The 40,408-nt window shown below is 60.5% G+C and carries 32 protein-coding genes, 1 rRNA gene and 1 riboswitch (1 of these 34 running past the window's edge); of the genes, 19 read left to right on the top strand and 14 right to left on the bottom strand.

Features of this window, described 5'->3' with window-relative positions:
* Both Q2T52_RS16025 and Q2T52_RS16020 read right to left on the bottom strand, forming a co-directional pair.
* A 16S ribosomal RNA gene (locus Q2T52_RS16025) occupies positions 1–78 on the bottom strand; the annotation flags it as partial.
* A 545-nt stretch (positions 79–623) separates the two neighbouring features.
* Positions 624–1,520 carry a LysR family transcriptional regulator gene (locus Q2T52_RS16020; RefSeq protein ID WP_302077780.1) on the bottom strand — a complete coding sequence of 299 codons (897 nt, stop codon included), beginning with the start codon at positions 1,518–1,520 and terminating at the stop codon, positions 624–626.
* 114 nt (positions 1,521–1,634) lie between these two features.
* On the opposite strand from Q2T52_RS16020, the gene Q2T52_RS16015 reads away from it, so the two are divergent.
* From Q2T52_RS16015 to Q2T52_RS16000, 4 genes are all read left to right on the top strand, one after another.
* Entirely contained in the window at positions 1,635–3,224 is a 1,590-nt protein-coding gene (locus Q2T52_RS16015) for a proton-conducting transporter transmembrane domain-containing protein (RefSeq protein ID WP_302077779.1), read from the top strand.
* A 5-nt stretch (positions 3,225–3,229) separates the two neighbouring features.
* Positions 3,230–5,641: a YbcC family protein gene (locus tag Q2T52_RS16010; RefSeq protein ID WP_302077778.1), complete on the top strand. Its 2,412-nt coding sequence runs from the start codon at positions 3,230–3,232 to the stop codon at positions 5,639–5,641.
* A 279-nt stretch (positions 5,642–5,920) separates the two neighbouring features.
* On the top strand, positions 5,921–7,747 hold the full coding sequence (locus tag Q2T52_RS16005) for a methyl-accepting chemotaxis protein (RefSeq protein ID WP_302077777.1): 1,827 nt from the start codon (positions 5,921–5,923) through the stop codon (positions 7,745–7,747).
* Positions 7,748–7,956: 209 nt separating this feature from the next.
* Positions 7,957–9,492, top strand: a complete 1,536-nt coding sequence (locus Q2T52_RS16000; RefSeq protein WP_302077776.1) for an aldehyde dehydrogenase (NADP(+)) — start codon at positions 7,957–7,959, stop codon at positions 9,490–9,492.
* A gap of 8 nt (positions 9,493–9,500) precedes the next feature.
* Here the strand turns inward: Q2T52_RS16000 and Q2T52_RS15995 are convergent, their stop codons facing one another.
* A complete protein-coding gene (locus Q2T52_RS15995) occupies positions 9,501–10,433 on the bottom strand; it encodes a LysR family transcriptional regulator (RefSeq protein WP_302077775.1) in 933 nt (310 codons plus the stop codon).
* 106 nt (positions 10,434–10,539) lie between these two features.
* Between Q2T52_RS15995 and Q2T52_RS15990 the strand changes: the two genes are divergently transcribed.
* From Q2T52_RS15990 to Q2T52_RS15980, 3 genes are all read left to right on the top strand, one after another.
* Positions 10,540–11,913, top strand: a complete 1,374-nt coding sequence (locus Q2T52_RS15990; protein WP_302077774.1) for an MmgE/PrpD family protein — start codon at positions 10,540–10,542, stop codon at positions 11,911–11,913.
* A 191-nt stretch (positions 11,914–12,104) separates the two neighbouring features.
* Positions 12,105–14,222 (top strand): mechanosensitive ion channel family protein, encoded by a 2,118-nt coding sequence (locus tag Q2T52_RS15985; protein WP_302077773.1) that lies wholly within the window; start codon positions 12,105–12,107, stop codon positions 14,220–14,222.
* Between the two features lie 123 nt (positions 14,223–14,345).
* On the top strand, positions 14,346–16,625 hold the full coding sequence (locus tag Q2T52_RS15980) for an FdhF/YdeP family oxidoreductase (protein ID WP_302077772.1): 2,280 nt from the start codon (positions 14,346–14,348) through the stop codon (positions 16,623–16,625).
* Here the strand turns inward: Q2T52_RS15980 and Q2T52_RS15975 are convergent, their stop codons facing one another.
* The 7 genes from Q2T52_RS15975 to Q2T52_RS15945 all read right to left on the bottom strand — a co-directional run bounded on the left by Q2T52_RS15975 (position 16,626) and on the right by Q2T52_RS15945 (position 23,387).
* Positions 16,626–17,393, bottom strand: a complete 768-nt coding sequence (locus Q2T52_RS15975; protein ID WP_302077771.1) for an ABC transporter ATP-binding protein — start codon at positions 17,391–17,393, stop codon at positions 16,626–16,628. It abuts the gene before it with no gap.
* Positions 17,390–18,418, bottom strand: coding sequence for a FecCD family ABC transporter permease (locus Q2T52_RS15970; protein ID WP_302077770.1), 1,029 nt, complete (start codon positions 18,416–18,418; stop codon positions 17,390–17,392). The genes Q2T52_RS15975 and Q2T52_RS15970 overlap by 4 nt, the downstream gene beginning before the upstream one ends.
* Positions 18,415–19,446, bottom strand: a complete 1,032-nt coding sequence (locus Q2T52_RS15965; RefSeq protein ID WP_302077769.1) for an ABC transporter substrate-binding protein — start codon at positions 19,444–19,446, stop codon at positions 18,415–18,417. Before Q2T52_RS15965 ends, Q2T52_RS15970 begins: the two co-directional genes overlap by 4 nt.
* A gap of 169 nt (positions 19,447–19,615) precedes the next feature.
* Positions 19,616–19,842: riboswitch (cobalamin riboswitch) on the bottom strand.
* A 175-nt stretch (positions 19,843–20,017) separates the two neighbouring features.
* Positions 20,018–21,283, bottom strand: a complete 1,266-nt coding sequence (locus Q2T52_RS15960) for an ABC transporter substrate-binding protein (protein WP_302077768.1) — start codon at positions 21,281–21,283, stop codon at positions 20,018–20,020.
* Between the two features lies 1 nt (position 21,284).
* Positions 21,285–22,331, bottom strand: coding sequence for an aldo/keto reductase (locus tag Q2T52_RS15955; RefSeq protein ID WP_302077767.1), 1,047 nt, complete (start codon positions 22,329–22,331; stop codon positions 21,285–21,287).
* Positions 22,332–22,335: 4 nt separating this feature from the next.
* Positions 22,336–22,680, bottom strand: coding sequence for a TIGR04076 family protein (locus tag Q2T52_RS15950; protein ID WP_302077766.1), 345 nt, complete (start codon positions 22,678–22,680; stop codon positions 22,336–22,338).
* On the bottom strand, positions 22,677–23,387 hold the full coding sequence (locus tag Q2T52_RS15945; protein WP_302077765.1) for a GntR family transcriptional regulator: 711 nt from the start codon (positions 23,385–23,387) through the stop codon (positions 22,677–22,679). Before Q2T52_RS15945 ends, Q2T52_RS15950 begins: the two co-directional genes overlap by 4 nt.
* Positions 23,388–23,485: 98 nt before the next feature.
* Between Q2T52_RS15945 and Q2T52_RS15940 the strand changes: the two genes are divergently transcribed.
* The 6 genes from Q2T52_RS15940 to Q2T52_RS15915 are packed head-to-tail and all read left to right on the top strand — an operon-like array spanning position 23,486 to position 29,269.
* Positions 23,486–24,289, top strand: a complete 804-nt coding sequence (locus tag Q2T52_RS15940) for an ABC transporter ATP-binding protein (RefSeq protein WP_302077764.1) — start codon at positions 23,486–23,488, stop codon at positions 24,287–24,289.
* Positions 24,286–25,029, top strand: a complete 744-nt coding sequence (locus Q2T52_RS15935) for an ABC transporter ATP-binding protein (RefSeq protein WP_302077763.1) — start codon at positions 24,286–24,288, stop codon at positions 25,027–25,029. The genes Q2T52_RS15940 and Q2T52_RS15935 overlap by 4 nt, the downstream gene beginning before the upstream one ends.
* On the top strand, positions 25,026–25,937 hold the full coding sequence (locus Q2T52_RS15930) for a branched-chain amino acid ABC transporter permease (protein WP_302077762.1): 912 nt from the start codon (positions 25,026–25,028) through the stop codon (positions 25,935–25,937). Before Q2T52_RS15935 ends, Q2T52_RS15930 begins: the two co-directional genes overlap by 4 nt.
* Positions 25,934–26,905, top strand: a complete 972-nt coding sequence (locus Q2T52_RS15925) for a branched-chain amino acid ABC transporter permease (protein ID WP_302077761.1) — start codon at positions 25,934–25,936, stop codon at positions 26,903–26,905. The genes Q2T52_RS15930 and Q2T52_RS15925 overlap by 4 nt, the downstream gene beginning before the upstream one ends.
* Positions 26,906–26,910: 5 nt before the next feature.
* On the top strand, positions 26,911–28,374 hold the full coding sequence (locus Q2T52_RS15920) for an aldo/keto reductase (protein WP_302077760.1): 1,464 nt from the start codon (positions 26,911–26,913) through the stop codon (positions 28,372–28,374).
* Between the two features lie 19 nt (positions 28,375–28,393).
* Entirely contained in the window at positions 28,394–29,269 is an 876-nt protein-coding gene (locus tag Q2T52_RS15915) for an aldose 1-epimerase (protein ID WP_302077759.1), read from the top strand.
* On the opposite strand, the gene Q2T52_RS15910 is transcribed toward Q2T52_RS15915, so the two are convergent.
* Entirely contained in the window at positions 29,263–30,498 is a 1,236-nt protein-coding gene (locus Q2T52_RS15910; protein ID WP_302077758.1) for an amidohydrolase family protein, read from the bottom strand. The two genes, Q2T52_RS15915 and Q2T52_RS15910, sit on opposite strands and share 7 nt — an antisense overlap.
* Positions 30,499–30,571: 73 nt before the next feature.
* Between Q2T52_RS15910 and Q2T52_RS15905 the strand changes: the two genes are divergently transcribed.
* A complete protein-coding gene (locus Q2T52_RS15905; RefSeq protein WP_302077757.1) occupies positions 30,572–30,973 on the top strand; it encodes a nuclear transport factor 2-like protein in 402 nt (133 codons plus the stop codon).
* A gap of 5 nt (positions 30,974–30,978) precedes the next feature.
* Here the strand turns inward: Q2T52_RS15905 and Q2T52_RS15900 are convergent, their stop codons facing one another.
* Positions 30,979–31,689 carry a GntR family transcriptional regulator gene (locus Q2T52_RS15900; RefSeq protein WP_302077756.1) on the bottom strand — a complete coding sequence of 237 codons (711 nt, stop codon included), beginning with the start codon at positions 31,687–31,689 and terminating at the stop codon, positions 30,979–30,981.
* A 180-nt stretch (positions 31,690–31,869) separates the two neighbouring features.
* Here Q2T52_RS15900 and Q2T52_RS15895 point away from each other — a divergent pair, with 180 nt between their 5' ends.
* Entirely contained in the window at positions 31,870–33,402 is a 1,533-nt protein-coding gene (locus Q2T52_RS15895) for a gamma-glutamyltransferase family protein (RefSeq protein ID WP_302077801.1), read from the top strand.
* Here Q2T52_RS15895 and hutC read toward each other — a convergent pair whose 3' ends face one another.
* A complete protein-coding gene (gene hutC / locus Q2T52_RS15890) occupies positions 33,403–34,125 on the bottom strand; it encodes a histidine utilization transcriptional repressor HutC (protein ID WP_302077755.1) in 723 nt (240 codons plus the stop codon).
* Positions 34,122–35,468, bottom strand: a complete 1,347-nt coding sequence (locus Q2T52_RS15885) for a formimidoylglutamate deiminase (protein WP_302077754.1) — start codon at positions 35,466–35,468, stop codon at positions 34,122–34,124. The genes hutC and Q2T52_RS15885 overlap by 4 nt, the downstream gene beginning before the upstream one ends.
* Positions 35,469–35,565: 97 nt before the next feature.
* Here Q2T52_RS15885 and hutI point away from each other — a divergent pair, with 97 nt between their 5' ends.
* From hutI to hutU, 4 genes are all read left to right on the top strand, one after another.
* Positions 35,566–36,840 (top strand): imidazolonepropionase, encoded by a 1,275-nt coding sequence (gene hutI, locus Q2T52_RS15880; RefSeq protein ID WP_302077753.1) that lies wholly within the window; start codon positions 35,566–35,568, stop codon positions 36,838–36,840.
* Entirely contained in the window at positions 36,837–38,372 is a 1,536-nt protein-coding gene (hutH, locus tag Q2T52_RS15875) for a histidine ammonia-lyase (protein ID WP_302077752.1), read from the top strand. Before hutI ends, hutH begins: the two co-directional genes overlap by 4 nt.
* Before the next feature lie 238 nt (positions 38,373–38,610).
* On the top strand, positions 38,611–39,414 hold the full coding sequence (gene hutG / locus Q2T52_RS15870; protein ID WP_302077751.1) for an N-formylglutamate deformylase: 804 nt from the start codon (positions 38,611–38,613) through the stop codon (positions 39,412–39,414).
* A gap of 12 nt (positions 39,415–39,426) precedes the next feature.
* Positions 39,427–40,408 carry the 5' portion of a urocanate hydratase gene (gene hutU, locus Q2T52_RS15865; RefSeq protein ID WP_302077750.1) on the top strand. It continues 692 nt past the right edge of the window, so the window shows 982 of its 1,674 coding nt (coding positions 1–982); its start codon is at positions 39,427–39,429; its stop codon lies beyond the right edge, outside the window.

The raw sequence follows: 40,408 nt of genomic DNA, 5'->3' as shown, positions 1-40,408 counted from the left end.
CCTTGCGGGGCGTTCGACTTGCATGTGTTAAGCCTGCCGCCAGCGTTCGTTCTGAGCCAGGATCAAACTCTCAAGTTGAGAATTCAATCTAGACTAATCACTTGTTCTGAATCGACGAGAACTCACTGCTGTTTCCAAACCAACACGGCAGCTTCGAAAGCTTTCCGTATGGCCAGGTTTGATCTCCCGTCACCCCAAAGGAGTGGCGAAAGGTAGTCAAACCCAAGAAAACAGGGTGTTCTCATTCCAAAACGTGACCGTCTCTAATCGTATTCCAGAAAAGCTATTCGCTTTCCCGCAAAACGCCGCCGACCACGTTTCTCTTTCTTCAAATCTTCAATTGTCAAAAAACAGACCACAAAGCCAAAACCCGCAGTCAAAAAACCCCTCAGAGCCAAACCGTAACCCGGCCCACCAATCAGCATTCAGCCAATTTCCAGAGATTTCACTAGAACGAAGAACTTCGTCGCCAGCAGCGCCGCCGCCCTCGTCAGTGACCCGGCTTATACGCCCCGACCCCGGAGGCGTCAACAAGGAATTTTCCGGAGGTGTAAGAAATTTCACAAGTCACTGTTATCATTGCGCTTTGTGATTCGCCTCGCTTCGGGTGGCGCTGTGGACGCTTAAACGACCATCATCTCGCTATTCACAGTCGCTTCCAGCAAAGGGCGGATCAGCGGATTGGGGAAGCGTCGCTTCACCGTGACCGCATAGAAGGACTCCACCATACCCGGAAGGGCATCGAATTCCACGAGAGCACCGGCCTCCAATTCCCCTTTCACGACGATGGGAGGAAGAACGGCGAGCCCCGCCCCTTCCCGCGCCAAAAGACGCATCATCGCCATGTCATCCACTTCGGCGGCGATCTGCGGCGTTATGCCAAGCCGCGCGACAAGCGCTTCAAACTGGGAGCGCACGCCACTTTCCAGCGTCGGCAGGATGACCGGATGCGCACAGAGAAGATCTGCGAGTGTCGTTCCGAGAGTGGCGTAGGATGGTTTGCCGACGAGGCTGACGCGCTGCTGATAGACATGCTGGGCAATGAAGGGCGTGACGGCATCAGCCATCGGCGCCTGGTTGAGCAGCACGATATCCAGGTTCAATGTCTCCAGCGCCCCCAGCAACTCGCTGGTGCTTCCGGACCTCAGGATCATATCCACATCGGGACGCCCGAGGATCGGCCGCAGGAACTCCATCTGGAAGTTGCGCGAGAGCGTGGCCAGAGCGCCGAGCCGTATCGCGCGGCGGGTGCGGCCGGTCTCCTTCAACGTCTCGATCAATTCCTCGCCTGCAGAAAAGATCGTATCCGCGTGATCAAGCGCTATCCGCCCGGCTTCAGTCAGATAGAGCTGCCTGCCACGGCGCTCGAAAAGGGGATGCCCGAGCCGCTCTTCGAGCTGCTTGATCTGGATGGACAAAGCCGACTGGGAAAGGTTCAGCCGCTCGGCGGTTCGAGTGAGGTTTCCGTCATGGGCGACGGCGCGAAAATATCGCAGGTGGTGATAGTTCAGATCCGGCATGGTTCTATTTTATAGAACGTAAAGCCAGAAACAATGAATTTTTATTGGGAACCGCCTCTTGGTAACACCGGGCTGTCAGCCGCATCATATGCGGCGCCAGGCCGGAGATAGCCCGTGTTGCACGCCCTTCCCTTTCTATCACCTTTGTTTCTCGGATTCGCATCCGTCATTGCATTTCTGTCACCGGGTTTGCGCCCGCGCGCCGCTGTACGAACAGCCGAGATCGCAGCGCTGGGTTCGATCCTTGTTTCGATCGGTTGCGGTATCGTGCTCTTTCAAGAGGGTGCGGCTACCAGTCCGTCCCTCGGCTTTGGCTTGCTGAGCTTTTCATCGCGGCTCGATCTTGTCAGCCTCGTCATGCTCAGCCTCGTGTCCTTCATCGGCTGGGTCGTGCTGCGGTATGCGGGGACATTCCTGGATGGTGAAGAGCGGCAGGGGCCGTTCACGGGGTGGATGACAGCAACGCTTGCCGCGGTGCTGCTGCTGGTACAGGCCGGCACGCTGTTCCAGTTCTGGGCCGGTTGGGTCGCCTCCAGCCTGCTGCTTCATAGACTCCTGTTGTTCTATCCGCAGCGGGTTGCCGCGCAACGAGCGGCCCGCAAGAAGTTTATCATATCACGCATCGGCGATGCAGCACTGGTCGGCGCATTCCTCTGCCTCGGGCTATCCTTTGGGACGGGAGACATTACGTCCATTTTGCAGGCTGTGCAGGTGGCTCCGGTGACCCACTGGAAAGTCCTGGCGGCAGGCCTGCTGGCTTTATCCGCTCTGCTCAAATCCGCACAGTTCCCTAGCCAAGGCTGGCTAACGGAAGTGATGGAAACACCGACGCCGGTCTCAGCCCTTCTGCATGCGGGCGTCGTCAACGCAGGCGGCTTTCTCCTGATCCGCTTTGCGGATGTGATGCTGCAGGCGCCTGTTGTGCTGGCCGTGCTGGTGATGGTCGGCGGCTTTACGGCCCTTTTCGGTAGTCTTGTCATGCTGACACAGCCGGCGGTCAAGACCTCGCTCGCCTGGTCCACCGTCGCGCAAATGGGCTTCATGATCCTGCAATGCGGGCTGGCGCTCTTCCCGATCGCGCTTCTGCATATCGTCGCCCATTCGCTCTACAAAGCGCATGCTTTTCTGTCCTCTGGGACCGCCATCGAGACAGTGGCGTCCATTCGCAGGCCCGGTCCCGTGGCGATCCCGGATGGCTGGGCAGTTGGCCGAGCCTTCCTGCTGGCGCTCACCATCTACGCCGTCATCGGCCTGTTGTTCGGCTTTAGCGAGAAACCGCCTCAAGCATTGGCCCTCGGTGCTATCCTGATCTTCGGTGTTGCCTATCTGATTGCCCAAGGCCTGGCAGACGCCGCGCCCTGGGCCCTGACCTGGCGGACGTCGCTTTATTCAATCTCCGCGGCAACAGCCTACTTCGCCCTTCAACACGGTGCGGAAACGCTTATGCATGGCACACTGCCGGCGACACCGCAGCCCGGACCGCTGGAATGGACGCTGATGGTTCTGGGGGTCATCACATTTGGAGCCGTGGCTGTTGCCCAAGCGCTGTTTCCGCTCTGGGCCTATCACCCGGCCGCAGCGGGACTGCGCGTTCACCTTTCCAACGGGCTGTATGTCAACGCCCTCTTCGACCGGCTGCTAGGCGGCTGGACCCTGCCCTACTCTGCAATCTCGACCCCCGCAACCGGCAAAGCCAAGGATTGATGTACATGAACGAGAACCATGCAATCGACAGCCTCCACGGTGAGGCGTTGGCGAAGGCCGCAGAACAGGCTGTCCGGGCCATTCCACCCGCCTGGCCTCTGATGGCCACAGTCGCCGTCAATCCCTTTCTGGGCCAGACGGGCGAGACGATGGAGCAGACCGCTGCCCTGCTGGCGCGGATCGGCGGCGTTCGGCTTGCCTTGCCGCGGCGGCATTATGCGGAAAAGATCGCCGCTGGCGATATATCCGACCTGGATCTTGCAGAGGCATTGCAAACCAGCCCGCTCAGCAGTCGGATGAATATCGACGCGTTGAAAAAAGCCGCCTCCATCGAACCGCAACAACCACAGGCGCTTCCAACCATAGTCGATCTGGCAGCGGATATTTCAGAGAAGGATTGGCGCGGGCTTGTTACCGACCGTATCGGCACATTTGCGGCTGGCTTCTTCGACCAGGGTCAGGCGCTGTGGGCGGCCTCCCGCCACAATGGCATCTATGCCGCATGGCGCGCCTTTGCCACGCACGACCTGACGCCTGAGATCCTGGGCTTGAAGGGCTTTGGACTTCATGTGGCCAGCACGCCCGAAACCGCGCAAGGGCTCATCGAGCGGGCAGCTGTACGGTTGGGTCTGGGCTCGGAGCCCGGCACCTATTTCCACCAGTTGCTGTTGAGCCTTGGCGGATGGGCACAATATGCCCGGCATCTCCAGTGGAATGCCGAGTTGCAAGGCGGCGCCGACGAGACCGCGCTTGGCTTGCTTGCCATCAGGCTTGTCTTCGAGGAGGCGCTCTATGGGCAATATGAGCCAGAAATCGCGCAAGGCTGGCGGAATGTGAGGCGTACGCACGCAAGCCCGCTGTCAATCGGTGATGAGATATTGATGGACGGCGTGTTGCAGGTAGCGGCGGAACGCGCTGCCCAAAGACGGCTCGCCGCCGTTCTGGCAAAACCCGGTATGGACAGGATAGCAGAAATCAGACCTACACTTCAGGCGGCCTTTTGCATCGACGTTCGTTCGGAAGTTTTCCGGCGGGCCCTGGAGAGCATCGATCCCGGCATTCGCACGCTGGGCTTTGCCGGGTTCTTTGGCCTCGGCGCCAGCCATAAGGGCTTTGCCTCGGATGTCAGCGAAAACAGGCTGCCGGTTCTTCTCAAACCCTCGGTCTTTTCCTGCAGCGAAGTGGAGAAGGATAGCGAAGCAGACCGCGAGGCACGCTTCACGGCACGTGCCATCCGGGCCTGGGGGCGCTTCAAGTTGGCTGCCGTTTCCTCCTTTGCCTTTGTGGAGGCCATGGGGCCGGTCTATGCAGGCAAGCTTCTTCGGGATGGACTGAAGCTTGGCACGGGCCAGAAGCCGGACGCACCGGCACCGCGTTTCGCCTCTGTGCTCGATCTCGACACGCGTGCGATAATAGCGGAAACTGTACTGCGCGCCATGTCGCTGACCGAGGGCTTCGCGCGGTTTGTTCTGGTGACGGGGCATGGCGCCAATGTCGTCAACAACCCCTATGCGAGCGCGCTCCATTGCGGAGCCTGCGGTGGATATGCAGGCGACGTAAACGCCCGGCTGCTAGCTGTTTTGTTGAACGACCACGAGGTGCGTGAGAAGCTTTCCCACAAGGGCATCGCAATTCCGTCAGATACGGTTTTCTTGGGCGCACTGCACGATACGACAACCGACCAGGTGACGCTGTTCGATACCGATTTCGACTTGACCGAAAAGAGTGAGGAACTGGCGATGATCCGGTCCTGGCTCGATCGTGCAGGCAAGCTGGCGCGTGCGGAACGGGCGCAGAAGCTGCCACGGACGAGTGCACAGTCCGTCGTCGAACGGAGCCGGGACTGGTCGGAGGTCCGTCCGGAATTTGGGCTTGCCGGGTGCCGCGCCTTTATTGCCGCGCCCCGCTCCCGGACGGCCGGTCGAAATCTGGAAGGTCAGGCGTTTCTTCACGATTACGTCTGGCGGAAGGATGACGGCTTCAAGGTGCTGGAACTGATCCTGACCGCACCGGTCGTGGTGGCAAGCTGGATCAGCCTGCAATATTTCGGCTCGGCAGTTGCCCCGTCGCTTTTCGGCGCTGGCAACAAGCTGCTGCACAATGTCGTCGGCGGCATCGGCGTCGTGGAAGGCAATGGCGGCAATATGCGCGCCGGCCTGCCGTGGCAATCCGTGCATGATGGAGAAAACTACATTCACGAACCGCTGCGGCTGACTGTTGCGGTGGAGGCCCCCAAGGAAGCGATCAGCGACATTCTAAGACGGCATGCGAGTATCCGGACGCTGTTCGACAACGGCTGGCTTTACCTGTTTGCGCTGGACGAGAACGGGCAGATAGCTTGGCGCTATGACGGTGACTTGGCTTGGCAAAAAACGGGAGAACAGGAAAACGCCCAAAACCGCCGCAGAACTGGTTGACTTAACACCGAGGTCGGCTGTGATTCGCAGCTGGCCTCCTTTTCATCCGACGCCTAGCTCGGCTTGGTTTGCTCAATTTGCAAATTGAAGATCAAACATGCCGCACGGGTCGACTTACTGGCACCTAGACCATGCGCAAAAACGAATATAATAACAACCTTACACATAAAATTGCCTTAAATAATAAAGAATTTATTAGCCATATTATATTACCTTATTTGATGTATTTCTAATACAGAGATGCCGTCACAATTCTTGTTCTCGGGCGGGGGTCCTGAAATGCGTCTAACTATAAAACTCAAGCTGGCCTTGGCGTTCGGCTTTCTTATCATGTTGTCGAGTGCAGCGGTCATCGTCGCGATTATGAACCTAGCATCGCTCAATTCGGCAATCAGTGGAATTATTCAGGGACCGGCGACAAATCTGAGGATTTCCGCCGACCTATCGACGGCAATTCTCAACGCAGTCCGGGATGAAAAGAACGCTGTTCTCAGCAATGATGCCCAGCAAATCACGGCTTTCGTTGACACGGCACGCAAGAGCCTGCAGCAGGCAGACCAGGCTCTTGAGCTGCTCGGACGCAGCAAGAACCCTTTGGTCGTCGAGAAGGTTAACCAACTCACCAAGCAGTTGGCTATCTGGAAGCAGACTGACGATAAGGTGTTGCAGTATGCGATCCAGAATACCGACGAAAGCAATCGTCTGGGTGGTGAACTTTCCATGGGAGAGGGCCGCAAGACCGCGAACGAGATGCTTGCTAGCTTGAATGCGGTTCGCGATGCGATCGCCGCTGATCTTCGCTCAACGGATGAAGCCACCAATCAACAATATGACGCCTCGCGCAATTTGCTTATTGGCAGCCTTGTCGTGATGTTTGCGCTGTCTGTTTTCGTTGCCCTTTGGATTGCACTTGGCATCAATAGTGGCCTGAAGAAGGTCAAGGCCGTTGCCGACGCCGTCGCCATTGGCGACCTCGACCAGGACATCGAGATCAAGTCCAACGACGAAATCAAAGATGTAGTCGACAGCGTGCGCATTATGACCGGCAATCTCCGGGAAACCGCAAGGGTTGCGGATCAAATCGCCAATGGCGAGCTGACCGTTAACGTGAAGCCACTCTCCGACAAAGATACGCTGGGAATCGCGCTGAAGAGCATGGTCGAACGCCTGCGCGGTGTAGTGAGCGATGCCCTTTCTGCCGGCGACAACGTGTCCTCCGGCAGCCAGGAACTGTCGGCGAGCTCTGAGCAGCTGAGCCAAGGTGCGACCGAGCAGGCCTCCGCTGCGGAGGAAGCCTCTGCAGCCATGGAAGAAATGGCGGCCAACATCAAGCAGAATGCCGATAACGCCGCTCAGACGGAAAAGATCGCCCGTCAGTCCTCGCGTGATGCGGAAGCATCAGGCCAGGCCGTCACGCGTGCTGTCGGTGCGATGCGCACGATCGCCGACAAGATCTCCATCGTTCAGGAAATCGCCCGTCAGACCGACCTTCTTGCCCTGAACGCTGCCGTGGAAGCAGCCCGTGCCGGTGAACACGGCAAGGGTTTTGCGGTGGTGGCGTCGGAAGTGCGCAAGCTGGCGGAACGCAGCCAGGCGGCGGCAGCGGAAATCTCCACACTGTCGGGTGAAACTGTCCAGGTGGCGACGGAAGCGGGCGAAATGCTGAGCAAGCTCGTACCAGACATCCAGAAGACCGCCGAGCTGATCTCGGAAATCTCGGCAGCCTGCCGCGAGCAGGATATCGGCGCGGCACAGATCAACGAGGCGATCCAGCAGCTCGACAAGGTGACCCAGCAGAATGCCGGTGCATCCGAGCAGATGTCTGCGACGTCCGAAGAGCTGGCCGCTCAGGCCGAAGAACTCCAGGCCTCCATCGCCTTCTTCCGTGTCGACCAGTCGGGTAGCCGCTCCGCACAGACTACAGGACGTTCGGCACAGGCACGTGCTCCGCAGCGACCCGCCGCCAAAGCAAGCACGGCGAACAAGCCAAAGCCGGCACAAGGACACTCGGTCGCGGCCCAGCAGGCGCGTGCGAAGGGCTTTGCCCTCGACATGTCCACAGGCGGCTCCGACGACGAGGATGACGATTTCCGTCAGACGGGCTGACTTGACCCGTGGGCCTGACGACAATAACTGCGAAGATGGAAGAGGGCGCCAAGCGCCCTCTTTTTTTTCATGCGTTGAGACCCCGCCAGAACCCACTGCACCTACAAGGGTGACACAGGAAAACCTCGCATTCGGATCGTTTTGTACCATCTAACGGCGGTGACAAGCCTTAGAATGACATGCCCGTGCGCAATCGAAGGAGAATAGAAATGGGACAGACAGCAAGAGTCACCGGTGGCCTGCTGATTGGTGGACAGATCGTTGGCACCAACGGTGACATACGCGCGGTTGATCCCGCAAGCGGGCAGGAAATTGAACCAGCCTTCGTCGTGGCGCGTGAAGCAGATGTGGACCAGGCCTGTCGCCTCGCGGCAGAAGCCTTTGACATCTACCGGGCCACGGGCCTGGAAGAGCGCGCAGCTTTCCTGGAGAAGATTGCCGGCAATATCCTCGAGCTTGGCGACACCTTGATCGAACGCGCTCACTTTGAAACCGGTCTCTCCGTGCCGCGCCTCGAGACGGAACGCGCACGCACTGTCTTTCAACTGCGCCTGTTTGCAAAGGTTGTGCGCTCCGGCGAATGGCAGGATGTACGTCTCGAGCCTGCCATGGAAGACAGACAACCGTTCCGGCGCCCCGATCTTCGTCTTCGACAAGTCGCCCTTGGACCCGTTGCCGTGTTCGGCTCCAGCAACTTTCCTCTCGCCTTTTCGGCGGCCGGCGGAGACACCGCATCCGCACTGGCTGCGGGATGTCCGGTTGTCGTGAAGGGGCACTTGGCGCACCCGGGAACAGGCGAACTGGTGGGACAGGCAGTCCAGGCAGCCGTGCGGGAGCTGGGTCTGCCGGAAGGCGTCTACTCACTTTTGAATGGAACGAATGATACCGGTGGTGCGCTAGTTCGCCATCCGGCAATTAAAGCCGTTGGCTTTACCGGATCGCGGATCGGAGGACTGGCCCTGATGAAGATCGCGTTCGAGAGGCCGGAGCCCATCCCCGTTTATGCGGAGATGAGCAGCATCAACCCCGTCTACCTGATGCCGGGTGCCCTTAAGGAGCGTGCCGAAAGCATTGCCCGCGGGTTCACGGAATCCCTGACATTGGGAGCCGGCCAGTTCTGTACCAATCCCGGACTGATGTTTGCAATGGCAGGTCCGGATCTCGACGCCTTTGTCGCTGCTGCCAGCCAGTCCCTTGGGCAGGTCGAGCCGCAACCGATGCTCACGCCCAACATTCACGCCGCCTTCGACCGTGGTGTGGAAGCCCTTTTGCAACATGACGGCCTCACGCGCGTTGCCGAAAGCAAGTCGGCAAATGGGCCGAACCGGAGTCCGGCCGTGTTCTTTGAAGTGGATGCGGACTATTTTCGCGATCATCCGAAGCTGGCGGAGGAAGTCTTCGGTGCGAGTAGCGTGCTGGTGCGATGCCAAAGCCTGGACCAAATGATTGAATTATCCGAGGCGCTCGAAGGGCAATTGACCGCCACCCTTCACGTCGCTCCATCGGACTACGAAGATACGCGCAAGCTGATCCCGGTGCTGGAGCGCAAGGTCGGCCGCATCCTGGCGAATGGATGGCCAACCGGTGTCGAGGTGAGCCCGGCAATGGTGCATGGCGGCCCCTTCCCGGCCACATCCGACAGCAAGACGACCTCTGTTGGCACCATGGCGATCCGGCGGTTCCTGCGACCGGTGTCCTACCAGGATCTGCCGGCAGAACTTCTGCCCGATACGCTGCGCGGCTAGTGCGAGTATTACGGCATGGCTTCAGACGGATGCGTCTGAAGCCATGTGTCGACGCCCTTCAGAAAGAGCTTGGCTGCCTGAGGTAACGGGTTCTTGTCGCTCGTAATCAGGCAGTAGGTCACCGGCAGCACGGGCTCCAAAGGTACGAAGCGCAAGGGAAGGTCTGCGTATTCATGGGCAATCAAATCCCCAACCAAGGCAATGCCCAAGCCTTCGGCTGCCAGCCCACAGGCGCTGGCGATGGAATGGGCCTCCAGAAGCGGACGCTTGCGCAAGCCATTGCTGTAGAACAAGGCCTCCAACTGGTGGCGAACAGGTCGTTCGCGGTTCAGGACGATCAGATCCTGCCCCTTTAAATCGGCGATGGATAAAGAAGGACTTTCGGCAAGGTGATGGTCTCGGTGTAGGGCACAGGTGACTCGCGCCTGCAAAACATGTTCCTCTTTCAGACCAGGCGTTGACAAAGGTGAGCGCGCAAAGCCGATGTCCGCCTGGCCATCCGCGATCATCCGCTCGATGGCGAGATAACTTCCGGAGGCGATCTCCACCCTAACCGGACCATGCAGATCGAAGAAGGCGCGAAGAAGCTTGGGGACGCGGTTGGCGACGAGGCTGGCCGGAAAGGCAAGGCGCAAAAGCATCTCGCGTGAGCGTCCGTTTTCCAATTCAACAGCGGACACCTTCAAAGCCTGCAAGCGGTCGGCAATGCCTCGGATCTGCGGCCCCAGTTGCAAGCCCTCACGTGTCGGCGACAATCGATTTTTGTCCCGATCAAACAGCCTTACGCCGAGATAATCCTCCAATTGTTGCAGCAGACGGCTTGCATTGGACTGGGAGATGCCAAGCTCCACCGCGGCAGCGACCGTGGAGCCAGTTGCGGCTATCGCATCATAGGCCTCGATGTGCTTCAGGCTGATCACGCCGTTCCAAGCCCTTGCCATGCCGTCTCCCATTTTCGGTAACGCTACCCAGGTCCCGCATAAGCTTGCGGCTCTGCGGATGTTCGAAGAGTTTCCTCGAAACAATCGCAGCAAAGGGCATTCGTCAATGACAAGCGTTATCACCCGCATCGCGACCAGCCTCACCGCCCGTTCGACATTTTCATCGCGCGCGCTGGAAATGGCGCGGAATGCCGTCATCGATACCATTGGCTGCTTGCTTGCGGGGCGCAGCAACGAGAGTGTCGTTGCCGTCAGGCGCGCGTTCCAAGCTGAGCTGCCCGACGAACCGGCTCGACTTGTATGTAGCAGTTCAACCTCCGCCTCGGTCATGGCGCTCGCGAACGCAACAGCAGCGCATGCCCTCGATTTCGACGATAACTTTCATCCTGCGCGCGCGCATGCGTCTGCCGTTCTCGTTCCCGCCCTGCTGTCGCTGGTTCGCCCACAGTCCAACATCAGCGGCATCGACTTTCTGGAAGCCTATCTCACAGGTCTGGAGGCGCAGGCTGCGATAGGATACGGCGTCAATCCCGCGCATTACAACAGAGGATGGCACGGGACATCGACTGTCGGTGCCGTGGGTGCCGCCGCCGGCGTAACCCGTCTGTTGGGTGGCAACAGCGAGGAGGTCGTGCATGCGATCAGCATCGCAGCCTCCATGGCGTCGGGCTTGAAGGGTCAATTCGGCACACCGACAAAACCTCTTCACGCCGGGTTTGCCGCTCGAAACGCGGTGGATGCGGCCCGGCTCGCAATGTCCGGAATGCGCGGCAGTGTTGATATCCTGGAGAAACGACAGGGCTTCCTCGACCTCTTCGGAGCCACAGACTCTAGGGGTTGGGATGACTGGTGCGCAGATGATACCTCAGTAATCGAAACGCGCGGCCTTGTGGTGAAACAGCATCCGTGCTGCGCTTCAACCCACAGAGCTATCGACGCGGTACTCGATATCAAGAGGCAATACGATCTGGTTGCTGATGATATCGCGGCCATCGAAACGAAGGTCGGCATTTCCGCCTTTCGCAACCTTGCTTTCGAGGATCCCCTGAACGAGATGCAGGCTCGGTTCTCGATGCAGTACTGCCTGGCGACCGCTTTTGAGAAAGGGCGACTCAGCCTTGAAGATTTCACCCCAAAAGCCTTGCAGCAATCCGCCGTGCGGCAGCTCATGCCCCGCATCAATATCAGCGCCTACACCGAGGAGGAAGAGCGGGGACAAGAACGTCTGCCCCATGTGGTATTCGTTACGCTACGCGACGGACGCGTTCTGCAGCGGACCCGTCTTAATGCGCGGGGCGCCCTGCAGGATGCTCTGAGTGAAGATCAGCAGCAGGCAAAATTTACTGATTGTCTGGCATGGGCTGGCCTGGAAGCCCGGAGCCTTTACGAGCGATTGATGAACATGAGCAACCGGTCTCCGCTGTTTGACCAGTTGCGTAACTTCCACAGTCCTAAAGATCACGTCCTCAAGCCAGCGTGACATCAGATCTTACCGATCTTCAGGATTGCAAATTAGCCCTTGCATGACGCATCATCCGGCCAGGGTGATGATGATGACGAGACCGCATTCAGCTATTGCTGAGGTTTCGAGGGGCAAATGTGATGAGATCCTCTGGCTTGATCAACGCGATACAGAGCGTGATCCTGTTGCTACTAGTGGCAGGTTCGACGATGCTTTCAACGCAAACCTGCGCCGCAGCAGAAGCGCCCATCACTGTCCTTATTACTCCCGGCCAAAGCCCAAGCGAGGTGGACGCCGCCATCAAGGCCGCAGCCCAGGGCGGTAGGACCGTCACCGTAAAACTTCAGGAAACAGCGGTCCCGCCCGCACCCCAGGCCTCTACGCCAACAGCACCTATGGTCTCCATGGGCGAGATGCTCATGGTCAACGATCTTTGGGCGGCACTGCAAAACGGTACGCAGATGTCGATCGCTGGGCTCCGTGGACTTCCCGCAGCATTTTCCTCCAGTTGGGAAACGCTTTCTGCTGAAGCCAATGGCCCGTCCCGGACGGCAGGATTTACGCTTCTTTCCATTCTATGTGCGGCAGCTTTGACTTTCGCAGCAGACCTCGCGGTCAAAGCAGTGTTGCGCCGACATCCACCCCAAAACAAGTTCCTGCTGGCAATCCTGCGTCTTCTGGCAGATGCGCTCGGCATCGCCATATTCGCAGCCATTTCTCATTTCGTCCTGCATAATACCCTGGCGCACGGCTCCTTCTCGCGCGAAGCGGCCGCGGCGATGGTCAACACCATTGCAGGCATTTTGATCTATGCAGCCATCGGCCGCTTTTTCCTGCGGCCGTGTATGCCGGGCGAAAATCCGCTGCTGCCCATTGCCCATTCGGGATGGCATCTTTTCATGCTGGTGCTCTATGGCACGCTCAGTCTTTTTACCGCCAACTCCCTGCGACTGGCGGACCTGCGGATGATCGCCTCGGACGCCGCCGATAGCTGGCTGTTCCTGACCGTTTCCGTGCTGACGATCGTCAAGCTTTACTGGTTTATTGCTGGGCGCAGCGATATTGCAGAAGCCTTTGCAGGCAAGGACGCAAAGGGATTTCGCTGGGCGATCGGCCATTTCCTGGCCGACTTCTACGCCATCTCCGCCATTCTGATCTGGGCAAGTGGACTGCTGATGGCCGGAACGACGCAGAATGTGACTTGGGCGCGTGCCGCTGCACTGACCCAGTTCTTGCTGATCATCATCCCCATCATTGATCACGGGATTTTCGCTTTGTTCGCAGATATCGCGCGAAAGCGGGAGGAAACCCATGGCAGAAGCCTGCAGACCGTCACCCTTTGGAGCCTCAGAGCACCTCTGGCTGGGGCGGTCTGGATTGCAGGCCTGCATCTGATCGTTATCCAATGGCAGCCTATGATGATGGGCGCTGCAGCCCTGGTGACGACCTGGCTGATTTGGCTGGAACGGATCAGCGTGGCGCTGATCGCCAGTTGGACGCTCTGCGCCTTTCTCATCAAGTATTTCGAAACGGTGGCGCCAGCGACAGCCATCGTTCTGCCGGGACAAGAAGACGATGAAGCCAAGAAGGAGACAAGCCGCCTGGGCACGATCCTGCCTGTGGTCCGCAACCTGATTCTCAGTGCCGTGATCGCCATTGCCGCACTCGTCGTCATTTCCTCGGCAGGCGTGGATGTAGCACCCCTTCTGGCCGGCTTCGGCGTGCTTGGTCTTGCCTTCTCCTTCGGGTCACAGTCACTCGTGAAAGATATCGTATCCGGTATCTTCTTCTTGGCAGAAGATGCGTTTCGGATCGGCGAATATATCGATACGGGCAAGCTGATGGGGACGGTCGAGCAGATCACGATCCGCTCGGTACGGCTGCGGCATCACAATGGGCCGATCCATACCATTCCATTTGGTCAGATCACGTCAGTCACCAATTACAGCCGCGACTGGGGCACCATCAAATTCGAACTGCGCTTCGACCGCAATGCTGACCTGGAACTGATCCGAAAGACGGCCAAGAAGGTTGGCCTGGCGTTGTTGCAGGAGCCGGAATATGGATCAGAGTTTCTGGTGCCCCTGAAAATGCAGGGTATCCAGGCAGTAACGGAGACCTCCCTCGTCATCCGCTTTAAGTTTACGGCTCGACCCGGCAATCCCAGCATTCTGAAGCGGGAAGGCATGAAACGCCTTCTCGCGGCGTTCAAGGCCGCAAATATTGCTCTGGCCAATAATGCAGTAACAGTGAACTCTCCGGCGACGCCTGCGGAAATCGCTGCTGCTTCAGCCACCGTGCTTCCGCTGCCTGCGAATCAGGGATGATCAATACGCCGCGAGACGGCGTCCATGTCCGGAACCTTCACTGCCGCTTTACCGTTTGCGCTTCCGTCCGGCAGAGTTTGGCGAACGCACAAGCTCTGCCTATGCACGTGAAGGGAGAGCCGCATGTCCGACCGCCAGAGATCCGATACTGTTCATTATGATGGTCCGGCGGGGGGATGGGGGTCGCTGCGCGGCATCACCCGCATTTTCGGCAAGGAATGGAACTCGCCGGCCGTTCTCGAAACTCTGGCGCGCCAGAACAAGCCCGGCGGTTTCATGTGCACATCTTGCGCCTGGACGAAACCAGCAAACCACAATCCTCTGGAGTTCTGCGAAAACGGCGCCAAGGCGACCCTCTGGGAACTGACCACCCGTCGCTGCACGCCGGAATTCTTCGGAAAGCATACTGTCACCGAAATGCTCGACTGGACGGATTACGATCTGGAGCAGCAAGGACGGCTGACGCATCCGCTACGCTATGACCACGCCACCGACCGATATGTTCCCTGCTCCTGGGACGAAGCCTTTGCCGCAATCGGACGGGAGCTGAAGGCGCTCCATCCAGACGAAGCGGTCTTCTACAGCTCGGGACGCGCGAGCCTGGAGACGGCCTATCTCTATGCGCTGTTTGCCCGGCTTTATGGCACCAACAATCTGCCCGACAGTTCCAACATGTGCCATGAGACGACGTCTGTCGCGCTGAAGAAGGTGATCGGGGCGCCGGTCGGCACATGCGTCTTCGATGACTTCTCCCACTGCGATGCCATCTTCTTCTTTGGCCAGAACACCGGCTCCAACAGCCCGCGCTTCCTTCACCCGCTGCAGGAGGCAGTCAAGCGCGGCTGCAAGATCGTCACCTTCAATCCTGTCCGGGAAAAGGGGCTGATCGCCATGGTCAACCCGCAAAGCCCGACCGAGATGCTGACCGGCCAGGAGACGCAGATTTCCTGCGCCTATCTGCAGGTCAAGCCGGGCGGCGATATCGCTGCACTGATGGGACTTTGCAAGCATGTGCTGGAGAAGGATGACGAGGCAAAGCTCGAAGACAGAAGCGTTCTCGACCGCACTTTCATTGCCGAACACACCACAGGCTTCGCAGCCTTCGAGCAGAAGGTGCGCGACACGAGCTGGGACGAAATCGAGCAGAATTCGGGCCTGACGCGCCGGGCGCTGAAGGATGCGGGCCAAGTCTATGTCGAAGCGGAACGTACCATCGGCATCTATGGCATGGGGCTCACCCAGCAGGTGCATGGCTTCGAGAATGTCGCGATGTTCGTCAACCTGCTGCTGATGAAGGGCAATATCGGCCGCGAGGGAACCGGCATTTCCCCCGTGCGCGGCCATTCGAATGTGCAGGGTCAGCGGACGGTGGGCATCGCCGAAAAGCCGGAACTGGTGCCGCTAGACAAGCTGGCTCAAATGTACGGCTTCGAGCCGCCGCGCAACAAGGGGCTCAACACGGTTGACGCGTGCGAAGGCATCCTGGCCGGCAAGGTTAAGGCCTTCATCGGCCTCGGCGGCAATTTCGTGCGCGCCATTCCCGAAAAGGAAGCCATGGAAGAAGCATGGCGGCGCATGCGCCTGACGGTTCAGATCGCCACCAAGCTGAACCGCAGTCACCTGATCAATGGCGAGGTTGCCTATCTGTTGCCCTGCCTCGGCCGCTCCGAGGAGGATCTTCAGGCCAGCGGGCCACAGACGGTAACGATGGAAGACAGTCTCAGCTGCGTCCACGGCTCGATCGGCAAGCGCAGTCCGGCGAGCGAGCATCTTCTGTCGGAGCTTGCGATCGTCGCGGGGATGGCGAAGGCCACGCTGCCGCCAAACCCCAATGTGACCTGGGATGAATGGGTCGGCGATTACGGCAAGGTTCGCGACCGGATCGAAGAGACCTATCCAGACCAGTTCGCGCAATTTAACGAACGTATGTTCACGCCCGGCGGCTTCTATCGCGGCAACAGCGCGCGTGACCGCGTGTGGAAGACCGAAAGCGGCAAAGCGGAATTTACGGCACCCAAACATCTTTCCGCCACCGGCTTCGCGGATGCGCCCGGGCGCTACCGGCTCATCACGCTGCGCAGCAACGACCAGTTCAATACCACCGTCTACGGCTATAGCGACCGCCTTCGCGGCATTGAGGGAACGCGCAATGTCCTGTTGATCAATCCGGACGAGATCAAGCGGATGGGCCTGGAAAGTGGCCAGATGGTGGGGCTGGAAACGGATGCCGAAGATGGCCGTACGCGCCGCATCTACGGGCTTGCGGTCACCCCGTTTGATCTGCCGGACGGGGCCGTTGCCGGCTATTACCCGGAGCTCAACGTGCTGGTGCCGCTGTCGCACCATGACGTCCAATCGAAGACACCCGCCTCGAAAGCGGTTCCGGTGCGGATCCTGGTCTGATCACCCGCGGCTTCGTTCGTAGCGGAGATGAACCTTGCCTTCGTCATTGCGTTCAACGGACGCGGTGACGGAGAAGACTTTCGACAACAGATCCGCCGTCAGCACCTCTTCGGGCGCGCCGACCGTCACCAACCGCCCCTGCGAAAGCACGGCAAGACGGTCGCAGAACATGGCGGCGTGATTGAGATCGTGCAACGCCGCCACCACCGTGAGGTTCTGCCGACAAACGAGATCGAGTAAGCCGAGTTGGTGGCTGATGTCGAGATGATTGGTCGGCTCATCCAGCAGCAGGATATCCGGCTGCTGGGCCAGCGCGCGGGCGATATGCAACCGCTGCCGCTCACCACCTGATAGCGTGTGCCACAGCCTGTCCTGCTTGTCGGCCATATCGACGGCACCAAGCGCCTGGCCGACAATATGGTCGTCCTCTCCGCTCCAGGGAGACTGAAGGGAGAGATAAGTTGTACGCCCCAGCTCCACCACCTGACGGGCGCTCATGCGTTCCGTGGTGTCCGACAACTGCTCGACAAGCGCCAGATGCCGCGCCAATTGCCGGCGGTCGATGGCGGCAATCGGCTTTTCCTCCAGCAAGACCTCGCCCCTTTTCGGGCGGATCAGACCGGCCAGCAGCCCCATCAGCGTCGATTTTCCCGAACCGTTCGGGCCGATAATGCCGAGAAACTCACCCGTCTCGACAGCAATCGAGATCTCCTCGACGATGGCGAGGCCACCGGCCTTCCAGCTGACATTGCGCGCTTCGAGCCTCATACCTTGGCCCTCCGCTCCAGAAGCAGCACGGCAAAGACCGGCGCCCCGATCAGCGCGGTGACGACCCCGATCGGTAGCACCTGACCTTTCAGCAACACGCGCGAGAGGACATCGCAGAGGATCATGAAGATGGCGCCGCCGAACGTGGCGACAGGGATCAGCCTGTTATGCCGCGTGCCGACCAGCAGGCGCGCGGCATGCGGCACGACAAGTCCGACAAAGCCGATGGAGCCGACGAGCGAGACGAGTGTGGCGGTCATGACGGCCGAGACGGCGATCGAGGTGCAATAAACCCGGCCAACGGAGACGCCGAGGCTTGCGGCAGACCGCGTGCCGAAGGCGAAGGCATCCAGCGAACGGGCATGCAAGAGACAGACGATCAGCCCGAGCAGTGTCACGGGCAGGCAAAGCCATACATCCGGCCAGCGCACGCCGGAGAGGTTGCCGAGCAGCCAGAACATGATGCCGCGTGCCTGCTCCGCATTGGCGGATTTGGTGACAATGAAGGAGGTCAGCGCATTGAACAATTGCGAGCCCGCGACACCTGCCAGGATGATCGCCGCACTGCCCTTGCCCGCACGCGATGCCAGGAGGCTGACCAGCAGAAAAGCCAGCACCGCGCCCAAAAATGCGCCAAGCGGCAGCGACAGGAAGCCCGCGCCGAACCCCAGCAGCACGACGGCCACAGCCCCCGTGGAAGCGCCGGCGGAAATGCCCATGATATACGGATCCGCCAACGGATTGCGCAGCAGCGATTGCAGCACGAGGCCGGAGAGCGCAAGCGACGCCCCGCAGCAGGCCGCGACGACGGCACGGCTCAACCGGTAGCTCCACACGATGCCTTCATCAATGGCTGCGATCGGATAACCCGCCGCCCATAAGCGGTTGGCAACCGCCTTTGCGACGACGTCAAAAGGTATCGAGGTTTCGCCGATGGCCGCACCGAACCACAGCGCTATCACCACCAGAACCAGCGCGACGAGTGTCGCGCCGGTCGGGGTCAAGATCCGGGCGATGGCGCTCAATGCGCCAGGCCCTGCTCGGCAATGGCCTTGGACAGCGCTTCGATGCCCTCGATCGTGCGGATGCTGGGGTTCATCGCCTGGGCGTCCATTTCCACCACATGCCCCTGCTGGACGGCAGGTATCAGGCTGACAACCGGATCGGTTTTCAGGAACTGGCGCTTCGCGGCAATGTCATCGGCAGGAAAGCGGCGGCGCTCCATGGTCGCGGCCACGATGACGGACGGGTTGGCTCGGGCAATCTTCTCCCAGCCGACCGTCGGCCACTCCTCATCGCTTTCGATGACATTGCGAATGCCAAGCGCGGAGAGGATATAGGCAGGCGCCCCCTTCTGGCCGGCCACATAGGGGTCAGCCGCCATTTGCGGGCTGGAGAACCAGAAGACCGCGCTGACTTTGCCATTGGCGGAGGCAACGCGTTCGCGGGCTGCCGCTTCGCGCTTCTTCAGATCCGCGACAACTGCCTCGCCGCGATCCTGCACGTTGAAGATGGCTGCCAGATCGCGAACTTCCCGGTAGATCAGTTCCATCGAGAAATCGGCCGTGCGCGTTCCATCACCGCCGCCGGAATTGTCCTTGTCCACGCAATCGGCGGGAGAAGTGTAGACGGGAATGCCGACTTCCGCGAACTGTTCCGGCGTGCCGACGCTGCCCTTCGGGCCGACATGCCATTGGAATTCGACGGTGACGATCTCCGGCTTCGTACCGACGACGCTTTCGAAACTGGGGTCATTATCCGCCAGACGCGGAACCTTGCTGTTCTGCTCCTCAAACCCCTTCATAACGGGCCCGAACCAGACGGCGGTTCCGGCAAGGCGATTGCCGAGCCCCAGAAGGTAGAGGATTTCCGTGCTGCTCTGGCCGATCGACACGGCGCGTACCGGCGCCTTGTGGAAGACGATGTCACGCCCGCAATTCTTGAGCGTCAGCGGATACTGCGTTTCCGCCGCATAAGTCGGCGCTGCGGCCAAAAATGAAGTGAAGGCGGTGATGAGCGCGCTGGCGACCAGCGGCTTAAAAGTATCAATCATCGATGTCCCCTGAAAGATGTGTGGTGGCTCAAGCGAGCCATGCGAGTTTTCGTCCGCGCGTGAGCGGACGGACTGACGTCGGGGCACGATGAAACAATGCTTGGGGCTGCGCGAGAGCGCGGCGGATAGACATTATCACTCCTGTTCCCGGGCATCCCCGCCCGTGGCAATGGACCATAGTCTGACGGCAGGTCTCCTGGCTCGCGGATTGGCGCCCCTCATCTGCCTTCCCACGTTTGTCCAAACGCAGTGGCATGGCACCGGTCAGTGCCACAAGGACGAGAGGCAATCCGCCTACAGTTGCGGGGGCAGCCACGGCTTTTGGCAAACAGCCCAACCGTGTTCCCTTTTAATCCCTGTCTTTGCTGACAAGGAACCGTCCGGCGCAGTTAGCCGTGCGCAGGCGGCGGCGTCAACGGGCTAAAATCTCATTATCGACCTCACGGTATGTAATGTTATTACATAACTATTGCCAGTCAAAAAATAAGTCCAGCCACTTCCGATTGAAATGACTGGACAGCACTGAGCATGAGAAAGGGGCGCCTCCCACCGGGAACCGCCCTCGCCCGGATTACTTCGTTGCCGAAGCCTTGATCTTGGCGACCTCCTCAGAGCTCATTTCGCCGACCGTCGTCACAGCACCATCCTTGATCTTCCAGAGGCGGAAGGGGCCGGTGATATCGCCATACTTGTCAAAGGAGACAGGGCCGATCACGCCTTCATACTTGATCGGCTTGCCGTCCTTGATGAGCTTCAGCGCCTTTTCGAATTCGGCCTTGCCCGCGTGGATCGGCGTGCCGCCTTCGGCCACAACTTCGGAGATCGCGGTCTTGATCGCGGCCTTGTCCGCCTTGCCGGCCTTGGCGATGGCGAGCGCCACGATGGCACCTGCGTCATAGGAGCGGTCGGCAGCCGGTGCACCCGGCGAAATGCCGCCTGAGAACTTCTCGTAATTGGCGTTGAAGTATTCGGTCGAAGCCGTCGGGCTGGTGCCGGAGGATGTGCCATAGGCGTCGTTCAGATACTGCGCACCGACGCTTTCGATGAAGTCCTTGGAGTTCATGCCGTCATTCAGCAGGAATTTGGCAGCGCCACCGCCGGAGAGCCAGGCACGGGCAATCGTTGCGCCATCCACCGGCGTGCTGACGAGATAGAGGGCATCCGGATCGCCCTTCATCGCGGCACTGGCTTCCGAGGAATAGCTCGCCTGCTTTTCGTTGTACGGCGTTGTGGAGGTGATCGTGCCGCCGAGCTTGGTATAGGCAGCGGCGAATTCCTTCACCATGTTGACGCCGAAGTCGTTGTTGACATGGATGATGGCGATCTTCTTCAGGCCCTGGTCGAGCGCGTATTTCGCAGAGGCCGTGCCCTGCAGCGCATCCGACGTGATGGTACGGAAGAACACGCCATTCGTCTTGCCGTCACGGCCCAGCGCCGTCAGCGTCGGCGAGGACGAGGCCGGCGACACCTGCACGACGCCGGCCGGCGCCGTGACCGAGGTGAGGATCGGGATCGAGACGGACGAGATGATGCCGCCGATGATGACCGGCACCTTCTTGATATTGACGAGCTGGGTCGCCTGATCGACGGCCACCGTGCCCTGGCTCTGGCTGTCGCGGGTATCCATGACCAGCTTGCAGCCGCCGACGCCACCGGCATCATTGAAATCCTTGAAGGCCATTTCGACGGACTTGGCGCCCGCCTTGCCGTATTCACCGGCAGGACCGGTGAGTTCCATGACCACGCCGACCGTGATGTCGCAATCGGCGGAGAAGGCCGGAAGGGCCGATACGGCAAGCCCTGCCAGCATGGTGGATGCTAGAACCAGTTTTTTCATCTCATTCCCCTTTGTTGAGATTGTATTTCATGATGCTGCCGTGACGTCCCTCGCGGTCGCGTTCGAGCGTGTAGACGTCACCCTCCAACTCCTTCGCCTCGGCCATCACGGCCTCGATGTCGGAGAGATCCTCGGCCGACAGAGTGATGTCGGAAATGGCGAGATTTTCTGCCAGATGATCGCGGTTGCGTGCCCCGACGATGACAGCCGCCACGCCCGGACGCCGCAGCATGGCCGCACTGGCAATGGTGGCGATATCGGTCTGGTGGCGGTCGGCAATGCGCCGCAGCGTAGCGAGCAGCGCCTGGAACAGATCCCAGCCACCGATATCGTCGATGATCAGCTTGTATTTGGTGAGCGATCGGTTCTCCAGCGGATGCTCCGGCTCCGCGACGCCCAGCCACTTGTCACTGAGGAAGCCGCCGGCCACCGTGCCGTAGCAGAACAGCGCGAAATCATGCTGGGCGGCGAGCGACACCATGCGCTTTTCCGGCCGGCGGTCGAGCAGGGAATATTGCAGCTGCAGCGAGGCCAGCGGAATGCCGGCGGCAACGAGAGCCGCGATATGGTCGCTGTCGAAATTGGTGCTGCTGACCTTTTCGATCTTGCCGGCCTGTTGCAACTCCTTCAGCCAGCCCGCCGTTTCCAGCCAACCATCGATGTCATAGGCCCACCAGTGGAACTGCACGAGATCGAGCCGTTCGAGGTTCAGCCGCTTCAGCGATGTATCGATGACGCCTTCGACGTAAGATTTGCTGATATCAGGCAGGACAGCGAGGTCAGGCACGAACTTGGTGTGGACGCGAATGCGGTTCAGCGCCTCTTGCCCGCGCAAGCTCCGATAGGCCAGGCGGAACCGGCCGATCAGCTCCTCGACGCCGGTATAGATATCGGCGCAGTCGAAGGTGGTGATGCCCGCATCGGCAAAGGCCACCATGTCCTCCACCGCCACAGCCGGATCGACGGCACCGTGTCCGCCGGCAAGCTGCCAGCCGCCGCGAATGACGCGGGAGATTTCATAGCCGGGGGCGAGCGTGATGCGTTGCATGGGATCAGTCTTCTTTCAGGGGTACGGCAGTGGTCTCGGCATGGCTGAAGCGGCGAAGACCGGTGCGGCGGATGCGCAGGCGCGTCGCGCAGTTCGGATCGGGACAGGCAATGTCTGCATCCGTCGTCATCCAGTCATGCGGATGGGTAGGGCGCTGCTTGGCGGCCAGCAGCGGCAGCACCGACGCGAGCGAATAAATCGAAATGCCCTGCCCCGGCGGCAGATGCAGCATCTCGCCCTTCAGCTCAAAGTAATCGCCGGGTTTGGCGCCGCAATAGACCGGCCCATTTTCAGGCACGACGACCTCCACGTGCAGGTCGAACAGTTCGAAGCTGTCATCCTTGCTCATGCCGCCTCCTCGCCGCTCGCCAGGCGCGCCCGCACGAGATCGAAGGAACGGCCGATATCATTGGCAAGCGCCTGCATGGCCGTCTCCGCATCGCCCGCCTCAATGGCCTCAATCATCGCCCAGTGATGGTCGGTTGCGGCGAGGCCGCCCTGCTCATCATGGATCTGCGCGGCGGCACGCACGACAGGCCCGGATTGCAGCCAGAGGCTTTCGACGATCGGGATCAGCACCTGCGAGCCGGCAGCCCGGTAGATGTGGAAGTGAAAACGCTGGTTGAACTGCGAGGTGACGGGGCCGATATCCTGTCCATGTTCCTCGAAGGCATGATCGCAATCCCGATTGACCTGTTTGAGGATGTCGATGTCATCGCGGCTGAGGTTCGGCAGCGCCATCTGCACGAGACGACCTTCGATCAATACGCGCGCCCGCTCCAGATCGTCCAGCCGCTGGCGGGTAATCAGCGGCACGCGCACCGTGCGGTTCGGCATGGCTTCCAGTGCCTGTTCCGAGACGAGGCGACCCAGCGCCTCGCGCACCGGCATGGTGCTGGTCTGCAGCCGCTCGGCCAGATCGACAATGCGCAGCGGATCGCCGGCAGCAAAACCGCCATTGATCAGGGTCTGGCGCAGCTGGCCGTAGACGCGGTCCTGCACCGTTTCCCGCCCGACTGGCGTCAGCGCCTCAACGCTGTTCATCGATGTTTCCATGTCCCTGTCTCTTTCTTCGGCCCGAAATTTTCCGGTTGATTTTCTTTGAGGCTTAAAGTTTGATCAAACATCAGACATCAAATCAAGACCCAATTTTCATGATCACCGCAAGCGCCACTCCCCCCAGCCCTGCCCAATCTCCACCGATCATCGAGGCCAAACGGCTGACGAAGCGGTTTTTCGGCGTGTCGGCTGTGGATGGCATGTCGCTGACGGTCGGGCGGCAGGAAATGGTGGGGCTGATCGGGCCGAACGGCGCCGGCAAGACCACCATGTTCAGCCTGATCGCCGGAAGCTTGCAGCCAACATCAGGAGAACTCTGGATCTCCGGCCGCGAGGTCTCCCGCGAGGCTCCCGAAAAGCGCATCGGCCATGGCCTTGCCCGCACCTTCCAGATCCCGAAACCCTTTGCCGAAATGAGTGTGTTGGAAAATCTGCTGGTCGGCGGGCAGCAGCAGCATGGCGAAGGTCTGCTCGCGAATTTTCTGAGGCCCGCTGCCGTACGCGCCCAGGAAAAGGCGCTGATTGAAAAGGCGCGCGGACTGCTCGACTTCGTTACCCTCTCCCATCTCGAACACCAGCCGGCGCGGGTCCTATCCGGCGGTCAGCGCAAGCTTTTGGAACTCGCCCGCGTGCTGATGGCCGATCCCGATGTCATTCTGCTCGACGAGCCGGCCGCGGGCGTCAACCCGGCTCTGCTGGAAGTCATCATCGAGCGTGTCTTCGCCCTCAACAAACAAGGCAAGTCGATCCTGCTGATCGAACACAACATGGACATGGTCTCCAGGCTCTGCACGCGCGTCGTCGCCATGGCGCTGGGCAGACTGCTGGCGGAAGGCACGCCTTCGGACGTGGCCTCCAACCCGGCCGTGATCGAAGCCTATCTCGGAGGCGGCGCATGACGGACGCCATTCTTTCGACCCACGGATTGGTCGCCGGCTACGAGCCGGATCTTCCAATCGTGCGCGGCATCGATTTTTCCGTATCGAGCGGTGAACTCGTGGTGCTGCTCGGTCCAAACGGCGCGGGCAAATCCACCTTCGTGAAAGCGATTGCCGGACTGGTGCCGATCCATGCCGGTACGATGGCTCTGAACGGGCGTGACATCACCCATGTCACGCCGCACCGCAAGGTGGCGGAGGGGCTGGCCTTCGTGCCGCAGACGGAAAACGTCTTCGCGACCATGACCACTCTGGAAAACCTGCAGATCGCGGTGGCCCATCTGCCCAAAGCAAAACGCGCCGTCGCCATTGAGGCACTCTTTACCCGCTTCCCGGATCTGGCGGCCCGGCCGTCCCGTCTGGCCGGTGCGCTCTCGGGCGGCCAGCGGCAGATGCTGGCGGTGGCGCGTGCGCTGGCGCTCGATCCCCCTGTCATCATCCTGGACGAACCCTCGGCCGGCCTTTCGCCAAAGATCGTCAGCGAGGTTTTCGAGATGCTGAAGGCGATCAATGCCAGTGGCGTGACCGTGCTGCTGGTGGAGCAGAATGTGAAGGCCGCACTTGCCATTGCCAGCCGCGCCGTGATCCTCGCCGAAGGCCGCATTGCCCATGAAGGCCTGCCGGAAGAACTCGCCAGCGACCCGCTGGTCGGCAAGATCTATCTCGGCACTGCGCATCACCATCAGGGAGCGCTGGCATGAACCCGCAATTCATCATGGACGGGCTGATCACCGGAGCGATTATCGGGCTTGGCGCGGTCGGCGTTACGCTCACCTATTCCATCCTGCGCTTCTCCAACTTCGCGCATGGCGAACTTCTGTCCTGGGGCGCCTATCTGGCGCTCGCGGTTGCCGGTGCGCTTGGATATCTTTCCGCCGGCCTGACCAAACCGATCGCGCCCTTCTCCTTCGGCTGGGCCTTGCCGATCTCGGCGGTGATCGCGATCGGCCTCACCGGACTTCTGGCTTTGGCAGTGGATGCGCTGCTGTTCTCCAGTTTCCGAAGGCGCGGCAGCGCGATCATCATCATGGTCATGGCAAGCTTCGGCGCGTCGCTGGCGCTGCGCAGCCTGCTCGAATTCCTGTTCTCCTCCCGCCCCGCCTATTTCACCAAGGCGCTGCAGATTGCCATGAAGCTCGGCGGCGGTCTTCGCGCCACGCCGGACCAGTTGCTGATGCTGGGCGTGGCGCTGGTGGCCGTCATCGCCGTCCATCTTTTGATGACGCGCACGGACATCGGCCGCGCCATGCGGGCGGTCAGCGAAAACCCGGCGCTCGCCAGCATTGCCGGCATCGATGTGCGTCGCGTTATTCGCACCGTCTGGTTCCTGGGCGCCGCCTTGGCTTGCGTCGCCGGCATTATGAGCGGATTGCTGATCCAGATCCGCCCCTATCTCGGCCATGACCTGTTGTTGCCGCTGTTTGCCGCAGCCATCCTCGGCGGCATCGGCTCCGTCCCGGGCGCCATGCTGGCTGGCCTTATCATCGGCCTTTGTGAAGCGCTTGCCGTGCAGGCGGTCGGCGCGGAATGGCGCGCCGCCGTCTCCTTCGTCATCCTCATCGCAGTCCTCCTCGTGCGTCCACGCGGCCTGTTCGGGAAAGCGTCATGACCCTCGATATCCTCGCCTATGCCGCCTTCTTTCTCTCGATGGCGCTGACCTACGCCATCATCTGCCTGGGGCTGAACGTGCAATGGGGCATGACTGGCCTCTTCAATGTCGGCATTGCCGCCTTCGTTGCGGTCGGCGCCTACACCTCGGCGCTGCTCACCACGCCGCCGAGCCCGGACCGGTTCGGCGGTTTTGATCTGCCAATCGTGGTGGGCTGGCTGGGTGCCGCGATCATGTCCGGTCTCCTCTCCTGGGCAGTCGGCGCACTGACAATTCGCCTCAGGGCCGATTATCTGGCAATCGCCACCTTCGGCATCGCGGTCACGGTTCAGCTCTGCATGCTGAACCTGCAGCCGATCACCGGCGGCGCCTTCGGCATCGGCTTCATTCCGCGGCCGTTTGCCGGCCTGCAAGGGAATGCTCTTGCCTTCAGCCTCGCCAATTTCGCCGTCATGGCGGTCGTGGTGCTCGCCCTTTACCTTGCGCTCGAGCATCTCGCGAAAAGCCCCTGGGGCCGTGTGCTGCGGGCCATCCGTGAGGATGAAATGGCCGCACAGGCGCTGGGGAAACGGCCGATCCGCTTTCGCCTGCAGGCCTTCACGCTTGGCGGCGCCATCATGGGACTTGCCGGTGCGGCACAGGCGCATTTCATCGGCTTCATCGCACCGGACAATTATATGCCGATCCTGACCTTCCAGGTCTGGGCCATGCTGATCGTCGGCGGCTCCGGCAACAATCGCGGCGCGATTGCCGGCGCCATTCTTGTCTGGGGGCTGTGGGCACTGTCAGCGGCTGCGGTCTCCACCTTCGTTCCGGCAGAACAGCAGGCACGTGCCGCCTCGCTGCAGATCGTCGCCATCGGCGTCGGCCTCTGCCTCATGCTTCTCTGGCGTCCGCGCGGCCTGTTCGGCGAAGTCAGCCCGCTGACCCGCCTCAAAGCGCTGCGCGCTGCCCCATCCAAGGAATGACTATGATGACTACCCGTCCCGAACGCACCCTTCTTGCTCCCGGCCTGGAGATCAGCCGCCTCGTCTGTGGCCTCTGGCAGGTGGCCGACATTGAGAAGGATGGCACGACAATCGATCCGGACCAGGGCGCCGATGCGCTGGAGGCCTATGCCCGCGCGGGTTTCGACACCTTCGACATGGCCGATCATTATGGCTCGGCAGAAATCATCACCGGTCGCCTACTCGGTCGCTATCTGCAGGCAGACCAACGCCCGCGCGCCTTTACGAAATGGTGCCCTGAACCGGGACCAATGACTCGTGACGTCGTACGGCGTGGCGTGGAAGAACGACTCACGCGGCTACAGGTCGAGAAGGTGGATCTCTTGCAGTTCCACTGGTGGACGTTTGAGCATCCCGCCTGGCTCGATGCGCTTCATGAAATGCAGGTCATGAAGGAAGAAGGACTAATCGGCGCGCTTGGTCTTACCAATTTCGATGCGGCGCATCTGGGTCTTGCATTGGCCGATGGCATCGAGATCGCCAGCAACCAGGTGTCCTTCTCGCTGATCGACCGCCGCGCCGCCGGCGCGCTGTCGGATCTCTGCGCCCGCAGTGGCGTGAAGCTTCTGGCCTATGGCACGCTCTGCGGTGGTTTCTTGTCTAAGAAATGGCTCGGCCAGCCGGAGCCCGCCTCCATTGCCGACTGGAGCCGCTCCAAATACAAGCGCTTCATCGATACCGCCGGCGGTTGGGAGGCCTACCAAGGCATTCTGCGCGCTGCGTCCGATATCGCGAGGAAGCACCGTGTGTCGGTGTCGAATGTCGCGAGCCGCTGGGTGCTGGAGCATGAGGCGGTGGCCGCCACCATTATCGGCGCACGGCTTGGCGAAAGCGAGCATCGCGACGACAATCTCAACGTCTTCCGTTTCGTGCTGGATGCCGATGATCACGCCCTGCTGAATGCAGCCTTTGCACTGACAAAGCCCATTCCCGGCGATTGCGGCGACGAATACCGGAAAGCCCCCTTCCTGACGGCATCAGGCGATCTCAGCCATCACCTTGATGCCATCCCCTCGGTCTATCAGGCCGAGCCGGTGCCGGGACGGCCAGGACGCATGCGGGTTTCCTCCGGCAGCATCTGGGAGCCGATCGCCGGCTATAGCCGCGCGGTCAGGATCGGCAATCGTGTCTTGGTGTCCGGCACCACGGCGACGCACGGAACGGATCGCTGCGTGGCACCGGGCGATGCCGGTGCACAGGCGACCTATATTCTCGACAAGATCGCAGCCAGCTTAAGTCCTCTCGGCGCGAAGATGGAGGACGTGGTGCGCACCCGCGTCTACCTGAAGGATGCATCCAAATGGGAGCCGGTATCGCGCGCGCATGGCCGCGTGTTTGGTGATATCCTGCCTGCCAATACGCTGATAGAGGCTGGCAACCTGATCGGCGACTACGAAGTGGAAATCGAAGTCGAGGCAGTGGTCGATTAGTCCATGAGGCTGGGAGGACATGACCGTGGCGCTGGAGATGACGGAAGGCGAAATCCGCTTGGAAAGCGGCGCCCTGCAGGCGGTGATCACCCAGCAGGGTGGGTCCATCCGCGAGCTTGTCTTTGGTGATCAGCCCATTTTCGTACCGGCCGGTGGTCCTCACCAGTCCGTCGGCTGCTTTCCGCTTTTGCCCTTCGGAAACCGGCTTGAGGGTAACGCATTTTCCTTGAACGGACAGAGCTTTCATCTCGAACCCAACATGCCGCCGGAGCCGCTCTATCGCCATGGCGACGGCTGGCTGGGGTGGTGGGAGATTGCCGAACAGCGCGCCGATCGGCTCGTCCTGACATTTCGCTATCAAGCCCGGACCGCCTCTCCTTATGCCTATTCGGCACGGCAGGAGATTTCGGTTGGGGACGATACGCTCACCGTTCGGCTCTCTCTGCGCAGCGAGGCGGAGGTATGCCTGCCTTTCGGGCTTGGCCTGCACCCCTTCTTCATACGCACACCACAGACGCAATTGCAGACGGCTGCGCAATTGTTCTGGCATGAACGGGACGATCATCTGCCAAGCCATGCGATGAAGGTGCCGAAGGAATGGAATTTTGAGACTCTGCGCGCCCTGCCTGACGCCTGGGCGAATAATGCGCTTCAGGGCTGGAGCGGTCATGCCCGCGTCATATGGCCTGAGCGTGCGCTCGCCGCCGAGATAATGTCCGAAGATTTTCGCATTCTGATGCTCTACATGCCGACGGCACGAACGGACTTCTTCTGTCTGGAACCCATGACCCATCTCCCCAACGGGCACCACCTCCCGAATCTTGGCGAGTTGAAGCTCTTGTCACCGGGTCAGGAATTGAGTGCAGTCATGCGGATAAAGCTGTCCCGTTACTGACGGAAGATGGTCACCGGGGAGCGCTCGAAGCTTTGCCGCCCACGTTTGAAGCCCATGATCGGCTCGGCGATGCCACCGAATGCTTCAAATTCGTCCTGGGCATCCAGAATCAACAGGTCTGCCTGGCTGCCCACGGCAATGCCGTAATCTGCAATCCGCATCAACCGCGCCGGCGAATAGGTGATCATGTCCAGACAGGCTGGAAAATATTCCTGACCCAGATGCATCAGGTTGGCATAGAGGTTGGCCATCCGCAGAAGCGACGCGTCACCATAGGGCGTAAACGGATTGAGTACATTGTTGGTGGCCAGCGAACACGTCACACCCTGTTCAGCCAGGAGATGGACCGGCGCCACACCACGCGGAGCGCGGTAACGCTTATCGCGACCGTTGAGGTAAAGATCCGTGGACGGAAGCGCCGTAACGGCGACCCCGCTGTCGCGCAATCGCAGCAGATGAAATTCAAAAGCCTCGTCATCCATCGCAGCGAGCTTCGTTGCGTGGCCCACTGCAACACGCCCCTGCCAACCATGCCTTTCCGTCAGTCGGCAAATAGCCTCGAGATGAGACCAGGTTGGATCAAGATCGAAATCCAGATGAAAATCGAGATCGACATCATGGGCGACGGCCATGGAAAATAGCCGTTCCATATGGCGAGCAGGATCTGTATCGGTATAGGGGCAACCGCCGAGAAGATCCGCTCCGTTCGCCAGGGCCTGCTCCAACAAAGCCTCCGCACCGGGATCGTTCGTCAATCCTTCCTGCGGAAAAACGCAGATCGAAAGATCAAGCGCGAAAGCGAATTCGCGCTTCAGTGCCTTCATCGCTTCGAAACTCCGCAACCCCGCCCGCGGATCAACCTCGACATGCGCCCGCATATGCATCGTGCCATGGCGAATCGCCATCTCGACCGTTCGGGCGCCGCGTTCATGCACATCTTCAACAGTGAAATCGCGCTTCAGCTTGGAAACAGCAGATATGGCACCGCGCAAGCCGCCACCGACATCACGACAGCGACACAGAAGGCAAGCCTTGTCGAGATGGATATGGCTATCGACGAAGCCAGGCACCACCACGCGACCTTGCAGATCCTCAACACGTGCGGCCGCGGCATCCAGGCGACCCAACGCAACGATTTTCCCCTCCGCAACGCCGATATCCGTCAGATCTTCCGTTTCGAACGTCCGGGCATTTCTGAGGATCAGATCATAAGACGAGACGGACGCCATTCTTGTCACCCATATGGAAAGTCATTAAGAAAATTGTATGCACTTTTGCGCCGCAGGATCAAGAGAACCAGTGATGAATGAGAGAACCGAGAGAGATTTGCAGGCGGTAAAGGACTATCTCGATGCATCCATGGCGCCAGATCCAGTGCGCGCTGAGAAATATATAGCACCGAAATTTGTGTGTCGCTTCACCGGCAACCGTGTTTTCAACACGGCAAGCGGCCCGACCGGCTTCAACGCCAAGCGCTATCGCTGGGTCAAGAAGCGCATCGAGCGCTATGACGTTGTGCCGGGCGATACCGAAACCATCATCTACAGTCTTGGGTTTCTATACGGCGAATGGCCCGATGGCACGCCCTTCGATGATAACCGCTATGTCGACCGTTTCGTCGTCCGCGATGGATTGATCCTTGAGACTGACGTCTGGAATGACAGTGCAGAATGGATTCTGGAACCGTCCATCAGCCGCCGTTAAGTGGTCTACCCATCGCCCGAATAGGGCGCGAGGATCTCCATAAGATCACGGCCACGGGTGCCGGTTTTGTGCAACAGTGCGCGTGACGCAACGGCCTCCAGATGCTCCTCCATCAGGTCTTCGGCGTTTAATGCAGGACCGCCGCGGATAGCATCGATCAGGGCCAGGTGTTCGCTGACGGCACATTCGGACGAATGCGGGCGTGCAAAGGCGGATAGAGACAGCCCGGCGCGATAACAGATTTCGGTGACGTAGCGGATGAGGATGGGTTTGCCCGTCATCTCTGCCAGACGGACATGAAACTCGGTCGCAAGCCGAATGGCGGCACCATCCTGGCCGTGCCGCGCCTCGTGCTCCGCCTCGACCAATTGCCTCAGTTCCTGCACCTGCGCTTCCGTCAGCGTGCCGGCAAGATGACGAACCACCTGACGCTCCAGCGCAATCCGGATGTCGAAGATATCCCGGGCATCCTGGAACGATGGTGCGGCCACCACGGCAATACGGTTACGCCGCAATTCGACAAGCCCTTCTGCCGATAACTGCAAAAGTGCGGCCCGAGCAATCGTTCGGCTGGCACCAAAGCGTTCCCCCAGCGTGTCCTCCGGAAGGCGATCGCCGGGCAAAAGCGCGCGTTCGATGATCGCGCGGCGCAGAGCCGTGCAGATCACCGCGAGACGATCCGCCTGTCCCCGCTGTTGTTTCTTCTGTTCGGACACCACCAACCTCCACCCAATGTAGCGCTAAGATAGGACCGGAGACATTTCAACTAAATTGGCAATAAAAGTGCATACACTTTCTTGAGTCAGCGATATCTTAGCGTCATCATCAGCCATCGGCATCACCACGGGTCAGAGCGAAACATGATCAGCGAGAAAAACGGCCTCCAGAACATGGAAATGGTCACCAGTCCTGACCCGCTCGCAAGCCAAATCGGTGCCGATGTCCTGAAGAACGGGGGCACAGCCATCGAGGCGGCGGTTGCGATCGGCGCGGCGTTGACGGTCGTCACCCCGCATTTTTGCGGGTTGGGCGGTGATGCGGTATGGCTGGTCGCGGATGAGACGGGACGTAGCAGCTGCTTCCTGGGCATCGGTCAGGCGGGGGCCACGCCGCCAATGTTTTCAGGAGCCATTCCGCTTCGCGGTGCCGGTTCTACGCTGACCACCGCCTGCGTGGTCGATAGCTGGGATCATGCACTCGGCTACAGCCGTGCCAACTGGGGCGGCACCCTATCCTTCACTGATGTGCTTGAGCCCGCTGCCGCATTGGCCGATCAAGGCTTCGCCATCAGTCGCTCGCAACAGTTCTGGACGGACTTTCGCAAGGATGAGTGGCTGACATGGCCGGGATTTGCAGCCACCTTCGGAGGTAGCCGAGCACAAGAACCGTTCCGCCAACCGCATCTCGCCCAGAGCTTTCGCCTGCTGCTGGACGAGGGCCCCCGGGGATTTTACGAAGGCCGGCTTGCGCAGATGATTGTCAAAGGCCTGGCGGCAGCGGGGTCGCCTCTGACGGCCCGTGATCTTGCAAGCACGCGGACGGAAGAAGTGGATGTTATCAGCATAAATTATCGCGGTCACCAACTGCTGGCGCCGCCTCCGCCCACCCAAGGGGCGGCCACGCTTGCCATCATGGGTATTCTGGAACGTCTGGCACCTGATGTTTTGCGCGAGGACGCCAATCGCTATCATGCCCTTGTGGAAGCCGTGAAGAGTGCATTCCTGGATCGCGACGCCATTGCCGATCCCCGCCACGCGCAGATGAACATGGCCGACATCCTGAACCCCGAACATTTGGCGAGCCGAGCCGAGTCAGTTGACATGGCCAGAGCCATGGAATGGCCACGCCTCCGTCGCGATGGAGATACGGTTTTCTTTGCTGCACGCGATGCGAAAGGGCGTTGCGCCAGCGTACTGCAAAGTACCTATTTCGACTGGGGCAGCGGCGTGGTGGTGGGGGACACCGGCATTGTCTGGCAAAACCGTGGCGCCGCATTTTCAACAGTGCCTGGCCACCCGAACGAGATACAGCCGGGCAAGCGTCCCTTCTACACGTTGAACCCGGGCATTGCCCTGAAGGACGGCAAGCCGCGCTATCTCTACGGAACACAAGGGGCGGACGGCCAGCCGCAAACGCTGTCGGTTCTGTTGAGCGGATTGATTGACCGGGAACTGACACCGGAACAGGCGCTCGCGCAGCCCCGTTTCCTGCTGGGCAAGACCTTTTCCGACAGTCGTGACAGCCTGAAGCTGGAAGCGTCGCTGGGTGAGGTGGTGATGGATGACCTTGCCGCCAGGGGCCACGAAATTGCGGTCTTACCAGCGCTTTCGCCCATCTTCGGCCAGGCGGGCGTGATCGCCATCGCGGAGGATAGATCCGTCACCGGCGCTCATGATCCACGTGGCGAGGGCTTGGCAGTCGGTGGATGATCAGCTCTCGCCTGGCTGGAAGCGAGCGACCAATTCATGGCGATCGCCGGGATAGATGAAGCGCACGAGCGTGACCGGTCCATCCGGGCTCCAGGTTCGCCGTTCCACCACAAGACAGGCGGTACCGCGCGGTACGTCCAGAAGCTCTGCCGTTTCCGCCGTTGCCGATACCGCGGTAATGCGATGCTCGGCGGCACTCCAGGGCACCTGGCTGATCAACCAGTGGCCCGATGGAGTCTCCTCAAACGACTGATGGGCGGCATCGGGTACTGTCTGAAGATTGATCAAGCGACGCTCGAGGCAAAAGGGGCGGCTGCCGGCCATATGCAGCGAAAGGATGTCGGCCAACGGCGCATCCTGTGCAATATCCGGCCACGCCAAGTCCGCAGGCGCAGCTTTCAGGATATTCCGCTTCAGAAGCCGGTAGCCATAGGCGAGGTTGAGCGAGCGGACTTCCGCTTCGATATCATGGATTTCCAGCACCGCCGCCTGCGCCACGGGCTGCGCAACAAAGCTGCCGGATTTCTTGCGCCGCTCGATGAGACCTGCCCGCGCCAACTGCGTCAGCACCTTGTTGGCAGTCATGCGCGAGCAGCCATATTGCGCGGCAAGATCCACTTCGAAGGGCAAACGATGCCCGGGCGGCCAATCACCCGACAGGATCAGCCGCTCCAGATCGGCAAGAATACGGCTGTGCAGCGTTCCCTCTTTCTCCGTGGTCATTGCGACAGAAGATCCTTCATGACAGTCTTGAAGCGTCTGCTTATCGCGTCTCGATCGCGGTGGCGACCCTGTTCGACCTGCTTACGCCCTCCAACCCAGACGCAATCGACCTCAACCCCAGAGCCAAACATCCATTGGTCGAGAACCTGATCCTGCGTGAGATAAGGTACGGCAGAAAGATCGAGCGAAACAAGATCAGCCGCGAAGCCCTCCGCAAGACCGGTCCTTGCACCCAGCGCCGCCGCGCCGCCGTTCAAAGCCTGCTCGAACAGGTGCCGACCGGTGGAGCCCTCCGGCTTCGCCACCACGTTGCGTGCCCGCAAACCGAGGCGTTGCGAGTACTCGAACTGTCGCAACTCTTCTGCAACCGAAATGCGGATGTTGGAATCGGAACCAACGCCGAACCGGCCACCGGCAGCGAGAAAGGCCTCACCGTTGAAGATGCCGTCACCCAGATTGGCTTCCGTAATGGGGCAGAGTCCGGCAATTGCGCCCCGCTCAGCCACTTCCCGCGTTTCGCGCTCCGTCATATGCGTGGCATGGATCAGGCACCAGCGATCATCTATGGGCGCATTTCCCAGCAGCCATTCGACCGGTCGGCGGCCTGTGGCGGCCACGCAGTCTTCCACCTCCTTGACCTGCTCGGCCACGTGAATGTGGATTGGTCCATTCCCGGCTAGCGGCACGATCTGTGCCAATTCTTCCGGCGTCACCGCCCGCAGACTATGCGGTGCGACGCCAAGAACCGCGTTGGACAGATTGCCGGCCAGCTGCCTGCAAGCCTCCATCTGCTTTCCGAAGGCATCGACCGAGTGGATGAAGCGCCGCTGGCCTTCCGTCGGCTCCGCACCACCGAAGCCGGAATGCGCGTAGAAGACGGGGAGCAACGTCAGGCCGATGCCGGTCTCGACACTGGCTGCGGCAATGCGTTCCGCCATCTCGGCGATGTTGGCATAGTGCCCGCCGTCCTTGTCATGATGCAGGTAATGGAATTCGCCGACGCGGCCAAAGCCGGCTTCCAGCATTTCCATGTAAAGCTGGGCTGCCACCGCCTCTACCTGATCCGGTGTCATCGACAGCGCAAACCGGTACATCAACGTGCGCCAGCTCCAGAAACTGTCACTGCCCGGACCGCGCACCTCAGCAAGGCCTGCCATGGCACGCTGGAAAGCGTGGCTGTGCAGATTCGGCATGGCTGGGACCACGAGATCATGCCGCTCGTCGTCGGGCTGCGCGGGCACATCTTGCTGGATCGCAATGATCCGTCCGCTCTGGAGTTCAAGCCGCACGTCACTTGCCCAACCCTCTGGCAGAAAAGCGTTTTTTGCGTGAATTCCAGCCATGCGTCCCAATCCTTCCCCTATCCGCCCGCAAAAATCCACTTGCGAGACTTTCGATAATGTATATACATGTTAGCAGAAAAGAGAAGGCGAAAGACCGATGGCAGGGGACGATTTTTCACCGCAACGACAGCCTAAACCGGGCACCGCACTCTGGCGTAATGTCCGCCTCGCCACCCTCGCCGAGGGTTCGGGACTAGGGATCGTCGACGACGGCGCACTGCTGGCGAAAGACGGACGCATTGCCTATGCGGGTCCTGCCTCGGGTCTGCCGGCAGACCTGCCGTCCAACATTGAAATCAACGACGGTCATGGCCGCTGGCTGCTGCCCTCCTTCATCGATTGTCACACGCATCTGGTCTATGGCGGCAATCGCGCCATGGAGTTCGAGATGCGACTTGCCGGTGCCACCTATGAAGAGATCGCACGCGCCGGCGGCGGCATCGTTTCCTCGGTCAAGGCCACCAATGCGCTCACGGTCGACCAACTCGTTCAACAGGCCCTGCCCCGCCTGGATACTCTGATCGCAGAGGGTGTTTCGACCGTCGAGATCAAGTCCGGCTATGCGCTCTCGATCGAAGGCGAGATGAACATGCTGCGCGCGGCGCGGCGACTGGCAGGGATTCGTCCCGTCCGCGTTCTCACGACATGGCTTGCCGCCCATGCCACCCCGGCTGACTACAAGGGGCGTAACGACGATTACATCACCGATATCGTCATTCCTGGCCTTCGCGCCGCCCATGCGAAAGGTCTTGTCGATGCGGTTGATGGGTTCTGCGAAGGCATCGCCTTTTCGCCTCAGCAAATTGCGCGTGTTTTCGATGAAGCGAAAAGACTGGGCCTGCCGGTCAAGCTGCATGCCGAACAACTGTCGGACCTGAAGGGGGCGAAGCTCGCAGCCTCCTATGGTGCGCTCTCGGCCGATCACCTGGAATATCTGGCCGATGAGGATGCCGCCGCGCTGGCCGCCGCAGGCACCGTCGCCGTTCTGCTGCCTGGCGCTTTCTACACACTGCGGGAAAAACAGCTGCCGCCGGTGAAGGCGTTGCGTGAAGCAGGGGCATCGATTGCTCTGGCGACCGACAGCAACCCCGGCACATCACCGCTGACATCCCTGCTGCTGACCATGAACATGGGCGCGACACTCTTCGGCTTGACCGTTGAGGAATGCCTTGCCGGTGTGACGCGTGAGGCGGCCAAGGCACTGGGTTTACAAGCTGAAACGGGCACGCTGGAAGTGGGCAAGGCTGCCGACTTTACCCTCTGGAACATCGAGAGCCCCGCCGAACTTGTCTATCGCATCGGCTTCAACCCACTCGCCCAGCGGGTCTGGAATGGCCGCATCACCTCTGCCACCACCGGAGCTTCCGCATGACCATTACCCTCCACCCGGGCCGCGTGACGCTCGCCGATCTTTCCCGTATCTATTGGACTGGCGAAAGCGCTGCGCTGGATCGCAGTTTCGATTCTGGCATTGAAAAGGCGGCCGCTCGCATCGCCCAGATCGCAGCCGGAAACGAGCCGGTCTATGGTATCAATACCGGCTTCGGAAAGCTTGCCTCCATCAAGATCGACGCGGCAGATACCGCCACCCTTCAGCGCAACCTGATCCTGTCGCATTGCTGCGGCGTCGGTCAGCCGCTGCCGGAAAACATTGTTCGCCTGATCATGGCGCTGAAACTCGTCTCGCTGGGGCGCGGCGCATCCGGTGTCCGGCTAGAACTGGTGCGCCTCATTGAGGGCATGCTGGAAAAGGGCGTGACGCCCCTGATCCCGGAAAAGGGGTCGGTCGGCGCGTCTGGCGATCTGGCACCACTGGCGCATATGGCCGCTGTCATGATGGGTGAGGCAGAAGCCTTTTATGATGGCGAACGCCTTCCCGGTCGGGACGCGCTCAACAGGGCGGGTCTCACTCCCGTAGTTCTCGCAGCCAAGGAAGGTCTCGCGCTGATCAACGGCACGCAGGCGTCTACGGCACTGGCGCTCGCTGGTCTGTTCCGGGCGCATCGTGCAGCGCAGGCAGCGCTCATCACGGGCGCGCTTTCCACCGATGCGGCCATGGGCTCATCGGCTCCCTTTACCGCGGACATCCACACGCTGCGCGGCCACAAGGGCCAGATCGATACGGCCACTGCCCTGCGCGGCCTGCTGGAGGCTTCCGTCATCCGCCAGAGCCATCTAGAAGGTGATGAGCGCGTGCAGGACCCTTATTGCATCCGCTGCCAGCCGCAAGTGGATGGTGCCTGCCTCGATCTCTTGCGCATGGCGGGCCGCACGCTGGAAATCGAAGCCAATGCGGTGACGGACAATCCGCTGGTGCTGTCAGACATGAGCGTCGTCTCGGGCGGCAACTTCCATGCTGAGCCGGTGGCCTTCGCCGCCGATCAGATTGCGATTGCCGTCTGCGAGATCGGCGCGATTGCCCAGCGCCGCATCGCGCTTCTGGTCGACCCCGCCCTCTCTTACGGCCTGCCGGCCTTCCTCGCGAAAAAGCCGGGCCTGAATTCCGGTCTGATGATTGCGGAAGTCACCTCGGCCGCGCTGATGAGCGAGAACAAGCAGATGGCGCATCCGGCTTCCGTCGATTCCACCCCCACCTCCGCCAATCAAGAAGACCACGTTTCCATGGCCTGCCATGGTGCACGCCGCCTGTTGCAGATGACGGACAACCTCTTCTCCATCATCGGCATTGAGGCGCTCACCGCGGCGCAAGGTGTCGAATTCCGTGCGCCCCTCACCACAAGCCCGGAACTGCAAAAGGCCATTGCCGCGCTTCGTGCCACGGTGCCGACGCTGGACGAAGATCGCTATATGGCGCCCGATCTGGAAGCCGCTGGAAGACTGGTCGCGGATGGATCGCTGATCAGCAGTGTTTCGAACGGGCTGCTGCCGGAATTGGAGGGATGAGAGCGATGGGTATTTCAATGGGCGTCATACCCCCCTCTGTCCTGCCGGACATCTCCCCCTCAAGGAGGGAGATCAGCAAGACGCTTGCTCACCGGTTGCATCACACACCCCACTTAGCCGCCAATCTTGTGGGGAGATCGAAGTCTCCGCATCGCCGCGAGTCGATCTCCCCCCTAGAGGGAGAGATGGTCGGCAGACCAGAGGGGGGTAACGTCAATCGCCTTCGGAGCTATGCCGCATGAGCAAGCTATTCGAAATTACACAGGGTACATCGCCCGTCATCCTCGCCTTTCCGCACACGGGAACTGAGGTGCCGCCCGACATCTGGGATCGGCTGAATGATAACGGCAAGCTGCTGGCGGATACGGACTGGCATATTCACGAGCTTTACGCGGGGCTGCTGCCGAACGCGACGACCGTGCGCGCCACCTTCCACCGTTATGTGATTGATGCCAACAGAGATCCCTCTGGCACAAGCCTCTATCCCGGCCAGAACACGACCGGCCTCATTCCCGAGACGGATTTCGATGGCAAGTCGATCTGGAAAGCCGGAGAGGAGCCAACCGAGGCGGATATTCGACTATGCCTCGCGGATTTCCACGCCCCCTATCATGCGGCTCTGGCTGCTGAAATCGAGCGCGTGAAGTCCATCCATGGCGTTGCTGTTCTCTATGACTGCCATTCGATCCGTTCGCTGATCCCCTTCCTGTTCGAGGGGCGCCTGCCGGACTTTAACATCGGCACCGACATGGGTCGCACCTGCGATGCCGCCATTGAAGCGGCAACACTGGAGATTGCCGCTTCGGCTGAAGGTTACACGTCCATCCTCAACGGCCGCTTCAAAGGGGGCTGGACCACGCGCCATTACGGCAGGCCGGAAACCGGTGTGCATGCCATCCAGATGGAACTTGCCCAGATCACCCATTTGGAAACGGAAGCGCCACCGTTTGCTTATGACGGGGAAAAGGCCAAGCGTCTGCGAATGCATTTGAAGGCCATTCTGACAAAAATCGAGGCCATAGCCCTCGAATTGAAACGCTGAGGGAACCAAACCATGACCAATCCACGCCACAACATCCGCGACGTCCGCGCACCCCAGGGCACCGAACTCAACGCCAAGAGCTGGATGACCGAGGCGCCGCTGCGCATGCTGATGAACAATCTGGACCCCGACGTCGCCGAGCGCCCGCATGAACTGGTGGTCTATGGCGGCATCGGCCGCGCGGCCCGCACCTGGAATGACTTTGACAAGATCGTCGAGACGCTGAAGACGCTCACCGAAGAGGAAACGCTCGTCGTCCAGTCCGGCAAGCCGGTCGGCGTGTTCCGCACCCACAAGGATGCGCCGCGCGTGCTGATCGCCAATTCGAATCTCGTGCCGCATTGGGCGACCTGGGACCACTTCAACGAGCTGGATAAAAAGGGACTGGCCATGTACGGCCAGATGACCGCCGGCTCCTGGATCTATATCGGCACGCAGGGCATCGTGCAGGGCACCTATGAGACCTTCGTGGAGGCGGGCCGTCAGCATTATAACGGAAACCTGAAGGGCAAATGGATCCTGACCGGTGGGCTCGGCGGCATGGGCGGCGCGCAGCCGCTTGCCGCCGTCATGGCCGGCGCCTGCTGCCTTGCCGTCGAATGCGACGAGACCCGCATCGATTTCCGCCTGCGCACCGGCTATGTCGATGCCAAGGCCCATACGCTGGACGAGGCACTCGCCCTGATTGATCAGTGGACCAAGGCGGGTGAAGCGAAATCCGTTGGCCTGCTCGGCAATGCCGCCGACATCTTCCCCGAACTGGTGCGTCGCGGCGTCAAGCCCGATATCGTCACCGACCAGACTTCGGCCCATGACCCGATCCACGGCTATCTGCCCTCCGGCTGGACGGTTGCCGAATGGCGCGCGAAACAGGAAAGCGATCCAAAGGCGGTGGAAGCTGCCGCCCGCGCCTCGATGAAGACCCATGTTCAGGCGATGGTGGACTTCTGGAACATGGGCATTCCGACGCTCGACTACGGCAACAACATCCGTC

The organism is Rhizobium oryzicola, assembly GCF_030504645.1.
GTDB lineage: Bacteria > Pseudomonadota > Alphaproteobacteria > Rhizobiales > Rhizobiaceae > Neorhizobium > Neorhizobium oryzicola.
The sequence above is the reverse complement of the archived record's forward strand: the minus strand, read 5'-3'. Positions and strand labels throughout refer to the sequence as shown.

Coding starts and splice junctions, on each gene's coding strand:
- Q2T52_RS16020 (WP_302077780.1), bottom strand. CDS start 1,520: ATGCCGGATCTGAACTATCACCACCTGCGATATTTTCGCGCCGTCGCC.
- Q2T52_RS16010 (WP_302077778.1), top strand. CDS start 3,230: ATGAACGAGAACCATGCAATCGACAGCCTCCACGGTGAGGCGTTGGCG.
- Q2T52_RS16005 (WP_302077777.1), top strand. CDS start 5,921: ATGCGTCTAACTATAAAACTCAAGCTGGCCTTGGCGTTCGGCTTTCTT.
- Q2T52_RS16000 (WP_302077776.1), top strand. CDS start 7,957: ATGGGACAGACAGCAAGAGTCACCGGTGGCCTGCTGATTGGTGGACAG.
- Q2T52_RS15995 (WP_302077775.1), bottom strand. CDS start 10,433: ATGGCAAGGGCTTGGAACGGCGTGATCAGCCTGAAGCACATCGAGGCC.
- Q2T52_RS15990 (WP_302077774.1), top strand. CDS start 10,540: ATGACAAGCGTTATCACCCGCATCGCGACCAGCCTCACCGCCCGTTCG.
- Q2T52_RS15985 (WP_302077773.1), top strand. CDS start 12,105: ATGCTTTCAACGCAAACCTGCGCCGCAGCAGAAGCGCCCATCACTGTC.
- Q2T52_RS15980 (WP_302077772.1), top strand. CDS start 14,346: ATGTCCGACCGCCAGAGATCCGATACTGTTCATTATGATGGTCCGGCG.
- Q2T52_RS15975 (WP_302077771.1), bottom strand. CDS start 17,393: ATGAGGCTCGAAGCGCGCAATGTCAGCTGGAAGGCCGGTGGCCTCGCC.
- Q2T52_RS15965 (WP_302077769.1), bottom strand. CDS start 19,446: ATGATTGATACTTTTAAGCCGCTGGTCGCCAGCGCGCTCATCACCGCC.
- Q2T52_RS15960 (WP_302077768.1), bottom strand. CDS start 21,283: ATGAAAAAACTGGTTCTAGCATCCACCATGCTGGCAGGGCTTGCCGTA.
- Q2T52_RS15955 (WP_302077767.1), bottom strand. CDS start 22,331: ATGCAACGCATCACGCTCGCCCCCGGCTATGAAATCTCCCGCGTCATT.
- Q2T52_RS15950 (WP_302077766.1), bottom strand. CDS start 22,680: ATGAGCAAGGATGACAGCTTCGAACTGTTCGACCTGCACGTGGAGGTC.
- Q2T52_RS15945 (WP_302077765.1), bottom strand. CDS start 23,387: ATGGAAACATCGATGAACAGCGTTGAGGCGCTGACGCCAGTCGGGCGG.
- Q2T52_RS15940 (WP_302077764.1), top strand. CDS start 23,486: ATGATCACCGCAAGCGCCACTCCCCCCAGCCCTGCCCAATCTCCACCG.
- Q2T52_RS15935 (WP_302077763.1), top strand. CDS start 24,286: ATGACGGACGCCATTCTTTCGACCCACGGATTGGTCGCCGGCTACGAG.
- Q2T52_RS15930 (WP_302077762.1), top strand. CDS start 25,026: ATGAACCCGCAATTCATCATGGACGGGCTGATCACCGGAGCGATTATC.
- Q2T52_RS15925 (WP_302077761.1), top strand. CDS start 25,934: ATGACCCTCGATATCCTCGCCTATGCCGCCTTCTTTCTCTCGATGGCG.
- Q2T52_RS15920 (WP_302077760.1), top strand. CDS start 26,911: ATGACTACCCGTCCCGAACGCACCCTTCTTGCTCCCGGCCTGGAGATC.
- Q2T52_RS15915 (WP_302077759.1), top strand. CDS start 28,394: ATGACCGTGGCGCTGGAGATGACGGAAGGCGAAATCCGCTTGGAAAGC.
- Q2T52_RS15910 (WP_302077758.1), bottom strand. CDS start 30,498: ATGGCGTCCGTCTCGTCTTATGATCTGATCCTCAGAAATGCCCGGACG.
- Q2T52_RS15905 (WP_302077757.1), top strand. CDS start 30,572: ATGAATGAGAGAACCGAGAGAGATTTGCAGGCGGTAAAGGACTATCTC.
- Q2T52_RS15895 (WP_302077801.1), top strand. CDS start 31,870: ATGGTCACCAGTCCTGACCCGCTCGCAAGCCAAATCGGTGCCGATGTC.
- hutC (WP_302077755.1), bottom strand. CDS start 34,125: ATGACCACGGAGAAAGAGGGAACGCTGCACAGCCGTATTCTTGCCGAT.
- Q2T52_RS15885 (WP_302077754.1), bottom strand. CDS start 35,468: ATGGCTGGAATTCACGCAAAAAACGCTTTTCTGCCAGAGGGTTGGGCA.
- hutI (WP_302077753.1), top strand. CDS start 35,566: ATGGCAGGGGACGATTTTTCACCGCAACGACAGCCTAAACCGGGCACC.
- hutH (WP_302077752.1), top strand. CDS start 36,837: ATGACCATTACCCTCCACCCGGGCCGCGTGACGCTCGCCGATCTTTCC.
- hutG (WP_302077751.1), top strand. CDS start 38,611: ATGAGCAAGCTATTCGAAATTACACAGGGTACATCGCCCGTCATCCTC.